Genomic DNA, 56304 nt, shown 5'->3' on the forward strand with positions numbered 1-56304 from the left:
CATTCCGAACCCGGAAGCTAAGCCTGTCTGCGCCGATGGTACTGCACTCGACAGGGTGTGGGAGAGTAGGACACCGCCGAACACCCGTTACCGAAGACCCCCACCGATTCCGGTGGGGGTCTTCGGCTTTCCCGGATCGAATCACTGCCGGCGGGGGTCGACGTCACCCTGGGCGGGTGGGTCTGGGGCCTTCGAGTGCGTGGAACCAGTGCTCGACGCGGCTCACTGTTTCGGCATGGCCACCGGTGACGCCGAGCGAATCCTCCATGATGATCACACGGGACAGGCACGTCATGAGGACCGACGCCACGACTGGGGGAAGATCTTCGTGCTCGATTCCGTACCGGTCGAGGACGGCAGCGATTGCGTCGGCCTGCTGGCGCCTGAATTGTTCTGAGTATTCGGCAATTTGGGTCCGAAGCGTCGGCCGGTGCCGCGACAGTGCAATGAACTCCATCGTCAGTGCCACGCCGGCAGGATCGGTGCTGAACTCCCACAGCGCCCACAGCGGTTGCGGCGAAGCCAGTGCGCTCGCTTGGTATTCGAGGCCTTCCTCGGCTCGACGTCGGAACACCTCGAACAGCAACTCGTCCATGCTCCGGAAGTAGTAGTGCACCAATTGTGGCTTGAGACCGGCTTGTTCGGCGATGCGGCGGGACGAGACGGCGGCGTAGCCGTGTTCGATCATGACCGTTTCGGCGGCGTCGAGCAGTACCGTCCGGTTCTTCGCGTCGGGAGCCCCGATTCTGCGCGGCGATGCCATGCGCGTCGTCCACCTCCAGGATTCGCACATCGGGTCGGGTGTGCTCGCATCGTAGGCGCCGAAGTCGGAAATGTGGCGAGTATGCCTCGGTTCATCGGAGGTGAACGGCGCGGCAGGTTGTGAGGGGTCACCACCTGTCGTGATTCCGGACTCGCGACGATCGGCGCGGCGGTAGATGTCGACGGACAGGACCGGTGGTCGTTTGTCCGATTCGAGTCGGGAGTCGCTGTGCGCTTCGAATCCGTTGTGCGGATTGAGAACCGGGCCTCTCTGTCTCGTGGCGGCATAAGTCTGTTTACATCCGAGACGACCACGATGTGTGACCTTGACCACGTTCCGGCGGGCGTGCTATCCATGTGCTCAGCATCGCTATGCAACTGCTCAGCATCGGGGTGGGGCTACAGCCGGTCCCGTCCGTGCGCCCAGACAGGAGTTTGCCGTGACCGCTGCACCCGAGAACTCCCCGACCTGCCCGGTCGACCAGCTCGAGGGCGACTTCGCCCGGGACTACTTCACCGACCCGTACTTCACCGACGATCCGCACCCGTTCTACGACCATCTGCGGTCGCGCTGCCCGGTGCACCCGGTCAGCCACGGCGTCCTCGCGGTCACCGGCTACGACGAGGCCCTCGAAGTGCTCCGCAACACCACCGTGTTCTCCAACATCACCGCACCCATCGGCCCGTTCCCGCCGCTGCCGTTCATCCCGGACGGGGACGACATCAACCACCAGATCGACGAATATCGCGACCAATTCCCGCTCAACGAGCACCTGGTCACGATGGACCCACCCCGGCACACCAAGATCCGCCGCCTGCTCGCCGGCCTGTTCACCCCTCGCCGCATGGAGGAATCCGAAGAGTTCCTGTGGCGCTTGGCGGACAGGCAGATCGACGAATTCCTGGCCGACGGCACCGTCGAGGTCCTGCACGGATTCGCCCAGCCCTTCGCGTTGCTGACCATCGCCAACCTGCTCGGTGTCCCGGAAGAGGACCACGACGACTTCCGCCGTCATCTGCTCGCCCAGCAGGTCGGGGCGATGAGCGAGGCCGATACCCTGGCCACCAACCCGCTGGACTACCTCGACGCGAAGTTCACCGGCTACCTCACCGACCGCCGCGCCAATCCGCAGAACGACGTCCTCGGCGCCCTCGCCGCGGCGACCTACCCCGACGGCGAACTCCCTGAGGTGGTCGAACTCGTCCGGCTGGCCACGTTCCTCTTCGGCGCAGGTCAGGACACCACCGCCCGGCTGATCACCGCGGGGATCCGGCACCTGGCCGACACCCCGTCACTCCAGGCCGCGCTGCGCGCCGACCGCACCCTGATCGCGGATTTCGTCGAGGAACTGCTGCGCATGGACGGGCCCGTCAAGGGCGATTTCCGGCTCACCCGCACCACCACCGAACTGGCCGGGGTGCGCATTCCGGCCGGCACCGTGGTGATGGTGCTGCCCGGTGCCGCCAATCGCGACCCGGCCCGGTTCGACGACCCGCACACCTTCCACGTCGACCGGGCCAACGCCCGTGAACACGTCGCGTTCGGTCGGGGTGTGCACACCTGTCCGGGTGGACCGCTCGCCCGTATCGAAGGCCGTGTCGCGATCGAGCGATTCCTCGACCGCACAACGACCCTGACCGTCGACGACTCCCACCACGGACCGGCCGGACATCGCACCTACCGGTACGAACCGACCTACATCCTGCGCGGAATCGCAGAACTGCACGTCGATTTCACTCCCGCCCACTGATCACACGGCCGACCGACGACGAAAGGCCACACCATGGGGATCCTTGGGGAAGGTGGCGGGGATCGGCGCAGTCCCGTCGACGTTGCCGAGGTCCGGCCGGAAACCTCGGCGGTCGCCGAGATCGACCGGTGGATGCGGAGCTACATCCGTCGCCATCCCGTCGCGGCACTGGAAACCGTCGGTGGGCAGTGTGTACTGGGTATCCGCGCGATCCAGTATCTGATCACCGACATTGCGGCACTTCGGTTTCCGTTCGCGGAGTTCGTTCGGCAGGCGGCGTTCATGGCTTCGGCGTCGGCGCTTCCCACGATGTTCGTGGCGATTCCGATCGGTGTCACCCTGTCCATTCAGTTCGGTCTGCTGGCAGGACAGGTCGGTGCGACCTCGCTCGCCGGCGCGGCCAGCGGTCTCGCGGTCATCAAGCAGGGAGCGCCGATGGTCGCGGCCCTGCTCATGGCGTCGGCCGCGGGGTCCGCGGTCTGCGCGGATCTGGGATCACGCAAGATCCGGGACGAGATCGACGCCCTCGAGGTCATGGGCGTCTCGGTGGTGCGCAGGCTCGTGGTCCCGCGTCTCGCAGCGGCGATCGTGGTCGGGGTCGCCCTGACCGGGTTGGTGTGCTTCGTCGGTTTCCTCTCGGGATACCTGTTCAACACGTTCGTCATGAACGGAACGCCGGGCAGCTTCGTGACGACGTTCGCATCCTTCGCGACCGTGGGTGATTTCGTCCTGACGATCATCAAGGCGATCGTCTTCGGGGCGATCGTCGCGATTGTGGCCTGTCATAAGGGGCTCGACACCCGCGGTGGGCCCGCCGGTGTCGCGAACTCGGTGAACGCCACCGTGGTCGCCTCGATCCTGCTCCTGATGATCGTCAACGTCGCCTTCACGCAGCTGTATGTGCTGCTGTTTCCACGTACGGGGTTCTGAGTGGCATCGCGATACTTCCCTCCCGGGACACGGCCGATCGTGAATGTCGTTGCGTCGCAAGCAGCGGTGGTCCAGCGCCTCGGCCACATGATCGGGTTCTTGGTTCGGGCGCTGGCGGCGATCCCCACGACGCTGCGTCACTACCGGAAGGAATTCCTGCGGATCCTGGCCGACGTGACGTGGGGCAACGGCTCGATCGTGGTCGGCGGTGGCACCGCCGGAGTGATCGTCATCCTCGGTGCCGCCGCCGGAGCGCTCGTCGCGATCGAGGGATACAACGCATTGCATCTGCTCGGCCTGGAATCGGCGACCGGCATGATCTCGTCGACGGCGACGACGCGTGAACTGGCGCCGATCATGGCGTCGCTCGCGTTCGCCGCACAGGCCGGCTGCCGGTTCACCGCGCAACTCGGTGCCATGCGGATCTCGGAGGAGATCGACGCGATGGAAACCCTTGCAATACCGTCGATTCCGTATCTGGTGACGACGCGGTTGCTCGCGTCGATCGTCGCCATCATCCCGTTGTATCTGGTGTGTCTGGCCGCGAACTACCTGACCGTGCAGATCGTCATCGGGATGTCCGGCGGCGTCTCGTCCGGCACCTACGACCACTATTTCCGTCTCGTTCTCAGTGGCCCCGACATCGTGTACTCGCTCTCGAAAGCCGTTGTCTTCGTGGTCATCACCACGACGATCCAGTGCTACTACGGCTTCTACGCGTCGGGTGGACCGCAGGGCGTCGGCACTGCTGCCGGCCGGGCGATGCGCTCGAGCATCTCCGCGATGATCGTCGTCAATCTTCTACTAACCGTCGCATTCTGGGGGATCAGCTCCGGAGCGAGGCTGGGTGGGTGAACGATGCCGATCCTGTTCGAGAGCGACGGACGCGGTCCGGGTCCGGCCCGGCTGTACCTGCAGGGCTTCGGGGCGCTCGTCGTGGCGGCCCTGCTGGTCGCAGGGCTCGTGGCGAAGACCGGTGGCGCATTCGACCGCACCTTCGACGTCACCGCAGCCCTGACCGAGGTGGGGGACGGGCTGCCCGCACGGTCCGACGTGAAGTTCCGCGGCGTCCTGGTGGGAACGGTGCAGAGTGTCGATGCCGCCACCGGCGACGGACCGAACGTCGTTCACATGGCGCTCGACCCGGCCCACGCACGCTCGATTCCGAGCACCGTCACCGCACGCGTCGTCCCGAGCAATGTGTTCGCCGTGTCGTCGGTGCAACTCGTCGACAACGGGGCGGCGCCCCCGCTCCCACCGAATACGCGGATTCCCCAGGACGAGAGTCTGGCGACGGTCCAACTCCAGACCGCGCTGACGAAACTGCGGGAGATTGCGGCGGCGACTGCACGTGTCGGCACCGAACAGACCCTGGGTGTCCTCGCGGCGGTGGCCCATGCCACCGACCGTCGGGGCGACGACATCGTCGAGGCGGGAGCGCAACTGGCGCGGATCGTCCGGGAGGTCGGCGCGGTCGTCGAGCCCGGCGCGGGACCGTCGACACTCGACGCGCTGACCGGCGCAGTGGAAGGTCTGCACGAGTCGGCACCGGAGCTGCTCGACGCCCTGCACCATTCGATCGCCCCGATGCGGACCCTCGCCGAGAAGGACGCGGCACTCGCGGCGTTCCTGTTCTCCGGGGCGAACACGCTCGGGACGACGGGAACCGCCTTCGACAACAACACCGATCGGATGATCACCCTCACCACGCAGCTCACGCCGGTGCTCGGGGTTCTCGCCGACGGTTCGCCCTCGTTCTCGCAGATCGTGGTCAGCATGAACAGCATCTCCAGGAAGTGGTTCGAACACTTCCAGCCGGACGGCCGGCTCAACGGGGTCGGCAAGTTCGTCTTCCAGTTCACCCCGCACCGCATGTACACCAGGGCCGACTGCCCGCGATACGGAGACCTCGCCGGCGCGAGCTGCGCAACCGCCCCCACCGGCGTCCCGCCGGTGCCCGGTTACACCCCCGACGCGTCGACGATGGTGAGCACCGAGCCGGTCGGCGGCAACGTCGGGCCGGTCGGGGGACCGGAGGAGAAGGAACTGCTCGACGCAATCCTCGGTGGCGACCTCAACGCGGCCGCGGAGATGCTCCTCGGCCCCCTCGCCCGGGGTGCGGTCGTCAACGTCGTACCCGAACCGGAGGCGCCGCGATGAGCTATCGCAAGCCGCTGATCGGACTGTCCCTGTTTCTGGTGGTGTGTTGCGCCCTGGGATGGACCGTGCTGGTGACACTGCAGCGCGGCGTGCAGGGGCCGACGGCCTCCTACAGTGCGGAGTTCACCGACGTCTCCGGGCTACGGGTCGGCGACGACGTGCGCATGGCGGGTGTCCGGGTGGGTCGCGTCGATTCGATCGCGCTCGACGGCACCACCGCGAAGGTGAAGTTCCGCATCGACTCCGGTCAGGTCGTGTACGGCAACACGAAAGCGTCGATCACCTACCAGAACATCATCGGACAGCGGTACCTCGGCTTGTCGCTCGGCGAATTCGGCGACCCACGGATACTGCCCGCAGGCAGTGGGATTCCCGTCGAGCACACCGAGCCGTCGTTTGACATCTCGGTGCTCCTCAACGGATTCGAACCACTGTTCAGCGTCCTCGACCCCGAGCAGGTGGACAACATCACGACCGCGATCATCACCGCGCTCCAGGGCGATTCGGGCGCGGTCACCACGCTCGTGGCGGAGACGACGCGACTCGCCGAATCGATCGCGGGTCCCGACCAGGTCCTCGGCGAGATCATCGGCAACCTCGACACGGTCGTCCACGACCTCGCGGTGCAGAGCGGCAACTTCGACACGGTCATCTCGCAGTCGCGGGCCATCTTCGATCAGCTGACGGCGCGGCGGGACGAACTCGTCGGATCGGTGGAACGGATCGGTGCCGTCGCCGACAGCGTGTCCACGATCGTCGCGGAGGTCCAACCCGACCTGCAGGAATTCCTCGCGCGGGAACCGGGTTTCGCGCAGCATTTCAACGATCACAAGGACTCCTTCGAGTACTTCGCCTTCAACCTTCCCGCATTGCTGAAAGGGCTCGCCCGGGTGAGCCAGGAGGGGAGCTACTTGTCCACATACCTGTGCAACTTCAATGTCACGCTCGTCCCGGCGCTGAGCAACGTCATTCCGACCGTCGTCGCGCAGGCCACGCCCGAGGGCCGGGTCACGCACTCCCCGGTCTGCAGGTGACCGACCGTGACCACCCAGCGCACCGCCCGCGGCGGCAGGTTCCGGATCCGGCCCATCGAAGAGTGCCGACCGGTGACCCTCGGCGCGATCACCGTCGTCGCAATCGCCGCTGCACTTGCGGCGACACTCCTGATCAGCTCCGCCGGATTCGGAAAACGCACGTACGAAGCCGAATTCGCTCAGGCGGCACAGATCGCGCCCGGCGACGGGGTCACGATCGCCGGCGTCCAGGTCGGTACGGTGGACGGAGCGCGGCTCGAGGACGACCACGTCGTGGTGACCATGAAGATCGACAACGGGGTCCCGCTCGGCGCCGATACCCGGGCATCCATCAAGCTGACCACGCTGCTCGGCGCCCGCTACATCGAACTGCGGCCCGCCGGAGAGGGCGACATTCCGGACGATCGGATCCCGCTGGCCCACACCGAGGTTCCGTACGACCTCATGGAGGTGCTGGCGGACGCGACCACGACCTTCGAACAGGTCGACGCCGGAGAACTCGGCGACACCCTCGCCGCGCTCGCCGGTGAGCTGAACGGTCTGCCCCCGCTGATGCCCCAGGCGCTCGCGAACATCGAGAGTCTGTCGGCGGTGCTGGCGGAGCGCCGCGACCAGGTGGGGTCGCTGCTGGAGGCGACCGGGACGATGACCGGGATCGTGCGATATCAGCAACACAGCCTCGGCGCGCTGGTCACCAACGGCCGGGACATGTTGCAGGAGATCACGACTCGCCGGGAGATGATCGATCGGCTGCTCGCCGCGACCACGAACCTCGTGTCGGAGCTGCACACCCTCGTGGTCGAGGACCGGCCGGAAGTGGAACAGCTGATCGCGAGCCTGAACGAACTGCTGCAGAGCCTCGGCAACCACGACGATCTGCTGCGCAACACCCTGCAGATCCTTCCGGTCCCCTTGCGCAACTTCACGAATGCCAGCGGAACCGCGAACGAGGTGGACTTCTCCGCGCCCGCCGGCCCGATGATCGACTCGTGGATGTGCGCGCTCAGCGGCCGTGCCGTGGAACTGGACATGCCGGCCTACTTCCAGGAGTGCGAATGAGCCCGCTTCGGATCGTCGGCGCCGCTGCCGTGGCACTTCTCGTGCTCGCCGCGGGCTTCTTCGGACTCCGCGCGGTATTCGGCGGCGAGGAACCGCACACGATCACCGCTCGATTCGACAACGGTGCCGGGCTGTACGAGGGCAATACCGTCGCGGTCCTGGGAATTCCGATCGGAAAGGTCACGCGGATCGAACCGAAGGGTTCGTACGTCGAGGTGAGGATGGAGGTCGACGGCGGCATCGACCTTCCGGCCGACGTGCAGGCGGTGGCGGTGTCGACGTCCGTGCTGACGGACCGCCACGTGGAACTGACACCGGTGTACCGAGGCGGCGACACGCTTCCACAGGATGCGATTCTCGGACTCGACCGCACGAAGACTCCGATCGAGTTCGACCGGCTACTGGCCATGGCGGACAACCTGGCCGTCGAACTTCAGGGCGACGGAACCGGCGGGGGCCCCGTCGCGGACATCCTGGCAGCCGGAGCCGGCGCCACCGACGGCAACGGTGATGCGATGAGGTCGGCACTGTCCACCCTTTCGGACGCGCTGCGCCTGAGCGACGACGAGGGTGCGGGCACCGCGAACGAGATCACCAGGATCGTCGACGATCTCGCGGTCCTGACGAGTGCGGCCGCCGCCAACGACCGCGACATCCGCGAGTTCGGCGAGGCCACCCGAATGATGAGCGAGATCCTCGCCGACGCGAACCTCGGCACCGGCGACACCGGTTCGAAGATCAACGACATTCTCGTTCAGGCGAACTCGCTGCTGACCGACAATCGGGACGCGTTGAGATCGACGCTCACGAACGCGGAGACGGTCACCCGGTCGCTCGCGGACTACCGCGACCAGCTCGCCGAATTCCTCGACGTGACGCCGCTGCTGATGGAGAACGCGTACAACACGATCGACCAGGAGAACGGGGGAGCCCGCGTGCACGCACAGCTCGAGAAGGTCTTCTTCGACGGGCAGCTGGTCAAGGAGGTCTGCAACCGCCTGGGACTCACCCATCTCGGCTGCGCAACCGGAACCCTGCGTGACTTCGGACCCGATTTCGGTGTCGCGGGCATGCTCGAGGGACTGGCGGGACTGCCGAGATGAGAGGCCCACGGTTGCGGTTCGCGTTCGCCGGCATCTCGGTCGCCGTGGCGATGTCGACGGCGGCCTGCTCGACGGGACTCGAGAACCTGCCCCTTCCCGCCCCCGGTGTCGGCGGCGACTCGTACGTGATCGCGGCGACGTTCGAGAACGCGCTGAATCTGCCGACGAAGGCGAAGGTCAAGCTCGCCGGTGTGGACGTCGGAGAGGTCGAGTCGATGCGTGTGGAGAACTACACGGCGGTCGTCTCCCTGCGCATCATGAACGGTGTGGTGCTGCGCGAGGGCACGACCGCCGAACTGCGGTCGGCGACTCCGCTCGGTGACGTCTTCGTCTCGCTGCAGTCGCCGGACGATCCGTCGGCGGACGCCGCCGTCCTCGGCGAGGGCGACACCATCCCGATCGAAGCCACCTCCGCCGCGGCAACCGTGGAGGAACTTCTCGCAACGTCGTCACTGCTCGTCAACGGCGGTGTCGTCCGGAACCTGACGAAACTGGTCAACGGCCTCGGTTCGGCGGTGGACGGCAAGGGGGACCGCATCGCCGAACTGATCCACGAGTCCACCCGGCTCGTCGGCGATCTCAATTCCCGGTCCGAGGAGATCCGACGATCCCTCGAGCAGACGAACGGTCTCGTCGCGACGCTCTCGGATCAGCGTTCGACGATCAACGATGCGGTCGTCGCTGCCGGTCCCGCACTCGACGTGTTGTCCGAGAACACCACGGCGGTGGTCGATCTGGTCTCCCAGGTCGCCGCGATCACCGACCGGATCGGTGAGTTCCCGTCCGTCCAGGGAACCGACACCCGCAGCATGATCGCCGACATCAACCGGGTTGCAGCCGAACTCGACAGAGCAGCGACGCAGCCGGGGGTGTCCCTCGATACCGTCAACCGGATCCTGGCGCCGGTCATCAACATCACGAGCGGTACGTCCGCGCACACCGACGCCGATCTGGAGCAGCTGGCGCTCGGTGCCGTCCCGGTCCCCGGCCACACCGGTGACCCCGGCAGCAGGCTGCCCGACGGCACGGACTGGACGGCGTTCGTCGGCACGTTGACGTACACGATCATGCGACTGCAGACCAAGTTCGGGGTGGTGCCGGAATGACGGCCGCCGACGGACGGAACGCAGTCCTCGAAGTTCCTGCCCGCGCACTGGTTACGGGTGTGCGCTACGCGTCGGCGCACCGCCTCGGGCTGTCGGTGGCGGCCCTCGCCCTCACCCTGGTTCTCGGCGTCACCTACCTGATCTTCGGTGTCTTCCACCTCGATCCGGCCGACCGGAAGATCCACGTGCGGGTGAACCTCGGGGATTCGGGAGGGCTGCTGCCCGACCGCAACGTCACGTTGCGCGGCGTCCCGGTCGGGCGGGTGACGTCGGTGGAGCTCACCGACGAGGGCGTGGTCGCGGTCGCGGCGATCGACTCGTCGGCGCAGATCCCCGTCGGCGGAGAGGTGCGGGTGGCGGGACTGTCGCTCGCGGGGGAGCAGTACCTCGACTTCCGGCCGGCCTCCGACGGCGGGCCGTTCCTCGTCGACGGCGCGGAGATCGCTGTCGGCGAGACGTCGACCCCGGTCCCGTTGTCCACGCTTATGGGCAATCTCGACGGCATGCTCGCGCAGATCGACCCCGATACGGTCCGGACCATCGTCGACGAGCTCGGCATGAGCGCGGAGGGTCCGGACAAGCTGGCCGATATCGTCGACGGCGGAACGTTTCTGATCTCCACACTGGCTTCGGTGCTGCCGCAGACCGTCAGCGTGCTGAACACCAGCAAGGTCGTGCTCGGGACACTCTCGGACAGTGCCGCCGGTCTGGCCGCGACCTCCCGGAATCTGTCGGCGACGCTCGAAGGGATCGAGTCGAAGGACGCGGGATTCCGGCAGTTCGTCGACGGTGCGCCGGCGACCCTGCAGTCCGTCGACACGCTCTTCGCGGACAACTCGCCGACGATGGTGCAGTTGCTGGGTAATCTGGCCACGACCGCGCAGATGGCCTACCTCCGGGTACCTGCCCTCCACGAGTTCTTCTTCCCGGCCACCCGCGGCGGGTCGACACTCGACGCGTTGGGGACCGCGTTCCGCGACGGTGGTATCTGGGCGTTCGTCAACATCTATCCGCGGTACTCGTGCGACTACGACCTGCCCCGGCAGTCGCCTGCGCTGTCGAACTTTCCGGAACCGTACCTGCACACCTACTGTCCGAATCCCGATCCGTCGACCCTGGTCCGTGGAGCACGCAACGCGCCGCGACCGGCGGGTGAGGAAGGCGGTTATGCGCCGCCGCCGGGCGTCGATCCGCTGCAGCAGGCGGATCCGACACCGATGGGGCCGTTGTCTCTACTGCTCGAACCCGGCGGCCCCGATCCCGGCGACCCGGGGGTGCGCTGATCCGATCACGGCTGCCGACGCAGCGACCAGGCCCGACAACGAGAAGGAGAACCGACGTGAGCAAGAACAGCCGGACGGCAGCGGCCGTCGTCGAGCGCGAGGATGCCGACGAGAAGGCCGAGAACTACGTCGTGAACGAGAATGCTGAAACCGGCGACGCCGCAACCGAAGACGCTGCGACCGGCAAAGCGGTGCCGGGCAAGGATCGGGGACGCCTCGCGCTTCTCGCCGCCGTGCTGGTGGCGGTCCTGGCGGTCGTCGCCGCCGGCGTGCTCGGCTGGAAGTGGAATCAGGCCGACGCCGTCGACGACGCCTCTGCCGCAGCGCTCGACGCGGCACGGCAGTACGCGGTCGTGCTGACCAGCGTCAGCTCGGACGACCTCGACGCGAATTTCCAGGCCGTGCTGGACGGCGCCACCGGCAACTTCAAGGACATGTATGCCCAGTCGAGCGAACAGCTTCGGCAGCTGCTCGTCGACAACCAGGCCACCGCCGAGGGCGTCGTGATCGAGGCGGGCATCAAGTCCGCGACGACCACGAAGGTCGAGGTGCTGCTGTTCGTCGACCAGACCGTCACCAACGCCGTGACACCCGAACCGAGACTCGACCGCAGCCGCGTCGTGATGACGATGGAACTCGTCGACGGCCGCTGGCTCGCCTCCGACGTGGTGCTGCCCTGAACTCGGGCGCGCGGACGTTCAGGCGTCGGGAAACGGAGGAAGCGCCCGCTCGTGGAGCCAGGAATCCCACAGCGGCCGTAGCGGTTCGTCGGTGAAATGCGCTGCAAGACCGACGAACTGCTCGGTGGTCACGTTCGAGTGCCGATGCTCCGCGGTCCAGGTGCGCAGCAGGGAGAAGAAGCGGTCGTCGCCCAGCTGCCGGCGCAGCGCGTGCAGGGTGAGGGCGCCGCGCTTGTAGATCCGGTCGTCGAACATGTCCTTCGGGCCGGGATCGCCGAGCAGGATGTCCTGGGGTTTGCGCGCCAACCCGCGATGTGCTTCCGCCGCAAGGGTATGCGCGGACGGGCCGGTCGAATTCTCCGCCCACAGCCATTCGGCGTAGCACGCGAAACCCTCGTGCAGCCAGATGTCGCGCCAGCGCGTGAGGGTCAGGCTGTTGCCGAACCACTGGTGCGCCAATTCGTGTGCGACAAGCCGTTCTTCGCGGCGGCGGCCGTCGCAGTGGTTGGCGCCGAAGATCGACAGGCCCTGCGCCTCGATCGGGATCTCGAGGTCGTCGTCGGTCACCACGACGGTGTAGTGCGCGAACGGATACGGCCCGAACAGGCGCCGGAAGACCTCCATCATCTGCGGCTGACGGCCGAAGTCGACGTCGAATTCCTCCCGCAGTCGCGGGGGATGCACCGCGACGATCGGAACCGGGGACGAGCACACCTTCCGGGACTCGTAGTGCCCGATCTGCACGGTCGCCAGATACGTCGACATCGGTTCGGGCTGCTCGTACACCCACGTCGTCCGGCTGGCCTTCGTGGTCTTGCGCAGCAGCGTGCCGTTCGCGACGGCGTGGAACGGCGAATCCGTGGTGAGGGTGATCCGGTAGGTCGCCTTCGACCCCGGGTGGTCGTCGCACGGAAACCACGACGGGGCACCGTTCGGCTGGCTCGCCACGAGCGAACCTTCCTCGAGTTCCTCCCAGCCGACCTCCCCCCACATCGAGTGGCGCGGCGTCGGCGTCCCCGAATAGTTCACGGTGACGGTCAGAACCGCCCCGGCCGGGATCTTCTGCGCCGGGGCCACGGTGAGCTTGCCGTCGCGGTGGGTGTACTTCGCCGGTCGCGCACCGTTGACCGACACCTTCGACACCCGCATCGTGTCGACGAGATCGAGCGCGTACTTGCCGCGCACATCGGTCGTGGTGGCGATGATCGTCGCGCGGCCGGAGAGCCGGTTCGACGCGACCTTGTACGTCAACTCCAGTTCGTAACGGGACACGCGATACCCGCGGTTGCCGCTCGTCGGCAGATAGGGGTCGAGCGGACGGTCCGGACCCACGGGAGCAACCGGCTTGGCCGCCTTGCCGGACTTCATCGGGGCGACCAATCCGCGGGCGTCGTCCACGGGGCGATGGGATTGCCCTGCCAGCGGGTCGACGCGGGGACGACATCGCCGCGCATCACGAGCGAGGCCGGGCCCACGGTGGCTCCGGCGCCGATGCCCGACGCCGGCAGCGCGACGCACTGCGGGCCGAGCGTGGCTCCGTTCTCGAGGGTCACGGTGTCCATGGACATGATCCGATCATGGAACAGATGCGTCTGCACCACGCACCCCCGTTCCACGGTCGCTCCGTCCTCGAGCGTCACCAGATCCGCCTCCGGCAGCCAGTAGCTTTCACACCACACGCCGCGGCCGATGTGCGCGCCGAGCGCCCGTAGCCACAGATTCATCACGACGGTTCCGGTCGCCGGGCGGGCGAACCAGGGCGCGGCGACCATCTCGACGAACGTGTCGGACACCTCGTTCCGCCACACGAACGAACTCCAAAGCGGATGTTCCACCCGGCCGATCCGCCCGACCACCAACCATTTCGCCGCCACCGAGATTCCGCACGCGACCGCACCGGCGATCATGAGGACGAGACCGCCGAGCAGCAGGGCGAGAGGATATCCACCGACGGCCGCGAGCGCGTTCAGTGCATACAGCACACCGAGCCCGATCCCGAACGTCACCATCATCGGGACGAGCCGGAACGTTTCGACGCATCCCCGCGCGACCTTCAGTTTCAGTGGGGGAGCGAACGTGCGGGTCGCATCGGAGTCGCCCGCGGAACGGCGCAGTCGGACCGGGGGACTGCCCAGCCACGACGACCCGGACTTGGCTTTCGTCGGCGCTGCGGACAGCACCGCGACGAGACCGTGCTTCGGTACCCGGCGTCCCGGCGCGGCCATGCCCGAGTTGCCGAGGAACGCGCGCTTGCCGACCTTCGCGTGGGAGATGAACAGCCAGCCGCCACCGAGTTCGTAGGACGCGACCATGGTGTCGTCGGCGAGGAACGCCCCGTCGGCGACCTTCGTGAACTTGGGGACCATCAGCACGGTCGACGCCTCGACGTCCTTGCCGATGTCGGCGCCGAGCAGACGCAGCCAGATCGGGGTGAGCATCGAGGCGTACAGCGGGAACAGGAACGTGCGTGAGGAGTCCATGAGCCGTTCGGTGGCCCACACCTGCCAGCCGACGCGGCTGCGCACCGGGTGCCAGCCCTCGGTCATGCCGAGCGACAGCAGTCGCACCGCTGCGACGGTGAGCAGTGCGAACACGAACATGGTGAGCAGCCCGGCCGCGGGCAGCATCACGAGGGACCGGGCGACGGCCTCGGGCAGCGTCGCGGTGTCGCTCACCCACCAGCCGATCAACGCCACGCCGGCGCCGATCGCGACGAGCGGCAACCCGGCGATCAGCACCGAACTCGCACCGAACACCGGCACCCACGCCGGCGCGCGGCGGGGTGCTTCGGCCGGCCACGGATGCGAGGCCTTTCCGACCTTCACGGCGGGGGAGCCGGCCCACTGCTGTCCGGACTTGACGCGCCCGAACACCGCGGATCCGGCCTCGACGACGGCGTTCTTGCCGATCTTGCACCCGGGATTGAGGGTGGACCGGGCACCGATCGACGCGCCTGCCCCGATCCGGATCGTGCCGATGTGCACCACGTCGCCGTCCACCCAATGACCGGACAGGTCCACCTCGGGTTCGATCGAGCAGCCGTCACCGAGTTCGAGCATCCCGGTCACCGGCGGCAGGCTGTGCAGATCGACGCCGCGGCCGACCTTCGCACCGAGCGCGCGGGCGTAGTACAGCATCCACGGGGCACCGGACAGGTTCGCGGCCCCGCTCGCCTCGACCAGCCGCAGAGACGACCACAGGCGCAGATGCACCGAGCCGCCGCGCCGATACGTGCCGGGCTTCACGCCGCGCAGCAGGATTCGCGCGCCCGCGACCGCGATCGTCATGCGGCCGAGCGGGGTGATGAACAGCAGCACACCGAGCGCGACCCACCACCACGACAGGGTGACGGTCCACGGCACCGAGACGACGGTCGCGAGCACGTTGTTCAGCACGGCCAGCCACGTCACCCACTGCATGCCGGTCAGCGTGGTCAGCGGGACGGTCGCGGCGATCTGCGCCAGCTGCGCGGACCGCGGTGTCGGTTCGACGCTCCGGGGAGCGACGGTTTCGGTCGGGGCGAGCTCGTCGAGGTACAGGGCGAGCGAACCGAGCCGCGGATGGTCGTACAGTTCCGCGACGGTCATCTCCGGATAGCGTTCGCGCAGGGCCGTCACCAGCTGTGCCGCCGACAACGAGCCGCCGCCGAGTTCGAAGAAGTCGTCGTCGAGGCCCTCCACGCGGGCGCCGAGCAGCGACATCCACAGGCTGGCGACCCATTCCGCGGTGGGGTCCAGTCCGAGTGACTCGGCGGACTCGGCGTCGGCGCCGGGCAGCGGCCACGGCAGCGCGTTCCGGTCGACCTTGCCGGACGTGCGGGTGGGTAGTTCGTCGACGAGCGCGAGTCGCGGGACCATCGCGGCGGGAAGTTGCTCGGTGAGCAGGTCGCGCGCCGAGGCGACATCGAAGTCCGGGTCGGTGCTGGCGATGTAGCCGACGAGCATCGCGTGCCCGGCCGCGGTCTTGCGCACGGCGCAGGCGCCACCCGCGACGCCCGGCAGGTTCTGCAGGGCGTTGTCGATCTCGCCGAGTTCGATGCGTCTGCCGCCGATCTTGACCTGGTCGTCCGCGCGACCCTGGAAGAGCAGGCCGCGACGGTCGAGGGTCACCAGATCGCCGCTGCGGTAGGCGCGTTCCCAGCCCAGGGTCGGCATCGGCGCGTATTTCTCGGCGTCCTTGGCGGGGTCGAGGTAGCGGGCCAGGCCGACTCCGCCGATGACGAGTTCGCCGGTGGCGCCCTCCTCGACGGGCACACCGTCGGCGTCGACGACGGCGAGGTCCCAGCCGTCGAGCGGCAGGCCGATGCGGATGGGGCCGGTGCCGTCCATCCGGGCGGCACACGCGACCACGGTCGCTTCCGTCGGCCCGTAGGTGTTCCATACCTCCCGGCCGGGGACGGCGAGCCGGGCGGCGAGGTCCGGGGGACAGGCCTCCCCGCCGAAGATGAGGAGTCGCACTGCTTCGAGCGCTTCGGCGGGCCACATCGCCGCGAGCGTGGGCACGGTGGACACGACGGTGACATCGCGGGAGACCAGCCACGGACCCAGATCCATGCCGGAGCGCACGAGCGATCGGGGTGCGGGGACCAGGCACGCGCCGTGCCGCCACGCCAGCCACATCTCCTCGCACGACGCGTCGAATGCCACCGACAGGCCGGCGAGTACCCGGTCGCCTGGTCCGATCGGGTTGTCCTGCACGAACATTCGCGCTTCGGCATCGACGAAGGCGGCGGCGTTGCGGTGCGTGACCGCGACGCCCTTCGGGGTGCCGGTCGACCCTGAGGTGAAGATGATCCAGGCGTCGTCGTCGAGCCGCGGTCCGCGGATCTGCGGATTCGCGGCCGCAGGTGCGGTGCCGGGGCCGATCCCGTTCTCGGTGACGATCGCGGTGACCCCCGCCTCCCCGAACACCAGCTCGGCTCGTTCGTCGGGATCGTCCGCGTCGACCGGAACGTACGCCGCGCCCGCGGCCAGCACCGACAGGATCGTGACGTACAGGTCCTTCGTGCCCGACGGCATGCGCACCCCGACCCGGTCGCCGGCGCCGACGCCCGCGTCGGTCAGCCGGTAGGCGCCGGCGACGATCTCCTCCGCCAGCTCCGCGTAGCTGAGCATGACCTTGCCGTCGTCGATCGCGGGGGCGTCGGGATGGGCGTCGGCGGTGCTGCGCAGGATGTCGACGAGGGTCCGCGCGGGAGGCGCGAACGAGGAGCGCAGGTACTCGTCCGGTATTCGAGCCGGCCGACCCGGATCCGTCTTGGGCTGGACAGACAATCTGCGTCCTTCTCTAGGTGTCGATGCGTGTGGCCGGTTGTCTCACGACCGGGTGGACGGCAGGTGAACTCCCTGCCGGCGGGGCGGTCGCTTCGACCGATTGTGCTCCGGACCATCGACTTCTCGCCTGTCGACCGCACGCGAAATGTTTCGGTTTGACAACAGCGGCGGCGTGCTGTCATCCTCTTCGGCAGGTCACGAGTACCAGCATCAAGCCCCGGCTCGCTGGTCGGCAACCCTCCTCCGCGGTGGGGTGCTCCGGGTGACGACCAGGCTGTGGTTCCAACACCGGACGCAGCAAGCGCGGACTCCGCCGGCGATCCATCATCGTCGTGGCGATCACCGACGGGTCCCTGGACAGACAAGGGATTACTGATGACTGCTGCAACGACCGCCACCTGCATCGCCCCCATCGCTCGCGTTTCCGGCTGTGACCTGCAGGTTCCGCTCGTCCAGGGCGGTACCTGCACCTACGCCAACTTCGACTACGCCGCGAGCGCTCCGGCCCTGGCCGCCGTCACCGACCGCATCGCCGAACTGCTGCCCTTCTACGCCAGCGTTCACCGCGGCGCCGGCTATGCCTCGCGTGTGACCACGGACGCCTACGAGAAGTGCCGGACCGTGGTCTCCGGATTCGTCGGCGCCGCCGACGACCAGGTCGTCGTGTTCACCCGCAACACCACCGATTCCCTGAACCTGCTCGCGACCGCCGTGCCCGGTGACGTCGTGCTCCTCGACATCGAGCACCACGCGAACCTGTTGCCGTGGAAGAACTCCCGCATCGTCGAGGCCGCCGACACGGTCGCCGGGACGGTCGAGCGACTCGCCGCGGAACTGCGCCGCGCGCCGGCCGCGCTGCTCGCGATCACCGGAGCCTCGAACGTCACCGGTGAGCTGCTGCCCATCGAGGAACTCGCGAACCTCGCGCACGAGTGCGGTGCCCGCATCCTCGTCGACGGCGCACAGCTGGTCCCGCACCGCCGCATCGACCTCGCCGCGACCGGCGTCGACTACCTCGCGTTCTCCGGTCACAAGACGTACGCGCCGTTCGGTGCCGGCGTCCTGGTCGGCCGCCGCGACTGGCTCGATGTCGCCGAGCCCTACCTCGCCGGTGGCGGCGCGGTGCGCGAGGTGCGCCTGGACCACACCGACTGGGCCTGCGCCCCGGCGCGCCACGAGGCCGGTTCGCCGAACGTGCTCGGCGCGGCCGCGATCGCGGCGGCCTGCGAAGCGCTCGCCGGTTTCGACGCCGACGCCGTCGCCCGCCACGAAGAGGAACTGAGCCGTCTGCTGGTCGAGGGTCTGCGCGAAATCGATGGCGTCGAACTGCTGCGCCTCTGGGAGGACTCGAGCGAGTCCGTCGGCATCGTGACCTTCACGGTCGCGGGCTACGAACCCGCCGAGGTCGCGGCGTACCTGTCAGCGGAGCACGGCATCGGCGTCCGCGACGGTCGTTTCTGCGCGCATCCGCTGCTCGCCCGCGTCGGCCGCGCCGGAGGTGCGGTGCGTGCCTCCCTCGGCCTGGGCAGCTCGTCCGCCGATGTGGAGCGTCTGGTCGGTGCCGTGCGTCGCCTCGTCGAGCACGGCCCGTCCTGGACCTACGCGAAGACCGACGGCCTGTGGGGCCCGTCCCCGGAGACCCGCCCGGGTCTCGCGGCGGAGGGCGCGGGCGCGTCGGAGTGCGTCTGATCACCCCGATCGACAATTTCCCACAAGATCGGTAGGGTATTGCCCATGGCATCGCAGACCGCATCGAACGTCGTCGCACAGTGGTGCCGTCGTCATGTCGATCTGTGCCGTACCGCTTCCGGCATGTGTACGAGCTGAACGACACCCCAGTCTCCACAGCTCATCGCCGCGGGATCGCCTGCGGCAGTTCGAAGGAACCCCACATGTCGTACAACAACATCGTTCACACCGTGTCGTCCGCGCGCCCGCTGCGTGTCGCCGTCGAGCTCTCCGGTCCGTCCGGCCCGCACTACTGGGCCGATCTCACCGCCGGCCGGCCCGGCGAGGAGTCGCTCGATCTCAGTGCGCCGCAGCCGAATGTCGTGCGGATCCGCGCCACCGATCTGCGCGAGACCCGCAAGGCCACCGATCGCGTCCGTGCCGGGCTCGTCGCCGAGGGTCGGGACCCCGGCAGCGTCACCGTCCTGGTCGATCTCGAGGTGGTCGTCGCATCCGAGGCCCGCAGCGCGCGGAAGCAGTACGCGCAGTTGGATGTTCCGCGCGCGTCGGACACCCTGTCGTACGTCGGTACCCCGCAGGGGCTCGCCGGCCTCATCGCCGACATCCACTCCACGCACGTCGCGGACGGTGTCACCCTCGTTCCGCTGGCGGCGCCGTTCACCGTGGAACACATCATCGACGGAACGCTGCCGTGGCTCGAGGCCCGCGGCCTCGCGGCGACCGCGCCGTCCGTCGTGGAAGTGTTGCGCCGCTTCGGAACCGGTGGCCGGGGCCTCGTCCGCGCCTCCTGAGTATCCCGGCGCGAGCCGGTCACGATTCGAAAAGCCGAGTGGGGCGAGAGAACGGATTCTCTCGCCCCACTCGCTGTGTCTTCAGGCCGAACGCCGGGTCAGGGGTTCGACGACGTGCACGCCGGGATCGGGGTCGAAACGGTAGCCGGTTCCCCGCACCGTCGTGATGATGGATCCGAATCTTCCCAGCTTCGTGCGGATTCGGGACACGTGGACGTCGACGCTGCGACCGCGTCCGTGGTCGACGCTCGCCGCGGCGGGATCGAGTTCGCGCAGTACCGATCGGGACACGACCACGCGAGGTCGCCGGACCAGGCGGGACAGGATTTCGAATTCGGTGTGGCTGAGTGGAACCCGGGCGTTGTCGAGGATCACGTCGCGGGCCGGAAGATCGATCACCAGCGGCACCGGTGTGGAGCTGAGCAGCGTGTGTGTGCTCGCTCCCGGCACGAGGTCCCGAGCGGTTTCGCGCAACGCGTCGGCGAGCGCGGCGAGATCCGCCGACGAGCGCACGCCGGTGTTCGAAAGCTGAACGACCAGTACGAGTTCGGGTGTTGTGGTCATGGTGTGGTGTCCAATGGTGTGGGCCGGTGGTAGACGCCGTCGTGGTAGAGCAACGGCGCCGCCGTCGACTCGGTGTCGGAGACGTGCGTGTGGGTGACGAGGCCGACGACCAGCGTGCTGTCTCCGGCCGGAATCAATTGGTGCACAAGCAGACGCAGGCGCACGGGAGTGTCGTGGAGTACCGGTTCGCCGGTGTCGAGGCGGTCCCACAGGGAACGGTCGGCGAAGCGTTCCTCGGCGCTGCGTGCGAAACGCTGTGCCAGATGCTGCTGGTCCTCGCCCAGGAGGTGCACCACGAGCGAGTCCGCCGCGTGCACGGCGTCGATGCTCGACGAGGTCCGAGTGATGTTGAACGACACCAGCGGTGGGTTCAGCGACAGCGAGGAGAACGACGTCGCGGTGAAGCCGACCGGGCCGTTTCCGGCGTCGAGCGTGACGACGGTGACGCCTGCCGGGTGGCGGCGCAGCGCGGAGCGGTACTCCTCGTTGCCGACGCCCAGGGCGAACTCGGGTGCGGTGGCGTCGGCGCGATCGGCGACAGGGGAATGTGATGTGGGCATGGCCGTCCCTGGAAAGGCTCGTCCCCGGAAGAAACTGGGGGACAAGGCGAGTGATGAGATGGAATCGGTGTGGGCGTCAGGCCGCACACAGGCACGAGCGGGTACGGCACAGGTCGACGTGCCTGCGGCTCCACGCTCGGATAGTCACGGTGACACTATAGTGCAGCGGTTCCGGTTCCGATACCGCGGGCCGGTCAGTCCATGTCCACGTCCATGCCCGCGGTGATGCGCAGAAGTTCCCGATAGGTCGTGCGGAACACCGTGTTCGGGTATCCGCCCGCGGCCCACAACAGCGGATGCGCCTCGAGCGCGCGATCCACATAGGTCGGCAGATTGGTGGGGTGGCCGAGCGGCGCGACACCGCCGACCGGTTGCGCGGTGACCTCCGTGACAAGCTCCGGCGACGCCGGCACCAGTGTGCCGCCGAGGCGCTCGCCGCAGCGCCGGACATCGACCCGATGGGCTCCGGAGACCAACAAGAGAACCGGTTCGCCGTCGAGTTCGAACACGAGCGATTTCACGATCGCACCGACGTCGACGCCCAGCGCCGCGGCCGCCTGCTCGGCGGTGTGCACCGACTCCGGCTGGGTGAGGATCAGGCCGGGATGGCCGCGGGAGATGAGCGTGTCGGCCACGTGAACGGCGTTCGGATGCAGTGTCGCGGACATGGTTCCAATGTAGGAGCGGACCGCAACTGTCGCGCGGGGATCAGTAGAGCGGAAAGCCGTCCTCCGGTCCCAGCATGCGTTCGAGGCGGGTGCGCGTGATCTTCGCGAGTTCGTCGGTGCGGATCTTCCGCTCGGCGTCGATCTCGTTGTCGAGGCGGTGCACGAGGTCGACGAGCAGCTCGTCGGGCCCGCGGTCTGCCGCACACCACAGATAGCGGAAGCCGAACGTCTCCTCGTACACCTGCGCCGAGTGGGCGATCTCCGCCATCATGAGCGGATCGTCGGTCCACACCGAACACTGCTCGGCGCGCGAATGGGTGCTGCGCGGCCGGACACCGACGATCGGGTGGCACTCCAGGGCCTCGGCGATGCTCGACTCGTCCAACGTGACGAGCACTGCGTCGGCGCGGGCGAACAGTTCGGTGTAGCTCGCGTACGGGCGTCCGGCGGCCACCGGGTTCGCCCAGGCGAGCGTCGCGCAGCATTCGTACAAGGCGTGAACGGTGCCGCGGCGGCTGAGGGCGTTGAACGCACCGAGACCGATTCCCTGATGCAGAAGCATGGCCTGCGCTCCTCTCCGAGACGGACCGCCCCGGGAAACCCCGGCGCTGCGGTCGGATCCAGCTTCCCTCGTGTGCGGGCGTGTCTCCAGAGCTGTGACCGGGAGTTTTCGAGTCTTTAACACCGCTCGGGGTGAACGTGACGGGGAGCTCGGTGTGAACGACCGGCAAAGATATTACTCTCGAGTAATGACCGATCATTCCAGCTGGAAAGCATTCACCGTCGAGGTCGAGGCGCACGTCGCACGCGTGACCCTCGTCGGACCCGGCAAGGGCAACGCCATGGGACCCGAGTTCTGGTCCGAGCTGCCCGAGGTGTTCGCCGCACTCGACGCCGACGACGAGGTGCGCGCCGTCGTCCTCGCCGGCTCCGGCAAGCACTTCTCGTTCGGGCTGGACCTGCCCGCGATGAGCGGCGACCTCGGCAAGGTTCTCGCCGACAAGGCGCTGGCCAAGCCGCGCACCGACTTCCACGCGATGATCAAGCGCATGCAGGCGGCGATCACCGCCGTCGCCGATTGCCGCAAGCCCGTCGTCGCCGCCGTGCAGGGCTGGTGCATCGGTGGCGGCGTCGACCTGATCACCGCGGCGGACATCCGCTACGCCTCGGCGGACGCCAAGTTCAGCGTCCGTGAGGTGAAGGTCGGTATGGTCGCCGACGTCGGGACCCTCGCCCGCCTCCCGCTCATCGTCGGCGACGGCCACACCCGCGAACTCGCCCTCACCGGCAAGGACATCGACGCCGCCCGCGCCGAGAAGATCGGTCTCGTCAACGACGTGTTCGACGACGCCGAGGCCACCCTCGCCGCCGCCCACGCGACCGCCGCGGAGATCGCCGCCAACCCGCCGCTCGTGGTCCACGGCATCAAGGATGTCCTCGATCACAGCCGCTCCCCGCAGGTCGACGACAGCCTCCGCTACGTCGCGGCGTGGAACGCGGCGTTCCTGCCCTCCGAGGACCTGACCGAGGCCATCTCCGCCATCTTCGAGAAGCGCCCCCCGAACTTCCGGGGAGCCTGATCTTCGGGCTCCACCCGAAACGAGCGAACGGTACATCAGTCGGTCAGATCGACTGAATGTACCGTTCGCTCGGAAAAAGAGGGGGTCGAAAGAGACCGGCTCGGCTCAGTGGCCGCCGTTCTCCTTCAGCCGCGCGATCGACGCCTCGACCTCGGCCTCGGCCTCGGCGCGACCGACCCAGTCGGCGGCCTCGACGTGCTTGCCCGGTTCGAGATCCTTGTAGTGCACGAAGAAGTGCTTGATCGCATCGAGCTCGAACTGCGCGACGTCGGAGATGTCCTGGATGTGATCCCAGCGCGGATCGCCGGCCGGCACGGCCAGGATCTTGTCGTCGCCACCGGCCTCGTCGACCATCTTGAACATGCCGACGGGGCGGGCCTCGACGATGACACCCGGGAAGACCGACTCGGGGAGCAGCACCATGCAGTCCAGCGGGTCGCCGTCCTCGCCGAGGGTGTTCTCGATGTAGCCGTAGTCGGCCGGGTAACCGAACGACGTGTAGAGGTAGCGATCCAGCTTCACGCGGCCGGTCTCGTGATCGACCTCGTACTTGTTGCGCTGTCCCTTGGGGATCTCGATGGTGACGTCGAACTCCACGCCGGTGTCCTCACTTCGTCGGTGATTGGCTGTCGCTCCAACTGCCGCGATCGCGGCGATGGTCCGCAGAGAGGATAACGGGAGCGGGGCTACCCTGGTGGACGCAGGTGCCGGACCCACCCGGGCGGCCACCAGGGCGCGGGAGTCTCGAACGCAGCGGAGGCGTGTTGGCGGGTCAGGATAAGAACAAGAAGCTCGGCGGGCTCGAAGCGCGCCGCCGACGAAGCCTCCGCATCCTGATCGGCATCTGGGGCACCGGATTCCTCGCGCTCGTCGTCGGCGGCACATTCGCGCTGTCCGAGATCGTGGGCAGCGACGCCGAGGCCGCGATCGCTCCGGCGCCCGGCCCGGTCACCGCGACCCCTCAGGTCGCTCCCGTGCCCGCCGACGCTCCGGCGCCCGTCGCCGCCGCGCTCGGCGCGATTCTGGCGCCCACCGTGGCCGATCCCGCGCTCGGCACCCTCACCGGGTCCGTCACCGACACCGCCACCGGCACGGTCCTGTGGGCGCAGGATCCCGACCGCCCGATGATTCCGGCGTCGACCACGAAGGTCCTCACCGCCGCGGCGGCGCTGCTGTCGCTGCCACCCGACCACCGGGTGTCCACGCGGGTCGTCGAGGGCAGCCGTCCCGGCGAGATCGTGCTCGTCGCCGGCGGCGATCCCACGCTCACCGCTCTTCCGGTCGGGCAGGACGGCTTCTACCCGGGCGCGCCGCGCGTCGCGGATCTCGTTCAGCAGATCCAGCGTTCGGGTGCCGTCGTCGACACGGTGCTCGTCGACGTCGGCAGCTACATGGGCGATCCGATGGCCACGGGGTGGATGCCGTCGGACGTCGGGGGCGGCTACATCGCACCGATCGAACCGGTGATGCTCGACGGCGGCCGGTCGATTCCGAACGCGGACGAATCTCCGCGCAGCCCGACGCCCGCGCTCGACGCCGGCCGCGCCCTCGCCGCGGCGCTCGGCGCCGACCCCGCGACCGTCGCGGTCGGGACCGCATCCCCGGGGGCCGCGCCCCTGGCGTCGGTGCAGTCGGCACCTCTGCGCGACCGGCTCCGCCAGATGATGGACCACTCCGACAACGTCCTCGCCGAGACGATCGGCCGCGAGATCGCGATCGCGTCGGGCTCGCCGGCGTCGTTCTCCGGGGCCGTGGACTCCGTGCTCCGCACCCTCACGGCCGCCGGATTCGACGTCGGCGGCGTCACCATGCACGACGTGAGCGGCCTGTCCGTGGACAATCGCATTCCCACGCGGCTGCTCGACGCGGTGATGGCATCCGCCGCCGGCACCGACCAGGACGCGCTGCGCCCGATGCTCGACTACCTGCCGGTCGCGGGGGCCACCGGAACCCTCAGCGCCCGCTACGCATCCGCCAACCGCGACGGCGCCGGCTGGGTGCGCGCGAAGACCGGCACCCTCTCGGAGGCGAGCGGGCTGGTCGGAACCGTCGTCGACGTCGACGGGCGGGTCCTGTCGTTCGCACTGATCGCCAACGGCCGACCGCCCGGCGAGAGCCGGTCTGCACTCGACGCGGTCGCTGCGACTCTCCGGGGGTGCGGATGCCGATGACCGGCCGCGACCACACCATCGGCGACGCGATCGACTGGTCGTTCGCGGCCGGGGTGGGTGCGCGACTGGCCCGGCCGGGTCCGGCGATGTCCCGGTACACCGCCGATGCCGTCGTGGCCGAACTCGCCGACGCCGCCGACCGGGCCGAGCAGCCGGTGCGGGAACTCACCGGTCTCGGTGACGGCCACGACGCTCCGGCGCCCGCCCGGGTCGTGGACCGCAGCGGCTGGGTGCAGGCCGCGGCGGGGTCGATGGCCGACCTCACCGGCGGCGGACAGAACGGCACGTCCTGGATGGGCAAGCCCGCCGGCATGCAGGCCGGCGCGATGCTCGCGTACCTGTCGTCGGCGGTACTCGGCCAGTACGACCCGTTCTCGCGGACCCTGCTCCTCGTCGCACCGAACGTCGTCGCGGTCGAACGCGCGTTGAAGGTCCCGACCGCGGACTTCCGCTTGTGGGTGTGCCTGCACGAGGTCACCCATCGGGTGCAGTTCGCCGAGGCGCCGTGGATGGTCGAGCTGATGCGCACCGCCACCGCCGAACTCGGGGCCGCCGCCGACGAGCCCGTCTCCGAGCTGGTGGGCCGGGTCGTCGCCGTCGTCCGCGACCGCCGCAGCAACGACGAGAAGCAGATGTCCGAGCGCGGTGTCCTCGGTCTGCTGCGGGCCACCCAGTCGGAATCCCAGCAACTCGCCCTCGACCGCATGCTCGCGCTCGGCACCCTCCTCGAAGGCCACGCCGACCACGTCATGGATGCCGTCGGCCCCGGGGTGGTTCCCGCGGTCGGCCGCATCCGCCGGGCGTTCGACAACCGGCGGCGCCGCAGCTCGAACCCCGTTCATCGGGTGATCCGCGCGCTGCTGGGCGTGGACGCGAAGATGGCGCAGTACGTGCACGGCAAGAAGTTCGTCGACGCCGTCGTCGCCCGCGTCGGGATGGCGGAGTTCAACGCCGTGTGGTCCGGCCCGGACGCGATGCCCACGCTCGCCGAGATCGACGACCCGGACGCCTGGATCGCCCGGGTCCTGGGCTGAGCGGCGTGGAACAGGACACGACCGTGGACCGGGACACGGCTGTCGGGAGCCGTCCGTTGCTGCCCGAGACCCCGGCGATCCACGAGGTCCGGCTGGCCGTGCGGGCATGGCTCGGCCGCCACGAGGTGCGGGCGGTGGCGGTGGGTCTTTCCGGCGGCGCGGACTCGGCCGCCCTGACCGCCGCGGCGGTCGCCGAGGCGGATTCGGTGCGGGCGGTCGTCGTCGATCACCGGCTGCAGGCCGGCTCCGATGTCGTCGCGGCGCGGGCCGCGGATTTCGCCCGTGCGCGGGGGTGCACGTCGGTGCAGGTCGTCCCGGTGGAGGTGACCGGGCCCGGTGGGCTCGAGGCTGCGGCTCGGGCCGTGCGGTACCGGGCACTCGACGACAACCGCGCCGACCTGCCGGTGCTGCTCGGGCACACCCTCGACGACCAGGCCGAAACCGTGCTGCTCGGCCTGGGCCGCGGCTCCGGCCTCCGTTCGATCCGCGGCATGGCCGATTTCGACGAACCCTGGGGCCGGCCGCTGCTCGGAGTGCGGCGCTCGGTCACGCGAGCGGCGTGCCGCGAGTTCGGGTACGAGCCCTACGAGGACGCGCACAACAGCGATCCGCGGTTCACCCGCGTGCGGTTGCGCACCGAAGTGCTGCCGCTGCTCGAAGAGGTGCTCGGCGGCGGTGTCGCGCCGGCGCTGGCCCGGACGGCGGCGCAACTACGCGAGGACGGGGAAGTGCTCGACGCGGCCGCGGACGAGGCGCTGGTCTCCGCGGGTGGAGACGGCGCCGGACTCGACGTGGAATCGCTCGAGCCGGTGCACCCCGCGGTGCGGCGGCGCGCGCTGCGGCGCTGGCTCGCCGAAGCCGGTGCGTCGGCGCCCACGGACCGGACGTTGCGGGCCGTCGACGACCTGATCGGCCGCTGGCACGGGCAGGGTCCCGTGGCGGTCGGGCGTGGGCCGCGACCGGGGACCAGGTTGGTCGTGTCGCGTCGGCGTGGCAGGCTGGTCATGGTGTTCGTCGACCAGCAGCGGTGTGCGGACGACTGACGGAAGGGCAGGAACGAACCGGTGTACGAGAGCGACATTGCGTCGGTATTGATCTCCGAAGAGCAGATCAAGGAGCGCACGGCCGAGCTGGCCGAGTCCATTGCCAAGCGTTACCCGGTGGGTGCGCCCGAGGGCGACCTTCTGCTCATCGGCGTGCTCAAGGGTGCGATCTTCTTCATGACCGACTTCGCCCGTGCCATGCCCATCCCCACCCAGATGGAGTTCATGGCGGTCAGCTCGTACGGGTCGTCGACGTCGTCGTCGGGTGTGGTGCGCATTCTCAAGGACCTCGACAAGGACATCGCGGGCCGCAACGTGCTCATCGTCGAGGACATCATCGACTCCGGCCTCACGCTGTCGTGGCTGATCCGCAACCTGTCCTCGCGCAATCCCGCGTCGCTCGAGGTGGTGACGCTGCTACGCAAGCCCGAAGCCGTCAAGATCGACGTGCACGTCGCCGATGTCGGCTTCGACATCCCGGACGAGTTCGTCGTCGGCTACGGCCTCGACTACGACGAGCGGTATCGCGACCTTCCGTACATCGGCACCCTCGACCCCAAGGTCTACTCGAGCTGACGTCGGCGCCCGGCACGTTTCAGTGCCCCGGTATGTTTCAGTGACGCAGCATGTTTCAGTGACGCAGCATGTTTCAGTGACGCAGCGCGACGGTGCGTCGCAGTGCCTCGAGGTCCTGTTCCATGAGCCGGAACAGCCAGTACACCAGCACGAACGCGGCGATGCTGCCGACGGACAGCACCCGCACCGCGAACAGCACCTGCGGGATCTCGTAGGAGTTCAGGAACGTCACCCCGGCGACCCCGACGAGCGGGACCGCCGCAGCCAGGGCCAGGTAGCGGACGCTGCGGCGGTGCAGACCGTCGAGTTCCCGGGCGTCGGTGGCGTCGGTGGATCCGTGCGGCAGGAACGCCGGATACAGCGACCGCACGACATAGAAGGCGACGAAGAAGAACGGGTAGGCCACGGCGATCGCGCCGCACACCGCCATCGAACTGACGAAGTGCGTGGCGGCGCGCGTGTCGATCTCCCCGGTGATCACGCTCAGTGCCACGGGGAAGATGATGCCGGCCAGGATCCACAGGCTCATCACGACCGCCGCGACCCTGTCGCTGAACAGCAGCGCGTCGTGTCTGGTGCGGGCCAGCGTGACGGCGTCGTAGGTGCGTCCGTGTTGCAATCCGCGCGGCACGGTGATCAGGCGACGGCCCAGGTACACGATCACCAGGGCACCGAGGGGGAACAGCGTCGCGTTCACGATCAGCGACACGACCTCGAAGTTGTGCCTCGCGTCCGGCGGTAGCTTCTCGATGATCAGCGACGAGTTGTGCTGGTAGTTGTAGAGCGCTGCGAGGGCGTTGGGAATCCCGATCGCGGCGACGAGGACCGGCACGACGGGTCTGCGCAACCGGGCTCGCCAGCTGTCCGGTGGGGGATCGACGAGGTCACGGGCGCGGTGGTCGAGGCACAGGTCGAGTTGCTGGGCCAGTTCCGTGCCCGACGACCAGCGGTCCGCCGGATCCGGTTCGAGACACTTCGCGAGTACCCGCCGCAGCGTCTGCGGGCAGTCCGCGGGCAGCTTCGCCATCATTTCGGGGGTCAGGCCGCCGCGCCGGCGCCGCACCATCGTCTCGAGAGCCGGGAGAGTGTTCGTGTCGAGTGCCTCGCCCGGCTCCGGATCCCCCGGGCGGACGCCCGCCAGCAGCTCCCACAGCATCACTCCGAGGGCGTAGATGTCGCTGCGGGTGTCGAGGTCCGCGGCGGATCCCGGCAATCCCGGATGGCACGCCTCGAGCTGTTCCGGCGACATGTAGGCGAGGGAGCCGCCGAGATAGGCGACGGGGGAGCTGCCCCCGACGGACTCGGCGTAGCTGATGTTGAAATCGGCCAGCTTCGGCACACCCTCCGCGGTGAGCAGCACGTTCGCGGGTTTGACGTCGCGGTGCAGCACACCGCGACCGTCGGCGTAGGCGAGCGACTCCGCGAGCCGCCGTCCCAGCCACGCCACGGTTTCCGGCCAGGTCAGCGATTCGAGTTCGCCGCGCACGGTCGATTCCGCCGGCCGGATCTCGCCCTTCTCCGCGAGGGTCGCGTCGATGACGTCGAGCAGCATCGAGCCGGCGCGCTGGTCCGGCGGGGTGCGCCGCACCCGGTGCAGCACGTGCAGCAGTGTCCCGCCCGGGACGTACTGCATGTACAGCAACCGCAGACCCTGATCCGGGAGGATCCGCTGGTCGAACACGCGGACGATGTAGTCGTGGTCGAGCTGCGCGAGGGTCTGCGCTTCGCTGCCCTGGTCGGGAGAGATCTTCACCGCCACGAGTCGCTGCATCGAGAGCTGGCGGGCCAGGAACACCCGGCCGAAGGCGCCGCGGCCGAGGCTGGTGAGCAGGTCGAAGTCGTCGATCCGCCGTCCGGCGCGCAGTTCGTCGACGGTGACGGGGACGCCGGGGGTCATCGGATCGGTCACGGCGTCGGCGGCCCGGGTGACCTCCGCGGTGCGGGTGGCATCGAACCGGCTCGTCTCGGCGCCCGCGACCTCGGTGGTCTCGGCGCTCGGTATCCGAGTCGGTTCGGTACCGGACAAGGCGTGCGGATCCCGCTCGGCCATGCGAAATGATACCCACGCCCACGACCCCTCCCGCAGGTGAAGTTGCTCCGCCGAACCGGCCGCGGTACGGGAACGCTGCGTCGGTCCGGGTCGTTGAAGCTCGCGAGGGGCGGAATACGCACCGGCGACGACATCTGCACACGCGGTAATCTGGCTGTGGCCGGATCGTCACCGGTCGACGCACGCTCATCGACGATGACCGCACTGATGACCGCACTATCGAAAGGACCGGCCGGCCGGGCCGAACCTGTATGAATCGCAAGACAGTGTTCCGTAATCTGGCGATAGTCGCCGGCATTCTGTTGGTCATCTACGCCTTCAGTTACTTCGGGAACGACACGCGTGGATTCACCAAGGTCGACACCTCGGTGGCACTCGCGCAGCTCGACTCGAAGAACGTCTCCAAGGCCCAGATCGACGACCGCGAACAGCAGGTCCGTTTGTGGCTGAACAACGGAAACGACGCCACCGAGAACCAGACGCAGATCATCGCGAAGTACCCGGCCTCGGCGTCGGAACAGATCTTCGACAAGGTCGCCGCGTCGGGCGCCGGCGAGTTCGACACCGCCGTCACCCAGGAGAGCTGGCTGACGTCGATCCTGCTGTTCGTCGTTCCGATGATCATCCTGCTCGGCGTGTTCTTCTTCATGATGACGCGCATGCAGGGCGGCGGCCGCGGCGGCATGATGGGCTTCGGCAAGTCCCGCGCCAAGCAGCTCTCGAAGGACATGCCGAAGACGACGTTCGCCGACGTCGCCGGCGCCAACGAGGCTGTCGAAGAGCTGTACGAGATCAAGGACTTCCTGCAGAACCCGGCCCGTTACCAGGCGCTCGGCGCGAAGATCCCGAAGGGCGTGCTGCTGTACGGCCCGCCCGGCACCGGCAAGACGCTGCTCGCACGCGCGGTCGCGGGTGAGGCCGGGGTTCCGTTCTTCACCATCTCCGGTTCCGACTTCGTCGAGATGTTCGTCGGTGTCGGCGCATCCCGGGTGCGCGACCTGTTCGAGCAGGCCAAGCAGAACAGCCCCTGCATCATCTTCGTCGACGAGATCGACGCGGTCGGCCGCCAGCGCGGTGCCGGCCTCGGCGGCGGTCACGACGAGCGCGAGCAGACCCTCAACCAGCTGCTCGTCGAGATGGACGGGTTCGGCGACCGGCAGGGCATCATCCTCATCGCCGCGACGAACCGCCCCGACATCCTCGACCCCGCGCTGCTGCGTCCCGGCCGCTTCGACCGCCAGATCCCGGTGACCAACCCGGACCTCGCCGGCCGCCGCGCGATCCTCCAGGTGCATTCCAAGGGCAAGCCGATCGACCAGAACGCCGACCTCGAAGGTCTGGCGAAGCGCACGGTCGGCATGTCCGGCGCCGACCTGGCGAACGTCGTCAACGAGGCCGCGCTGCTCACCGCCCGCGAGAACGGCACGGTGATCACCGAGGCGATCCTCGAGGAATCCGTCGACCGCGTGATCGGCGGTCCGCGCCGCAAGAGTCGCATCATCAGCGAGCACGAGAAGAAGATCACCGCCTACCACGAGGGTGGACACACCCTCGCCGCGTGGGCGATGCCCGACATCGAGCCCGTGTACAAGGTGACGATCCTCGCGCGCGGCCGCACCGGCGGTCACGCCATGACCGTTCCCGAGGACGACAAGGGCCTGATGACCCGATCCGAGATGATCGCGCGTCTCGTCATGGCGATGGGTGGCCGTGCCGCCGAGGAACTCGTGTTCCACGAGCCCACCACCGGCGCGTCGTCCGACATCGACCAGGCCACCAAGATCGCCCGGGCGATGGTCACCGAGTACGGCATGAGCGCCAAGCTCGGCGCGGTGCGCTACGGGCAGGAACAGGGCGACCCGTTCCTCGGCCGGTCCATGGGACAGGCATCGGACTACTCGCACGAGGTGGCCCGCGAGATCGACGAGGAGGTCCGCAACCTCATCGAGGCGGCCCACACCGAAGCGTGGGCGATCCTCAACGAGTACCGCGACGCGCTCGACGCGCTCGCCGGGGAACTGCTCGAACACGAGACGCTCACCCGCAAGGACCTCGAGCGGATCCTCGCGTCCGTGGAGAAGCGTCCACGCATCACCGCGTTCAACGACTTCGGCGAACGCATCCCGTCGGATCGCCCGCCGATCAAGACCCCCGCGGAGCTCGCCGCCGAACGCGGTGAGCCGTGGCCGCCGCAGCCCGCGGTCCCGAACCTCGCGAAGCCGCAGCCGCTGCCCTCACAGCCGGTGACGCAGCAGCAGGCGCCCCAGCAGCCGGTGATGCCGCATCCGGAACCGGCCCAGCAGCCGGAGCCCTCCCGGTCGGCCACCTCGCAGCAGTACCCGCAGGCCGGCGGTCCCGGTGGGTACGGGACTCCGCCGCAGGGCCCGGGCAACGGCTATCCCGCGCCGCAGCCCGTCCCTGCTTCCGAGCCGATGCCCGGTTTCCCGCAGCCCGGCCAGTACTCCGGCGGGCCGCGGCACGCGACCCGGCCCGACTACGGCGCTCCCGCAGGATGGTCGGCGCCTGGGTGGCCGCCGCAGGAGCCCGAACAGCCACGCAGCACGTATCCCGGCTACCCTCAGTGGACTCAGCCTGCGCGTCCCGCCGACGCCGGCGATCGGCAGGACGAGAATCAGCAGGCACCGGAGCCGCCGCCCACGCAGCCCTGGGAGGGGCCGACCGGCCCGCGCTGAGCCGATTTCAACGAGAGTGGAGGACGGTCGGGTGTCGGTGAACCACCTGGATAGCACTGGGACTGCCGTGACGGCGCCGGGCGACGAGGAGCAGCTGAGTCTGGCGACCGGCCGGGCCTTCGATCAGGCCCGGGCCGAAGCCGCGGTCCGCGAACTGCTCATCGCGGTCGGTGAGGACCCCGACCGGGAAGGGCTGCTGGACACCCCGCGCCGCGTCGCGCGCGCATACCGCGAAGTGTTCGCCGGGCTGTACACGGATCCGGACGAGGTGCTCAACACGACGTTCGACGAAGGTCACCAGGAACTCGTCCTCGTCCGCGACATTCCGCTGTACTCCACCTGCGAACACCACCTGGTGTCCTTCCACGGCGTCGCGCACGTCGGCTACATCCCCGGCCCCACCGGGCGGGTCACGGGACTGTCCAAGCTGGCGCGGCTCGTCGATCTCTATGCGAAGCGCCCGCAGGTGCAGGAACGGCTCACCAGCCAGGTCGCCGACGCGATCGTCCGCAAGCTCGATCCGCGCGGCGCGATCGTCGTCGTCGAGGCCGAACACCTGTGCATGGCGATGCGCGGCATCCGGAAGCCCGGCGCCAGCACCACGACGTCGGCGGTGCGCGGGTTGTTCCAGACCAGCTCGGCGTCCCGCGCCGAAGCCCTGGATCTGATCCTGCGCCGGTGAGCGCGCTGCAGAACCTGAGACGCCCGGTCGTCATGGGTGTTCTCAACGTGACCAGCGATTCGTTCTCGGACGGTGGTCGCTACCTGGATCGCGACGCGGCGATCGCACACGGACTGGAACTGCGGGCGCTCGGCGTCGACATCGTCGACGTCGGTGGTGAATCGACCAGGCCGGGCGCGCAGCGCGTCGACGCCGAGGTCGAGGCGGGCCGCGTCGTCCCGGTGATCGAGGCGCTCGCCGCCGAAGGTGTCGTGACCAGCGTCGACACGATGCGCGCGTCGGTCGCCGAAGCGGCGATCGCGGCGGGCGTGACGCTGGTCAACGACGTGTCGGGTGGTCGCGCCGACGCGGACATGGCCACGGTCGTCGCGTCCGCGGGCGTGCCGTGGATTCTCATGCACTGGCGGCCGGCGGACGGATTCGTTCATGCCGGCGGTTCCACGCACTACGACGACGTCGTGCGCGAGGTGCGCGACGAGCTGCTCACCCAGGTGGATGTGGCGGTCGCTGCCGGGGTGGACCCGCAGGATCTGATCCTCGATCCCGGCCTCGGATTCGTGAAGCAGCCGGACCACAACTGGGAACTGCTGCGGCGGTTGCCGGAGCTGACCGAGCTCGGATTCCCGGTGCTCATCGGCGCATCCCGCAAGCGATTCCTCGGTTCGCTGCTCGCCGACGCCGACGGCAATCCCCGCCCGCCCGCAGGACGCGAGGTCGCGACCGCGGTGGTGTCGGCGCTCGCGGTCACCCACGGCGCGTGGGGGGTGCGCGTGCACGACGTGCGGTCGTCGCTCGACGCGCTCGCGGTCGCAGGGGCCTGGCAGCGGGGTAGTGCGGCAGGAGAGGCGGAATGAGCGATCGGATCGAACTGCGCGGCCTGCGGGTGCGCGGCAACCACGGAGTGTTCGAGCACGAGAAGCGCGACGGTCAGGACTTCGTGATCGACATCGTCGTCTGGACCGACCTCGCGCCCGCCGCGGCGAGCGACGCCCTCGAGGACACGCTCCACTACGGGATCCTCGCCGAACGCGCCGCCGCGATCGTCGCCGGCCCGTCCCGGGACCTGATCGAGACGGTGGCGGGGGAGATCGCCGACGACGTGCTCACCGACCCGCGGGTCGAGCGGGTCGAGGTCACCGTGCACAAGCCGTCCGCCCCCATCCCGCTGACGTTCGGGGACGTCGCGGTCGTTGTCGATCGGACGCGGCAGCCATGAGCCGGGCGGTGCTGTCCATCGGGTCGAACCTGGGGGATCGGCTCGCGCATCTGCGCTCGGTCACCGAGGCGCTGGGCGATCGGATCGTCGCGGTCTCACCCGTGTACACGACGGCACCGTGGGGTGGAGTCGACCAGCAGGATTTTCTCAACGCCGTCGTGGTCGCCGACGACCCGGAGCTCGACAGCCGGGGCTGGTTGCGTCTCGGACAGCAGCTCGAAGCCGCCGCCGACCGGGTGCGGGTGCAGCGGTGGGGGCCGCGCAGCCTCGACGTCGACGTGGTGACGTGCGACGAGATCGTCAGCGACGACCCGGAACTGACGTTGCCGCATCCGCGGGCGCATCAGCGCGCGTTCGTACTGGTGCCGTGGCTCGACGTCGCACCGGACGGCACGCTCACCGTCGACGGTGAACGCAGGCCGCTGACGGACTGGCTCGCCGACCTCGACGACGCCGAACGCGCCGGGGTGCACCGCACGGATCTCCGGCTCGGCTTTCACCCCGAAGACCGGGAACCCGACGAGGGGGAGCGCCGGTGCTGAAAGCGACACGTATCCGCGACCTGCTGGCCTTGGCGCTGCTCGCCGCGGTCGTGTCGTGGTTGCTGGTCCGCGTCCTGTACGGATCGCTGCCGCCGATTCCCGTCTACGCGGGTGCCTCGCTGTACCCGGTGGCAGTGCTCGAAGTGGTGCTGGCCTTCATGATCCGCTCGCGCGTCGGCAAGCGGGAGATCGGCGACGGGCCGCGCCAGCTGCATCCGATCACGGCGGCCCGCGCGGTCGCGCTCGCGAAGGCGTCCGCGCTCGTCGGTTCCGCGGCCTTCGGGGTCTGGGTGGGTTTCCTGCTGTACCTGCTGCCGCAGCGGTCGTTCCTCCAGGCCGCCTCCGAGGACACCGCCGGCGTGGTGGTCGGAGCGATCGGCGCCGTCCTGCTCGTCGCGGCGGCCCTGTGGCTCGAGCACTGCTGCAAGACGCCCGAGGACCCCGGCGAGCCCGCGACCTGAGATCCCCGCCATCGAGTCTCGGGGATCGCGCCCGGGACCAGTACCCTTGTCCGCATGGGCAGCTCGGGCCGGGACAGGAACGAACGTCGGCAATGGCGCAGCGCGAGTTCGATGATCGTCGCGGCGCTCCTCGCCCTCGCCATGGTGGCGTCGCTGTTCCTGGTCTTCAGTCAGAGCGTTCAGCTGCTGCGCGTCGGCATCGTCGTCGCACTGTGGGCCGCGACGATCGGGGCGATCGCGATGACGAAATACCGTCGCGAATCCGCCCTCGAGAAGGCCAAGGTCGAGGATCTCAAGACCGTCTACGAACTGCAGCTCGAGCGGGAGATCTCGGCGCGGCGCGAATACGAACTGACCGTGGAGCAGAAGGTCCGTTCGCAGATGAAGGTCGAGGCCGACGAAATGGCCCAGCTGCGTGCCGAACTCGCCGCGCTGCGCCGCAACCTCGAGATGCTGTTCGACGGACGCATGCCGGAGGACCGCACCGCGCTGAACGCCGTCGTGAAGCCTGTTCAGGAGATCGGGACGCGCCCGAATTCGTCACAGGTCAGTGCCCCGCGGCCGGCGGGTCCGGCGTTCGCATCCCCGGACGACGAACCGCTCACTGCGGAGACGACCGCGGTGACGTCGGATCCGGCCGACCCGCCGCACACGGCCGAACCGCCCAAGCCGACCGGAACGCCGAAGCCGACCGGAGCGCCGAAGCCGACCGGAGCGCCGAAGCCGCGGGTCGCGCCGTCCGGGCAGGAGAAGGGATCCGGGAAGGATCCGGATTCCCGTCCGGACGCGCCCGCTCCCGAAGGCCTGCACGAAGCGCCCGGTGAGTCCGCCGTCGTCCTGCCGGACGCACCTCCGAACGGGCGTCGAGCCCGCCGGCTCCGGGCCGAGGCGGCCGGTGAGGAGAGCGCGCAGCAGGGCCGCAGCGTCGCCGAGATCCTCGCGTCGCTGTCCACGGAGCGCTGATCGGGGACCTTTTCGACCCCGACCGGGAGTCTCTCCGGGGGTCGCCCGCCCTTGCGGTGAGGCGTAGATCACGCCCGGCACCCGTGGCCGACGCAGATCGCGCCGCGCTATTGTCGGGCAGAACGTCTGGTACCCGCCGAGCGGGACTGGAACGAACGAGAGGACTCCCGTGAATTCCTTCGGGATCACAAACGCGCCTGCCCCCGCACGCCTCACCGTCGGAATCGTCTCCGCCGGTCGTGTGGGCACCGCGATCGGCGCGGCACTCGAGAAGGTCGGCCACGTGGTCGTGGCCTGTTCCGCCGTGTCCGAAGCGTCCAAGCATCGGGCCCGGACCCGCCTGCCCGATTCCGAGATCCTGCCCGTCGACGTCGTCGCGGGCCGCTGCAACCTGCTGATTCTCGCTGTTCCCGACTCCGAACTGGCCGAGCTCGTCACGGGCCTCGCCGCGACCGGAGCGGTACCGCGGGGCACGATCGTCGCCCACACCTCGGGAGCCAACGGCATCGGGGTGCTGGCACCGCTCACCGAGCAGGGTGTGGTGCCGCTCGCGATCCACCCGGCCATGACGTTCACCGGCCACGACGAGGACACGGCCCGGCTGTCCTCCGCGTGCTTCGGGATCACCGCCGCCGACGACATCGGCTACGCGATCGCGCAGTCCCTGGTCCTCGAGATCGGCGGGGAACCGGTCCGGGTACGCGAGGACCTGCGCCCGCTCTACCACGCGGCGCTGGCCCACGGCAGCAACCACCTCGTCACCCTCGTCGTCGACGCCGTCGCGGCACTGCGCGTCGCGCTCGAGGGCCAGGAACTGCTCGGCCAGCAGCTCGTCGACGACGATCCCGGCGGGGTCGCCGAACGGGTGCTGCAGCCGCTGCTCGTCGCCGCTCTCGACAACGCGTTGCGTCGCGGTCCGTCGGCGTTGACCGGCCCGGTCGCGCGCGGTGACGTCGCGGCGGTCGCCACGCATCTGCAGGTGCTCGACGAGGTGGATCCGCGCATCGCCGCGGGCTACCGGGCACTGTCGCTGCGGTCGGCGCAGCGTGCAGGCTCGAAACCGGAGCTGATCGAGCTCCTCGAAGGGAATGATCACGGTGAGTGAAACGGGACGGGGCGGGTACGTGCGCGGTGAACTGACCGTGCATCACGATCCCGCTGCCTTGACGAAGGTGACCAAGGCGCTGCGCGGCGTCGGACGGACGGTCGCGCTGGTGCCGACCATGGGTGCGCTGCACTCCGGTCATCTGGAACTGGTGCGTCAGGCCAAGCTGACCGGCGCCGTCGTGGTCGTCTCGATCTTCGTCAATCCGCTCCAGTTCGGTGAGAACGAGGACCTCGACGCCTACCCCCGCACCCTCGACGCGGATCTCGCGTTGCTGCGCGAGGCCGGGGTCGAGCTGGCGTTCGTGCCGACCGTGTCGGCGATGTACCCGGAGGGGCGCCGCACGATGATCCACCCGGGTCCGCTCGGTGCGGAACTCGAGGGCGGCAGCCGGCCCACGCACTTCGCGGGCATGCTCACGGTGGTGGCGAAGCTGCTGCAGATCGTCGCGCCGAACACCGCGTACTTCGGTGAGAAGGACTATCAGCAGCTCGCGCTGATCCGGCAGATGGTCGCCGACCTGAACTTCGACGTCCGCATCGTCGGTGTTCCGACGGTGCGGGAACAGGACGGGCTGGCCCTTTCGTCGCGCAACCGCTACCTCGACGAGACGCAGCGGCAGACCGCGACCGTGCTGTCCGCCGCGCTCGTCGCGGGGGCGCACGCGGCGGCCGGTGGCGCCGAGGCGATCCTCACGGCCGCCCGCGAGGTGCTCGCGTCCGCGCCGGAGATCGAGCTCGACTACCTCGAGTTGCGCGGTGTCGATCTCGGAGAGCCGCCCGAGCGTGGCGACGGCCGTCTGCTGGTGGCCGCGCGAGTCGGGACCACCCGGCTCATCGACAACGTCGGTGTCGCGATCGGCACCGGCTTCCTGGAACGGGCGACCGGACCGGTCGACCCGGCCGTCGACGACCTCCTGAATCGCTGAACAAGCAGAACCAGAACGACAAGAGCTGAGGCAATACATGTTTCGCACCATGATGAAGTCGAAGATCCACCGCGCCACGGTTACTCACGCGGACCTGCACTACGTGGGTTCGGTGACCGTCGACCAGGACCTGATGGATGCCGCCGATCTGCTCGAGGGCGAGCAGGTCTGCATCGTCGACATCGACAACGGCAATCGTCTCGAGACGTACGTCATCGCGGGCGAGCGCGGGTCCGGGATCATCGGGATCAACGGTGCCGCAGCACGTCTGGTGAGCCCCGGCGACCTGGTCATCCTCATCGCCTACGGAGTGATGAACGAGCAGGAGTGCAAGGACTACGCTCCGCGCGTGGTGTTCGTCGACGCCGACAACCGCCAGGTGGAGCTGGGCAGCGATCCGGCGCACGCCCCGGAGGGCTCGGGCCTGATCACCCCGCGCATGCTCGCCACCCTCGACTCCGGTTCGTTGGTGTAACGGTGCTGCTCGCCGTCGACGTCCGGAACACCAATATCGTTCTGGGTCTGTTCACCGGCAGCGGTTCGCACGCAAAACTGCTGCAGGACTGGCGAGTTCGCACCGACCCCCGGGTGACGGGGGACGAGCTCGCGTTGCTGTTCCGCGGGTTGCTCGGTGAGGACGTCGACCGGATCACCGCGGTGTCCGCGCTGTCGACCGTGCCGTCGGTACTCCGTGAACTGCGCGGCATGCTCGGCCGGTACTGGGCGGAGGTGCCGCACGTGGTCGTCGAACCCGGTGTGCGCACCGGTGTGCCGCTGCTCGTCGACAACCCCAAGGAGGTCGGCGCCGACCGGATCGTCAACAGCCTTGCCGCGCACCACTTCTACGGTGGTCCGTGCATCGTCGTCGATTTCGGTACGTCCACGTGCGTCGACGTGGTTTCCGGCAAGGGCGAGTTCCTCGGCGGTGCAATCGCGCCCGGTGTCGAGATCTCGATGGACGCGCTCGCGTCGCAGGGTGCGGCGCTGCGGAAGGTCGAACTCGCGCGACCGCGCGGGGTGGTCGGGAAGAACACCGTCGAATGCATGCAGTCCGGCGCGGTTTTCGGATTCGCGGGCATGGTCGACGGTCTCGTGCGCCGCGTGCGCGCCGAGGTTCCCGGATTCGACCGCGACGACGTCGCGGTGATCGGCACGGGTGACTGCGCGCCGCTGATCATGCCGGAGGCGACGACGATCGAGCATCACGAGCCGGATCTGACGCTCGAGGGATTGCGCCTGGTGTTCGAGCGGAACCAGGCCCGGCGTTCCGCACGTCACGGTTCTACGGGTTCCCCCACTCGCGAATCTGTGTAAGAATGGTCGCCGTGATCCGCTGCATGAACGCCCAGGAGTGTTGTCGAGGCTGACGTCCGCCTCGACCGATTACACATTCCTGGGAGTTTTCTCATGCGCGCTGCGCTTGCTGTTTCTGCACCTTTCATCGCTTCCCCCGCTTCGGATTCCGTCGGCTTTCTGCCGCTGACCACCGAGCGGACCTACCCCACGGAGCTCGCCGCCGCTGTTGCCCGCGGCGCCGTCGTCGTCGACATCCGCACCTCGGCCGAGCGCACCGTTCAGGGCACGCTTCCGGGTGCACTCGCGATCGACGCCGCGCTTCTGACCCGGCGTCTCGACCCGGCCGCCGGAGCCGAGAGCCTGGCGCTCGCCGTCGACCACGACGTCGAATGGGTCGTCGTTTCCGCGGACGGACCCGCCGCACACCGCGCGGTCGCGTCCCTGCAGGAGATCGGATTGCGCCGCGCGACCGGCCTCGTCGGTGGGTACGCCGCGATCAAGACGGCCGGTCTGGTCGACGCTGTCACTCGCGCGCAGCACATCGCGGAGGACGTGGCGCGCGTCACCGCTCACTGACCGCTTCTCTCTTCGGGCACTGACCTCGGGTTCCTCCGAGGAGGTCTGCGAATTCGTGCCTGCGGGTTCCGATAGTCTGGTTACCCGTGAGTGATGCCAGCGTTCAGCAGCCCGACGACACCCCCGAGCAGATCCGGGTCCGCCGCGAGAAGCGCGAACGACTCCTGGCGCAGGGCAAGGACGCGTATCCCGTCGTCGTGCCCCGCACCCACACTCTCGCGGAGATCCGTGCGAAGTACCCCGATCTCGAACCCGACAGCACCACCGGCGAGCAGGTCGGTGTCGCCGGCCGGGTGATGTTCTTCCGCAACACCGGCAAGTTGTGCTTCGCGACCCTGCAGGAGGGTGACGGCACGCAGTTGCAGGTCATGCTGAGCCTGGCCGGTGTCGGCGAGGAGTCGCTGGCCGCCTGGAAGGCCGACGTGGACCTGGGCGACTTCGTGTTCGTGCACGGTGAGGTCATCAGCTCCCGTCGCGGTGAGCTGAGCGTCATGGCCGACACCTGGCAGATGGCTGCGAAGTCGCTGCGCCCGATGCCTGTCGCCCACAAGGAGATGAGCGAGGAGTCGCGGGTCCGGCAGCGGTACGTCGACCTGATCGTGCGCCCGGAGGCGCGGGCGAACGCGCGGATGCGTGTCGCGGTGGTGCGGGAACTGCGCAATGCGCTCGAACGTCGCGGATTCCTCGAGGTCGAGACCCCGATGCTGCAGACGCTGCACGGCGGTGCCGCCGCGCGACCGTTCGTCACCCATTCGAACGCCCTCGACATCGATCTGTACCTGCGCATCGCACCGGAGTTGTTCCTCAAGCGTTGCGTCGTCGGTGGAATCGACAAGGTCTTCGAGATCAACCGGAATTTCCGCAACGAGGGCGCGGACTCGACGCATTCACCGGAATTTTCGATGCTCGAAACGTACGAGGCATACGGAACGTACGACGATTCGGCGCGCATGATCCGCGAGATCATTCAGGAGGTCGCATTCGCGGTCTTCGGCTCGTACGTGGTAACCCTCGCCGACGGAACCGAGTACGACCTCGGTGGCGAATGGAAGACCCTCGAGATGTATCCGTCGTTGTCCGAGGCGATCGGCACCGATGTGACGCCGGACACCACGGTCGAGGAATTGCTGGAACTTGCGGGGCGGGTGGGGCTCGAGGTCCCGAAGGACAAGGGATACGGCCACGGCAAGCTCGTGGAGGAATTGTGGGAGCACATGTGCGGCGATCAGCTGTACCAGCCCACGTTCGTCCGTGACTTCCCGGTCGAGACGTCACCGCTCACACGCGATCACCGCAGCATTCCCGGCGTGACCGAGAAGTGGGATCTGTATGTGCGCGGATTCGAACTGGCAACCGGATATTCGGAACTCGTGGACCCGGTGATCCAGCGCGAGCGTTTCGTCGATCAGGCGCGTCTGGCAGCGGCGGGTGACGACGAGGCCATGGTTCTGGACGAAGATTTCCTCGCCGCAATGGAACAGGGTATGCCGCCCACCACCGGTACGGGTATGGGAATCGATCGGTTGCTCATGGCACTCACCGGACTCGGAATCAGGGAAACCATCCTGTTTCCAATTGTTCGTCCGTCCGCTCGCTAATTCCGCACCCCGACCGGAATCGGTATTGCCCTTGTGAAATTCGCATGTACTCTTGTGCCCGTACCCGGGGGGCTGGGCGTTTCATTCGAGAGGATTTGCGGCACATGGCGAAGAAGGTCACCGTCACGCTGATCGACGATGTGGATCAGGAATCGGCGGCAGACGAGACCGTGGAATTCGGGATCGACGGGGTCACATACGAGATCGATCTGTCCGACGAAAATGCCGCGAAACTGCGCGAGCAATTGGAATTCTGGGTCGAGCACGCCCGGAAGGTCGGCGGCCGGAAGCGTCCGAAGGCGGTTCCGGCAGCACCGGCCGGGCGGAAGTCCTCCCGGACGGCCACCCCGAATCGGGAGAAGAGCGCCGTCATTCGGGAATGGGCCCGCGAGAACGACTACGCAGTTTCGGCACGCGGACGTATCTCCGCGGAAATTGTCGAGGCCTACAACGAAGCCCACGCATAGGCAGCTGTAGGACCGAAGACGGACGAACGAGGCGTCACCCGGAATTACCCGGGTGGCGCCTCGCCGCTTCTGCCGTCCGAATCCGGGTGCGTGCTGGGCGATCGGAGGCGCGCGCGGGCCCCGCGGGGTGTTCGCTTCAGGCGTAGAGCTTGCGGAAACGTATCGGCGACGTGCAGCGTTAGCACTCGTGACCGGGTTTCGAAGTTCCGCTCAACCGGGTAGAGGGGGAGCGGGCCGAAACCACGGCAACTAGAGTGTCAAGTGGGGTCGTGGAACCTTCGCCGGTTCGACGACGACTCGAGTGCCGGAGCGAAACGCGGCAGTCGGGTCCGGAACAATCCTCGTACCGGATCCGCAGGCCGGAGAGTGTGAGGGAGTGCGATGTTCGAAAGGTTCACCGATCGCGCGCGGCGCGTCGTCGTCCTGGCTCAGGAAGAGGCCAGGATGCTCAACCACAACTACATCGGCACGGAGCACATCCTCCTCGGCCTCATCCACGAGGGTGAGGGCGTGGCCGCGAAGTCGCTCGAGTCGTTGGGGATCTCGCTGGAAGGTGTGCGCAGCCAGGTCGAGGAGATCATCGGCCAGGGGCAGCAGGCTCCGTCCGGGCACATCCCGTTCACGCCCCGTGCCAAGAAGGTCCTGGAGCTGAGCCTGCGTGAGGCGCTGCAGCTCGGGCACAACTACATCGGAACCGAGCACATCCTGCTCGGCCTGATCCGCGAAGGTGAGGGTGTCGCGGCCCAGGTGCTGGTCAAGCTCGGGGCCGACCTCAACCGCGTGCGTCAGCAGGTCATCCAGCTGCTGTCCGGCTACCAGGGCAAGGAACCCCAGGAGACGGGCACGAGCCGCGGCGAGGCCGGCACCCCGTCGACGTCGCTCGTGCTGGATCAGTTCGGCCGCAACCTCACGCAGGCTGCGCTCGAGGGCAAGCTCGATCCGGTCATCGGCCGCGCGAAGGAAATCGAGCGGGTCATGCAGGTCCTGTCCCGCCGCACCAAGAACAACCCGGTGCTCATCGGCGAGCCGGGTGTCGGCAAGACCGCCGTCGTCGAAGGCCTGGCGCAGGCCATCGTCAACGGCGAGGTCCCCGAGACCCTCAAGGACAAGCAGCTCTACACCCTCGACCTCGGTTCGCTGGTCGCCGGTTCCCGCTACCGCGGTGACTTCGAGGAACGCCTGAAGAAGGTCCTCAAGGAGATCAACAGCCGCGGCGACATCATCCTGTTCATCGACGAGCTGCACACGCTGGTCGGTGCGGGTGCCGCCGAGGGCGCGATCGACGCCGCGTCGATCCTCAAGCCGAAGCTGGCCCGCGGTGAGCTGCAGACCATCGGTGCGACCACCCTCGACGAGTACCGCAAGTACATCGAGAAGGACGCCGCCCTGGAGCGTCGTTTCCAGCCGGTGCAGGTCGGTGAGCCCACGGTCGAGCACACCATCGAGATCCTCAAGGGTCTGCGCGACCGGTACGAGGCGCATCACCGCGTCTCGATCACCGACAAGGCGCTCGTTGCCGCCGCGACCCTCGCGGACCGGTACATCAACGACCGCTTCCTGCCGGACAAGGCGATCGACCTGATCGACGAGGCCGGCGCACGGATGCGTATCCGCCGGATGACCGCGCCGCCGGACCTCCGCGAGTTCGACGACCGGATCGCCGACGCCCGTCGCGAGAAGGAATCCGCGATCGACGCGCAGGACTTCGAGAAGGCCGCAAGCCTGCGAGACAAGGAGAAGCAGCTCGTCGCCCAGCGCGCCGAGCGCGAGAAGCAGTGGCGTGCGGGTGACCTCGACGTCATCGCCGAGGTGGACGAAGAGCAGATCGCGGAAGTCCTCGCGAACTGGACCGGTATCCCGGTGTTCAAGCTCACCGAGGAGGAGACCACGCGTCTGCTCCGCATGGAGGACGAGCTGCACAAGCGGATCATCGGCCAGGAGGACGCGGTCCGGGCCGTGGCCCGGGCGATCCGTCGTACCCGTGCCGGCCTGAAGGACCCGAAGCGTCCGTCCGGCTCGTTCATCTTCGCCGGCCCGTCCGGTGTCGGTAAGACCGAGCTGTCCAAGGCGCTCGCGAACTTCCTGTTCGGTGAGGACGACGCGCTCATCCAAATCGACATGGGCGAGTTCCACGACCGCTTCACGGCGTCCCGTCTGTTCGGTGCGCCTCCCGGATACGTGGGCTACGAGGAAGGTGGCCAGCTCACCGAGAAGGTGCGCCGGAAGCCGTTCTCCGTCGTCCTGTTCGACGAGATCGAGAAGGCCCACCAGGAGATCTACAACACGCTCCTGCAGGTCCTCGAGGACGGCCGTCTCACCGACGGTCAGGGTCGCACCGTCGACTTCAAGAACACGGTGCTGATCTTCACCTCGAACCTGGGCACGTCCGACATCTCGAAGGCCGTCGGCCTGGGCTTCTCGGCCGGTTCCGGCGAGGCGTCGAACTACGAGCGGATGAAGAACAAGGTCCACGACGAGCTCAAGAAGCACTTCCGCCCCGAGTTCCTCAACCGCATCGACGACATCATCGTCTTCCACCAGCTGACTCAGGAGCAGATCATCGAGATGGTCGACCTGATGGTCGGCCGGGTCGAGGCGCAGCTCAAGAACAAGGACATGGGCATCGAGCTCACGGAGAAGGCGAAGGCACTGCTCGCCAAGCGGGGCTTCGATCCGGTTCTGGGTGCGCGGCCGCTGCGTCGCACCATCCAGCGCGAGATCGAGGATCAGCTTTCCGAGAAGATCCTGTTCGGCGAGATCGGCCCCGGCCAGATCGTCCTGGTCGATGTCGACGGCTGGGACGGCGAGGGCGCCGGCGAGAACGCGAAGTTCACGTTCACGCCGAGCGAGAAGCCGGCCGAGGTGCCGGACACCCCGGCGGTGGCACTGGCCAAGTCCACCGAGGGTGAGGCGGACGCCGGATAACCGGTTCCGGACACAGGGAGGGGCGGTACCCGTACGGGTACCGCCCCTCTCGTTTGCTCGGAGTCTCAGGTGCGTTCGCGCCGCACCCAGGGCGCGGTGTCGCGTCCGAGCCAGTTCGCGAGGCGTTCGGTGGCCCCGGCGCCCGGGGCGGGCTCGACCGGAGGGCCGAACGGCAGGCCGTCGCGGGGAGACGCCGGCAGGGCGAGTCGCATCACCTCGAGGGCCGCTTCGGCCAGGGGCGGGTCGGCTTCGGCCTCCTGGCCGGTGGCCACGGCGAGATCCCAGCCGTGGACGATCAGCTCGTCGAGTTCGACGAGCACCGCGATCCGGCCGGGGAAGGTGCCCCACGGAGCGGTGACCGGCTTGTAGAGCAGAGCATCGTCGTTCCACACCTGCCAGTAGTGCTCGATGGACCTGTCCAGGAGGGCGGGCCATTCGTCGTCCGCGGCGGTGAGGGATTCCGGGATCGTGCGCGGGTCGCCTCCCGAGCCGACGGCAGCGCTGCGTTCGAGCGTCGACGCGAGGTGCCCGAGGAGGGTGCGGACGTCGAACTCGGGGCACGGCGTCGGGGCCGTCATGTGGTCGGGACCGACGTTCTCGACGATCCGGCGCGCCCGATCGGCGGCGGCACGGACGAGCGGGCGGGGGTCCTGTTGTGGCGTGGTCACGCAGCCCATCCTGCGCCCGCGGTTTCCGGTTCGTGATCGGTTCGGCGGACTACCTGCCGATGCCGGGCATGTGGGCGGTCAGCGTCGACAGCGTGCTCGCCACGATCTCGGTGAGTTCGCCGGGCCGGATGTCGAGCGTGCCGTCGAGCCATCCGCGGACGAGTTCGACGGCGCCGGCCATGACGACAACCGCGCACAACTCCGCCTGGCGGGAATCGAGTCGCGTGCCCACCGCATCGCTCTGCTTCGCGAGTTCGTCCGCCGCGGCCCGGATGAAGGCGCTCTTGCGTTCGGCGAGCGGGGGAGCGTCGGAGATGAGGAATCGTCCCTGCTGGGGGTTGCGTTCGACCGCCCCGACGATCGCTCCGACCGCGGCCCGGGCCTTCTCGTGCAGGTCGTCGGGAGCCGAGGCGATCGCGGCGACGGCGCCCGCGAGCAGTTCGGCGCCGAGCTCGTCGTAGGTGGTGGTCACGAGATCGTTCATGTCGGTGAAGCTCTCGTAGAAGAATCGCGGACCGATTCCGGCGGTGGCCGCGACCTTCCGGACCGTGGCGGCCGACCATCCTTCGGCTGCGACCACCTCGATCACCGCGTTCTCGAGGCGTTTGCGGCGTTCGGCGCGCCGGTCGGCCGGTGCGACGCCGCGGTACGCGCGGTGGGTTTCGGGCTCGGACACATCCGCGAGTCTGTCACACGCGACGTTTCCGGAATCTTCAGATTCCGGAATCAAGTGTTTACGAAATTCGGTATTCCTGCGATAGTCGGTGGCCGAATCCGGACGAGGAGAAACCGTGACGATCGAGGCTCCGCTGCCCACCCGCCCGACGAGCATCCGCCTGTCGACGAGCCGCCTGCACGACCGAGCCGATCGGCTCGCACCGAAACCGATCCTGAGCGAGGGCGCTCCCCGGCTGGCGATGTCGCTCCTCGTCGGCGACTCGGTGCGGCCCACCCGTGCGCAGGCCCGGGCGTTCGCCAGGTTCGCGAACACCTGCGATCCGGTGGCGGACGATCTCGTCGCCGCGATGCGCCGCGACCGCACCCGGATCCGTGCGCAGTTCGAGCAGGCACTCGAGCACGGCATCGAGACCGTGGACGATCCCGCTCCCGAGGTGCAGGCGTTCATCGATGCCCTCGACGACGTGCCGTTCTGGGTCGACTACGACAAGCTGGATCTCGCCGCGCAGGCGATCGCACGGATGCCGGTGAGCACCCTCCTGGCGTTCACCACCGCCATCGCCTTCCCCGCCAGCTACGTCTCGCCGCGCGTCAACGACGTGCTGCTGCGCGGCGGCGACCTCGCGAAGCGCGCCGCGGCACGGATCGTGGAGACGGTCTCGTGGTCGATGGACTGCACGGCCCGCGGCGGGATGGAGCGATTCGGGGAGGGGACGAAGAACACCGCCCGGGTGCGCGTCGTCCACGCCTACATCCGCGCCGGGATCGACCGCGTCGACGATTGGAACACCGACACCCACGGCAGGCCCGTCAATCAACTGCACTACTGCGTGACGATGATTCCGATCGCCGGCGTCGCCCTGGCCGTCATGGCCGCCGGGCACTGGTACTCGCGACGGGAACGGGACGCGATCGTGCACCTGTACCGGTACGTCGCGCACACCATGGGGGTGACGGCCGAACTCCAGGTCACCTCGCTGGACGAGCTTCTTCGTCTCATCTGGCTTGCGGTCTGGTCGGAGGTGGATCCCGACGACTCGTCGCGGGCGCTGACCGAGGCGGCGCTGAAGGCCGTGCCCCGGATCTACGGTGTCGACGGTCCCGGACCTGCGAACCGCATCAAGAGCTGGGCGCACTACCACTTCCACGCCGACCTGGCCCGCCTGTCACTCGGTTCCGGCTACTCCGACGCCGTGGGAATTCCGCGGCTGAGTCCGATGGCGGCCCTGTATCCGCTGTGGTTCGCGCGCAATCTCGTCCGCGACCGTCTGAGCGTCGCCGTGCCGGGAGGCGCCGCGCGCGCGGCGCGCCGGGGGCACCGCGAGCGCATGCGGGCGATCGGCGAGGTGAAGCAGCGGCTCGACGTCCGGCCGTACGAGCGGGACGGTGCGGTGCACACCGTCGGTGAGCGCGACCGGGAACTGCGAGCGGGCCGGACTCGGTGAACCGTCTGCGGTGAACGCCCCTCGTGAGGCGGGCGAGTCTGCGAGTGTGGTTGGTGAACATGCGACAGCAGAGGCTCGCGAATCCACCACACGAAGGGGAAGATCCTCATGCCCACACGCACCGCACGCACCGCATGGAACGGCGGCCTCCAGGATGGCTCCGGGCAGGTCGAGCTCAGCAGTTCCGGGCGCGGCACGTTCGACGTGTCGTTCCCGAAGCGCGCCGCCGACGACGCCGGCGGCACCACCAGTCCCGAGGAACTCATCGCCGCCGCGCACTCGTCGTGCTACGCGATGCAGTTGTCCGCACTGATCGCCGAGGCCGGGGGAACACCGCAGAGTCTCGAGGTGACCGCCGACGTCTCGCTCGGTCCCGATCCCGCGGGCGGATTCCGGCTCACCGGAATCAATCTGACCGTGCGTGGTGAAGTCGAGGGCCTCGACGCCGCCGGATTCGGCAAGGCCGCCGAGGACGCGAAGGCCGGATGCCCGGTGAGCAAGGCGCTCACTGGAGTCGAGATCACCCTCGACGCGGCGCTGGAGTGAGCCGGCCGAGGGAACATCGCGGCGCCGGTGGCTGTTGCACCGGCACGTGACCTTTGGAGACAACACTGCCCGGATCGAGATCTGGTCCGATATCGCCTGCCCCTGGTGCTACATCGGCAAGCGGCGGTTCGCTGCTGCCCTGAGCGAGTTCGAGCACCGCGACCGCGTGTCGGTGACCTGGCGTTCGTACCAGCTGGCCCCGGACACCCCGGCGGGTCTGCGGCGCCCCGAGATCGATGCGCTGGTCGAGATGAAGGGGATGCCGGCCGAGCAGGTGCGGCAGATGTTCGCGCACGTCGCGAACGTCGCGGCACAGGACGGTCTCGACATCGACTTCGCCACCGTGATCGCGGCGAACACCTTCGACGCGCATCGGCTGCTGCACCTCGCGGGCGATCGGCGTGACGCGCTGCTCGAGGCGCTGTTCCGCGCGCACTTCGTCGAGGGCGAGGTGGTCGACGACCGCGACACGCTCGTGCGGATCGCCGCGTCGGCGGGGCTGGACCCGGAGGCGGTCCGTGCCGGCCTCGACGGCGACGCAGCTGCCGATGCGGTCCGAGCCGACCTGCTCGAAGCCCGGACGCTGGGCGTGACCGGGGTGCCGTTCTTCGTCGCGAATCGCGCCGTGGCCGTCTCGGGAGCTCAACCGAAGGACGTGTTCCTCGCGCTGTTGCAGCGTGCCGTCGACGATGTCGATGCCGCGGAAACGGCCGCCGCCGCCGTGACCGGCGCAGCGGGAGACGGCTGCGCAGTGTGAGTCGGGTACGCGGTGTGAGCCGGGCGCCTCACGGTGGCCGTTCAGGACGGCACCGTGAGGTCCGCCATCGCCCGGAGGAGTGTCGCGGTCGCGGCATCGGCCGGGAAGAACGTCTCGATCGCGATCTCGTCGAGGGTCACGTCGAACGGGGATCCGAACACCGTCGTCGTGTACAGAAGGGACAGGTCCCCGTGCGCGGATGCCACGACGAGGGGCATGGCGAGGTCGTTCGCTGCCGGACCGTCCGCCGCGTCGTGCGCAGGCACGGGGTAGGCGGCCAGTTCGTCGCGCAGCTCGCGTAGCTCCGGTATCGCGGTACGGGACAGCTGGCGGCTCACCCGGCGCACGACGTGGTCGCGCCACCGGGTGAAGTTGCGGATTCTCGGGGCCAGGCCGTCGGGGTGCAGGGTCGCGCGCAGAACGTTGACCGGCGGTTCGAGCAGATGCGGTGCGATGTCCGTGAACATCGACTGCGCGGGCCGATTCGCGGCGAGGAGTTCCCAGCGGACGTCGACCGCCAGCGCCGGGTTGGGTTCGTGTCCGGTGAGAACCGCCTCGACGGCCTCCCGCGCTGCGCCGAGATCGGCGAACGGACGCTCCGGGTACGCCGGGGCGTAGCCGGCGGCGAGGTAGAGCCGGTTCCGCTCGCGAAGCGGAATCTCGAGTTCGTCGGCGAGCTTGTCGAGGACACCCCTCCCGGGTGTCGATCGACCGGTTTCGACGTAGCTGAGATGCCGGGTCGACAGGTCGGCGGCGATCGAGACGTCGAGCTGGGAGCGGCCTCGTCGTTCGCGCCAGGACCGCAGTAGTGGCCCGACCGACTCCGTGCGGATTGCTGACTGTGCGGGCATGACCTCACCCTGCCCGGGTCCGCGCAGCGCTGCAATGACCCCGGAGGTCATCGACGGCCGGCACGGAAGCGGTCCAGGATCGATGATGCCGCACCGAAGCGGCTCGTCACCGAGAGGCAGTGAATGTCATGACCGAAACCACCTCGAAGAGCGAACGATTCGAGCTCTCCGACACGATCGAACGGTACGTCCGATTCTGGAATCCGGGAGCCGACGACGCACTCACCGCCGAAACGCTCGTCGAAGACGTCGAATACTGCGCGCCGGTCGGAGTGCTGACGGGCCCGGCCGCGCTCGTCGACTTCCGCCGGCAGTTCACCGACCACATGGGCAGCTACGAGTTCCGCCGGCGAACCGCACCGGACCTTCACCACGACCGGGCCAGACTGAGCTGGGAACTGGTCACGGCCACGGGGGATTCGTTCGCCGAGGGCACGGATGTGCTCACCATGGCGGACGACGGCCGGGTCCGGGCGGTGACGGTGTTCCTCGATCGACCGCCCGCCGGGTTCCATGCGTGAGGGTGGCCCACGAAAAAGGCAGCCGCGCGCGTGAGGACGCGCGCGGCTGTCGTACTGCTCAGCGGATGTGGGTCAGGACTTCTTGACGTCGAGGACGACCTCGAACTCGAGCAGCGACGCACCGGTAGCGACCGGCTTCTTGGCTTCACCGGCGTGGGCGGCACGGGCATCGCCGTCACGCCACGCGGCGAACGCCTCCTCGGATTCCCACTGCGTCACCACGAAGTAGCGGGTCTCGCCCGCGGTCGGACGCAGCAGCTGGAAACCCAGGAATCCGGGCGACTTGTCCACGGTGCCCGCGCGATTCGCGAATCGCTTCTCCAGTTCGGGGCCTGCGCCCTCCGGGACCTCGATTGCGTTGATCTTCACGACTGCCATGGCGGCGAGCCTACTCCGCTACCTTGTCGGGTGTGTTGCACGACGAAGGTGGTTCCGGACGACCGATCCTGCTGCTGCACGGGCTGATGGGCAGCGCCCGCACATGGCGGCGCCACGTGCCGTGGCTGCGCGACCACGGGCACGTCCACACCTTCGACGCGGCCGCACACGGACGACCCGCCCCGGACGAGCTGACCACCGAAGCGTTCGTGGCCGATCTCGCCCGGCACCTCGACGACGCCGGATTCGACGAACCGCTCGTCGTCATCGGGCATTCGATGGGTGCACTGCACGCCTGGTGCCTGGCCGCCGCACATCCGGACCGGGTGGCGGCTCTCGTTCTCGAGGACATGGCCCCCGACTTCCGTGGCCGCACCGCAGCGGACTGGGCGGCCGTGATCGGCGCCTGGCCGCAGCCGTTTCCGACCGAGGCCGCCGTCCACGACTACTTCGGGCCGGTCGCCGGGCAGTACTTCCTCGACTCGTTCGAACGACGCGACGACGGTTGGTACCTGCACGGCGACGTCGCGACCTTCCGCGACATCTCCGAGGAATGGGGCACCCGGCACTTCTGGGACGAGTGGCGCGCGGTCGAGGCGCCGACGCTGCTCATCGAGGGCGAATACACCATCACGCCCGAAGGTCAGATGCTGCGGATGGCCGACGAACGCCCCGGCACGTCCTACGTGCGCATCGCCGGAGCGGGCCATCTCGTCCACGACGACAAGCCGGAGGACTACCGCGCGGCCGTCGAAGGATTCCTCGCCGCACTCGGCTGACCGTCTGCGCCTTCACCCGCGAGAGCGAAGCGCCCGTCGGTGGTCTGCTCGACGAGCCCGTCGACGAGCAGCGAATGCAACGCGCGGTCGCGCTGGCCCGGGTCGACGAGCCACACGACGTCGAGCGCCGCCCGCTCCACCGGGCCCTCGCTCTCCCGCAGTACCGCCATCAACTTGCCGCGCACCTGGCGGTCGGTCCCGGCGAACTTCTGCACCTTCTTCGGCGGGCCGTCGTGGGCGGGACTGCCGGCCTCGCGCCAGGCGCAACTCGGCAGCGGACAGCGTCCGCATTCGGGGGAGCGGGCGGTGCAGACGGTCGCACCGAGTTCCATCAGTGCCGCAGAGAACGTGGCGGCCCGGGATCGGTTGCGCGGCAACAGGATTTCGACGTCGGCGAGGTCGCGGGTGGTCGACGGATTGCCCGGTTCGGCGCGGCCGTGCACGGCCCGCGCGACGACCCGCCGCACATTGGTGTCGACGACCGGCACCCGCTGCCCGTATGCGAAACACGCGACCGCCCGCGCGGTGTACGCGCCGACGCCGGGCAGGCTCAACAGCGTCTCGACGTCCGCCGGGACCACGTCGCCGTGTTCGGCGGCGAGGACCCCGGCACACTCGTGCAGACGCAGCGCGCGCCGCGGGTAGCCGAGCTTGCCCCACGCCCGCAGCACGTCGGCCTGGCTCGACGCCGCCATCAGCGACGGCACCGGCCAACGCTGCACCCACTGCTCCCAGATCGGCGCGACCCGGGCGACGGGTGTCTGCTGGAGCATCACCTCCGACATGAGGATCTGCCAGCCGGTGACCCCTTCGCGTCGCCACGGAAGATCCCGCGCTTCGGCGGTGTACCAGCGCAGCAGTGCGGACGCGTCGAGGGTCGATCTCACAAGATCTCCTATCGGTGTGTCGGAAGATTGTTTCGCGCCGTTGATCACACCGAACGATCAGCGACATCGGGCCAGGTGAATAATGGCCGCATGCCCAATTCGAATCCCATCTCCGCTTGGAAGGCCCTGACCGAGGGTAACGAGCGGTTCGTGTCCGGTGTCCCGCTGCACCCCAGCCAGAGCATCGACCGCCGCACAGAGCTCGTCGGTGGCCAGAATCCGACGGCAGTGCTGTTCGGTTGCGGCGACTCCCGCGTGGCCGCCGAGATCATCTTCGACCAGGGTCTCGGCGACATGTTCGTCGTCCGGACCGCCGGCCACGTGATCGACAGCGCGGTTCTCGGTTCCATCGAGTACGCCGTCGAGATCCTGAACGTGCCGCTCGTCGTGATCCTCGGACACGACAGCTGCGGTGCCGTGAAGGCCACTGTGTCCGCGTTGGACAAGGGCGACGTCCCTCCGGGATTCATCCGCGACGTCGTCGAGCGGGTCACCCCGTCGGTCCTCATGGGCCGGAGCGAGGGGCTGACCCATCCCGACGAGCTCGAGGCACGCCACGTCGTCGAGACCGCCAAGCTCCTGATGCAGCGGTCCCGGATCATCGCTGATCGCGTCGAGGCCGGTCGTTGCGCCATCGTCGGCGTCACCTACACACTCTCCGACGGTCGCGTCAAGCTCCACAAGCACGTCGGCGACATCGGTGTGACGGTCGACTGACGCGACACGCCGACCTCGGTGTGGCCACGGCCCGAACCTGCACCTACCGTGTGAGTCGTGCTTCAACCGAACGGGCCGCTGCCCCCTGAGATCTACTGGCGCCGCCGCGCACTCGCCGTGGGTGTCGGCTTGGTCGTGCTGGCTCTGGTCGTGTGGCTGGTAATGGCACTGACCGGCGGCGGTGACGACCCCGAGCCGGAGAACACCGCCGCCGAGGTCACGTCGACGACGGCGACCACGACGACGTCCGCCGACGCCACCGCCGAGCCGGCCGCAGCCGGATCCGGCGGTGGGTCGTCGACGGGAACGTCGGCGGGAACGTCGGCGTCCGCCACGACCACCTCGAGCACGACCGCGACGCCGGTCGCCGCGGGGCAGTGCCCCGACCAGTCGCTGGCGGTTCGCGTGACCGCGGATCAGCCGAACTATCGCGTCGGCGACGAACCCGCGTTCACCATCGTCATCACCAACATCGGAACCGAGCAGTGCGAACGCGACCTCGGAGCCGGCCTGCAGCAGGTGCTGGTCTACAGCCTCGACGGGGCGACCCGATTCTGGTCGAACACCGACTGCTTCCCCGAGTCGACCGCGGACGTGCGCACGCTGGCTCCGGGTGACCAGGCGGCGTTCTCGGTGAAGTGGTCCGGCACCACGTCGGCGCCCGGCTGCCAGCAGCCGCGCGAACCGGTCGGTCCGGGCGCATACAGCGTCGTCGGCCAGCTCGGTGGGCTGCGCAGCACCCCGGAGCCGTTCAACGTCGCCTGAGCACAGCGACTCGGTCGCCCGAGGACAGCGTGTTCAGTCGTACGGTCCGTTGATGGACGCCTCCGCGAGACGTGACAGTCCTTCGCGGATGTACCGGGCCCAGAGGGCGCCGATGCCGTCGACGGACTGGATGTCCGCGGCGGTCGCCGCGAGCAGCCCCTGCAGGGTCCCGAACGATCCGACCAGCCGATGGATCTGCGCGGTCTGCAGCCGCGGCACCCGGTGCAGGACCCGGTATCCGCGCGGGCTCATCGCGGTGTCGAGAGCCTCGATCGTCCCCGGATATCCGAAGGCGCGGGCCAGGACCGTCAGGTCCAGCAGGTCGACGTCGGTCAGGTGTTCGAGGACCTCGAGGGTGCGTTCGACATCGGCGGACGACGGTGCCTCGGTTCCGGCGAGGTAGTCGCGGACGATGAGCTGGCGCGCCAGCTGGTTGTCGCCGACCAGTTCCTCGAGCTGCAGTGCCAGCTGCCGGCCGTCCGTGCCGAGTTCGAGCACGTCCTGTTCGATTTCCACCGACACGCGGTGCATCATCTCGAGGCGCTGGGCCACGGTAAGCGCGTCGCGCAGCGTCACGAAGTCCTCGATCTCGACCACGGACAGCTGGCGGGTGACCTCGTCCAGCCGCGCCTTGTATCGCTCGAGGGTCGCGACGGCCTGGTTGGCGCGCGACAGGATCGTCGCGGAATCGTTGATGACGTGCCGGTGGCCGGCCACGTACACACTCACGATGCTCATCGACTGGCTCACCGACACCACCGGATAACCGGTTTCGATCGCGGTGCGCTCGGCCGCGCGGTGCCGGGTCCCGGACTCGACGGTCGGGATGCGATGGTCGGGAACCAGCTGCACGTTGGCGCGCACGATGCGCGTTCCGTCGGTGGAGACGACGACGGCACCGTCCATCTTCGACAGTTCGCGCAGCCGGGTCGGGGCGAACTCGACGTCGAGTTCGAAACCGCCGTCGCACAGGGCCGCGACCCGCTCGTCGAAACCGAGGACGATCAGGCCGCCGGTGCGTCCGCGCAGGATCCGTTCGAGCCCGTCGCGCAGTGCCGTGCCGGGGGCGAGGCGGGCGATCGTGTCGCGCAGCGTCGCGGACGACACGTCGGACATACCTTGCTCCTCCCTCGGACGGCCCATGCGGCGGCAATCACAATTGCACGGTCTACCCGGCGGAGGCAGCCGATCGCGGAACTACATTACTGCGTCATGAGTAGCACCTGGACGTTGCCCGCTGACCTCGTACTTCCGGAGATTCCGGAGAACCATCCGCGGCCGGGTGAGGCACTGCCCCAGCACTGGAGCAAGTGCTTCGGCTGCGGTGACGACCAGCCGGGCGGACTGAAGATGCACTGCACGGTCGGGGAGGGGCTCGAGGTCCTCGGCCGCCTCGACGTCGCCACCTACTACCAGGGCGGACCGGGTTTCATCCACGGTGGCATCCTGACCAGCGCGTTCGACGAAGTTCAGGGCATGGCGTGCATGGTGTTGCAGCGGCCGGTCGTCACCGGTCATCTCCAGGTGGATTTCGCGCGGCCGATCCCGCTCGGTTCGGTGCTCGAGTTCCGCGCCCGGCTGGACGGCACGGTGCGCCGCAAGGTGTACACGAGCGCGGAGGTCCGCATCGTGGAGGGCCCGATGGCCGATCCCGACATCGTGGTCGCGACGTCCCGGGGGCTGTTCCTCACGGTCGGTGCCGAGCACTTCGACAAGGGCAAGGACTACGTCGACGGCGTCCCGGTCTCGCCGTACGGCACCTCGTCGGTGTAGCGCTACCTCGTCGGGCCGGCCCGGCTCAGTCCGGCAGGAGCGGCACGCCGGGGCGGTGATCGTGGCCGAGGAGCGTCGCGGACGTCAGGGACCCGGATCCGAAGCGGTTGTGCACGTCGTCGAGCACGGCGTCGAGGGCATGCCGGTCGATCGGCCGGTGTGTGACGACCTCGCCCGCGGCGTTGCCCCCTTGTTCGACGACGTCGTCGAACGGCAGTTC

At 68.7% G+C, this 56304-nt stretch carries 58 protein-coding genes, 1 rRNA gene and 1 riboswitch (1 of these 60 only partly in view); of the genes, 43 read left to right on the forward strand and 16 right to left on the reverse strand.

Annotation, left to right across the window (positions count from 1 at the left end):
- Positions 1-82 (forward strand): 5S ribosomal RNA (gene rrf, locus ACWDTS_RS16615); the annotation flags it as partial.
- 81 nt (positions 83-163) lie between these two features.
- Here the strand turns inward: rrf and ACWDTS_RS16620 are convergent.
- Positions 164-745 carry a TetR/AcrR family transcriptional regulator gene (locus ACWDTS_RS16620; protein WP_450118670.1) on the reverse strand — a complete coding sequence of 194 codons (582 nt, stop codon included), beginning with the start codon at positions 743-745 and terminating at the stop codon, positions 164-166.
- Between ACWDTS_RS16620 and ACWDTS_RS16625 the strand changes: the two genes are divergently transcribed.
- The 11 genes from ACWDTS_RS16625 to ACWDTS_RS16675 all read left to right on the forward strand — a co-directional run bounded on the left by ACWDTS_RS16625 (position 687) and on the right by ACWDTS_RS16675 (position 11868).
- Positions 687-818, forward strand: coding sequence for a hypothetical protein (locus ACWDTS_RS16625; RefSeq protein WP_450118673.1), 132 nt, complete (start codon positions 687-689; stop codon positions 816-818). The two genes, ACWDTS_RS16620 and ACWDTS_RS16625, sit on opposite strands and share 59 nt — an antisense overlap.
- 384 nt (positions 819-1202) lie before the next feature.
- Entirely contained in the window at positions 1203-2513 is a 1311-nt protein-coding gene (locus ACWDTS_RS16630; RefSeq protein ID WP_450109518.1) for a cytochrome P450, read from the forward strand.
- A gap of 132 nt (positions 2514-2645) precedes the next feature.
- The gene (locus ACWDTS_RS16635; RefSeq protein ID WP_197251374.1) at positions 2646-3443 is read left to right on the forward strand and encodes an MlaE family ABC transporter permease; all 798 of its coding nucleotides are present in this window, start codon (positions 2646-2648) and stop codon (positions 3441-3443) included.
- On the forward strand, positions 3444-4298 hold the full coding sequence (locus tag ACWDTS_RS16640; RefSeq protein ID WP_197251365.1) for an MlaE family ABC transporter permease: 855 nt from the start codon (positions 3444-3446) through the stop codon (positions 4296-4298).
- A 3-nt stretch (positions 4299-4301) separates the two neighbouring features.
- Positions 4302-5603 (forward strand): MlaD family protein, encoded by a 1302-nt coding sequence (locus ACWDTS_RS16645; protein ID WP_248676355.1) that lies wholly within the window; start codon positions 4302-4304, stop codon positions 5601-5603.
- Complete coding sequence (locus ACWDTS_RS16650) at positions 5600-6637, forward strand: MCE family protein (protein ID WP_197251363.1); 1038 nt, start codon at positions 5600-5602, stop codon at positions 6635-6637. The genes ACWDTS_RS16645 and ACWDTS_RS16650 overlap by 4 nt, the downstream gene beginning before the upstream one ends.
- A gap of 6 nt (positions 6638-6643) precedes the next feature.
- Complete coding sequence (locus tag ACWDTS_RS16655; RefSeq protein ID WP_248676354.1) at positions 6644-7696, forward strand: MCE family protein; 1053 nt, start codon at positions 6644-6646, stop codon at positions 7694-7696.
- A complete protein-coding gene (locus ACWDTS_RS16660) occupies positions 7693-8799 on the forward strand; it encodes an MCE family protein (protein WP_248676353.1) in 1107 nt (368 codons plus the stop codon). Before ACWDTS_RS16655 ends, ACWDTS_RS16660 begins: the two co-directional genes overlap by 4 nt.
- Positions 8796-9905, forward strand: coding sequence for an MlaD family protein (locus ACWDTS_RS16665; RefSeq protein ID WP_248676352.1), 1110 nt, complete (start codon positions 8796-8798; stop codon positions 9903-9905). The genes ACWDTS_RS16660 and ACWDTS_RS16665 overlap by 4 nt, the downstream gene beginning before the upstream one ends.
- The gene (locus tag ACWDTS_RS16670) at positions 9902-11188 is read left to right on the forward strand and encodes an MlaD family protein (RefSeq protein WP_248676351.1); all 1287 of its coding nucleotides are present in this window, start codon (positions 9902-9904) and stop codon (positions 11186-11188) included. Before ACWDTS_RS16665 ends, ACWDTS_RS16670 begins: the two co-directional genes overlap by 4 nt.
- A gap of 56 nt (positions 11189-11244) precedes the next feature.
- A complete protein-coding gene (locus ACWDTS_RS16675) occupies positions 11245-11868 on the forward strand; it encodes a hypothetical protein (protein ID WP_248676350.1) in 624 nt (207 codons plus the stop codon).
- A gap of 18 nt (positions 11869-11886) precedes the next feature.
- Here ACWDTS_RS16675 and ACWDTS_RS16680 read toward each other — a convergent pair whose 3' ends face one another.
- Both ACWDTS_RS16680 and ACWDTS_RS16685 read right to left on the reverse strand, forming a co-directional pair.
- Positions 11887-13236: a M1 family metallopeptidase gene (locus ACWDTS_RS16680; RefSeq protein WP_197251371.1), complete on the reverse strand. Its 1350-nt coding sequence runs from the start codon at positions 13234-13236 to the stop codon at positions 11887-11889.
- Positions 13233-17141, reverse strand: a complete 3909-nt coding sequence (locus tag ACWDTS_RS16685) for a Pls/PosA family non-ribosomal peptide synthetase (RefSeq protein WP_450118634.1) — start codon at positions 17139-17141, stop codon at positions 13233-13235. Before ACWDTS_RS16685 ends, ACWDTS_RS16680 begins: the two co-directional genes overlap by 4 nt.
- Positions 17142-17334: 193 nt before the next feature.
- A riboswitch (SAM riboswitch) is annotated at positions 17335-17451 on the forward strand.
- Between the two features lie 65 nt (positions 17452-17516).
- Between ACWDTS_RS16685 and ACWDTS_RS16690 the strand changes: the two genes are divergently transcribed.
- From ACWDTS_RS16690 to ACWDTS_RS16700, 3 genes are all read left to right on the forward strand, one after another.
- Positions 17517-18830: an aminotransferase class V-fold PLP-dependent enzyme gene (locus tag ACWDTS_RS16690; RefSeq protein ID WP_450118635.1), complete on the forward strand. Its 1314-nt coding sequence runs from the start codon at positions 17517-17519 to the stop codon at positions 18828-18830.
- 45 nt (positions 18831-18875) lie between these two features.
- Positions 18876-18968 (forward strand): putative leader peptide, encoded by a 93-nt coding sequence (locus ACWDTS_RS16695; protein ID WP_368862574.1) that lies wholly within the window; start codon positions 18876-18878, stop codon positions 18966-18968.
- Between the two features lie 65 nt (positions 18969-19033).
- Entirely contained in the window at positions 19034-19621 is a 588-nt protein-coding gene (locus tag ACWDTS_RS16700; protein ID WP_197251358.1) for a hypothetical protein, read from the forward strand.
- 81 nt (positions 19622-19702) lie between these two features.
- Here ACWDTS_RS16700 and ACWDTS_RS16705 read toward each other — a convergent pair whose 3' ends face one another.
- The 4 genes from ACWDTS_RS16705 to ACWDTS_RS16720 all read right to left on the reverse strand — a co-directional run bounded on the left by ACWDTS_RS16705 (position 19703) and on the right by ACWDTS_RS16720 (position 21975).
- Positions 19703-20185 (reverse strand): winged helix-turn-helix domain-containing protein, encoded by a 483-nt coding sequence (locus ACWDTS_RS16705; RefSeq protein ID WP_197251357.1) that lies wholly within the window; start codon positions 20183-20185, stop codon positions 19703-19705.
- Entirely contained in the window at positions 20182-20745 is a 564-nt protein-coding gene (locus ACWDTS_RS16710; RefSeq protein ID WP_197251356.1) for a flavin reductase family protein, read from the reverse strand. The genes ACWDTS_RS16705 and ACWDTS_RS16710 overlap by 4 nt, the downstream gene beginning before the upstream one ends.
- Before the next feature lie 194 nt (positions 20746-20939).
- Positions 20940-21413, reverse strand: a complete 474-nt coding sequence (locus tag ACWDTS_RS16715) for a YbaK/EbsC family protein (RefSeq protein WP_197251355.1) — start codon at positions 21411-21413, stop codon at positions 20940-20942.
- Between the two features lie 40 nt (positions 21414-21453).
- Positions 21454-21975 carry a 2-oxo-4-hydroxy-4-carboxy-5-ureidoimidazoline decarboxylase gene (locus ACWDTS_RS16720; protein ID WP_450118636.1) on the reverse strand — a complete coding sequence of 174 codons (522 nt, stop codon included), beginning with the start codon at positions 21973-21975 and terminating at the stop codon, positions 21454-21456.
- 187 nt (positions 21976-22162) lie between these two features.
- Between ACWDTS_RS16720 and ACWDTS_RS16725 the strand changes: the two genes are divergently transcribed.
- Positions 22163-22993: a crotonase/enoyl-CoA hydratase family protein gene (locus tag ACWDTS_RS16725; protein ID WP_197251353.1), complete on the forward strand. Its 831-nt coding sequence runs from the start codon at positions 22163-22165 to the stop codon at positions 22991-22993.
- A 105-nt stretch (positions 22994-23098) separates the two neighbouring features.
- Here ACWDTS_RS16725 and ACWDTS_RS16730 read toward each other — a convergent pair whose 3' ends face one another.
- Positions 23099-23590, reverse strand: coding sequence for an inorganic diphosphatase (locus ACWDTS_RS16730; protein ID WP_197251352.1), 492 nt, complete (start codon positions 23588-23590; stop codon positions 23099-23101).
- Between the two features lie 164 nt (positions 23591-23754).
- Here ACWDTS_RS16730 and dacB point away from each other — a divergent pair, with 164 nt between their 5' ends.
- From dacB to hpt, 4 genes are read left to right on the forward strand one after another with little or no spacing between them, the layout of a single operon-like run.
- Positions 23755-25164, forward strand: coding sequence for a D-alanyl-D-alanine carboxypeptidase/D-alanyl-D-alanine endopeptidase (dacB, locus tag ACWDTS_RS16735; RefSeq protein WP_450118637.1), 1410 nt, complete (start codon positions 23755-23757; stop codon positions 25162-25164).
- On the forward strand, positions 25161-26198 hold the full coding sequence (locus ACWDTS_RS16740) for a zinc-dependent metalloprotease (protein ID WP_374068621.1): 1038 nt from the start codon (positions 25161-25163) through the stop codon (positions 26196-26198). Before dacB ends, ACWDTS_RS16740 begins: the two co-directional genes overlap by 4 nt.
- 5 nt (positions 26199-26203) lie before the next feature.
- On the forward strand, positions 26204-27241 hold the full coding sequence (gene tilS / locus ACWDTS_RS16745; RefSeq protein WP_248675816.1) for a tRNA lysidine(34) synthetase TilS: 1038 nt from the start codon (positions 26204-26206) through the stop codon (positions 27239-27241).
- Positions 27242-27262: 21 nt separating this feature from the next.
- A complete protein-coding gene (hpt, locus tag ACWDTS_RS16750) occupies positions 27263-27817 on the forward strand; it encodes a hypoxanthine phosphoribosyltransferase (protein WP_197251350.1) in 555 nt (184 codons plus the stop codon).
- Between the two features lie 73 nt (positions 27818-27890).
- Here the strand turns inward: hpt and ACWDTS_RS16755 are convergent, their stop codons facing one another.
- Entirely contained in the window at positions 27891-29867 is a 1977-nt protein-coding gene (locus tag ACWDTS_RS16755; RefSeq protein ID WP_450118638.1) for a protein kinase domain-containing protein, read from the reverse strand.
- A gap of 251 nt (positions 29868-30118) precedes the next feature.
- Here ACWDTS_RS16755 and ftsH point away from each other — a divergent pair, with 251 nt between their 5' ends.
- The 15 genes from ftsH to ACWDTS_RS16830 all read left to right on the forward strand — a co-directional run bounded on the left by ftsH (position 30119) and on the right by ACWDTS_RS16830 (position 45319).
- Positions 30119-32560, forward strand: coding sequence for an ATP-dependent zinc metalloprotease FtsH (ftsH, locus tag ACWDTS_RS16760; RefSeq protein WP_197251348.1), 2442 nt, complete (start codon positions 30119-30121; stop codon positions 32558-32560).
- 16 nt (positions 32561-32576) lie between these two features.
- Positions 32577-33242: a GTP cyclohydrolase I FolE gene (gene folE, locus ACWDTS_RS16765; RefSeq protein WP_374068620.1), complete on the forward strand. Its 666-nt coding sequence runs from the start codon at positions 32577-32579 to the stop codon at positions 33240-33242.
- A gap of 32 nt (positions 33243-33274) precedes the next feature.
- Positions 33275-34096 carry a dihydropteroate synthase gene (gene folP, locus ACWDTS_RS16770; protein ID WP_450118671.1) on the forward strand — a complete coding sequence of 274 codons (822 nt, stop codon included), beginning with the start codon at positions 33275-33277 and terminating at the stop codon, positions 34094-34096.
- On the forward strand, positions 34093-34458 hold the full coding sequence (gene folB, locus ACWDTS_RS16775; RefSeq protein ID WP_450118639.1) for a dihydroneopterin aldolase: 366 nt from the start codon (positions 34093-34095) through the stop codon (positions 34456-34458). The genes folP and folB overlap by 4 nt, the downstream gene beginning before the upstream one ends.
- Positions 34455-35000, forward strand: coding sequence for a 2-amino-4-hydroxy-6-hydroxymethyldihydropteridine diphosphokinase (gene folK / locus ACWDTS_RS16780; RefSeq protein WP_450118640.1), 546 nt, complete (start codon positions 34455-34457; stop codon positions 34998-35000). Before folB ends, folK begins: the two co-directional genes overlap by 4 nt.
- Complete coding sequence (locus ACWDTS_RS16785; RefSeq protein ID WP_197254528.1) at positions 34994-35461, forward strand: DUF3180 domain-containing protein; 468 nt, start codon at positions 34994-34996, stop codon at positions 35459-35461. The genes folK and ACWDTS_RS16785 overlap by 7 nt, the downstream gene beginning before the upstream one ends.
- Before the next feature lie 54 nt (positions 35462-35515).
- On the forward strand, positions 35516-36424 hold the full coding sequence (locus ACWDTS_RS16790; RefSeq protein WP_197254527.1) for a DUF6779 domain-containing protein: 909 nt from the start codon (positions 35516-35518) through the stop codon (positions 36422-36424).
- Between the two features lie 169 nt (positions 36425-36593).
- Entirely contained in the window at positions 36594-37529 is a 936-nt protein-coding gene (locus ACWDTS_RS16795) for a Rossmann-like and DUF2520 domain-containing protein (protein ID WP_197254525.1), read from the forward strand.
- On the forward strand, positions 37513-38457 hold the full coding sequence (gene panC / locus ACWDTS_RS16800) for a pantoate--beta-alanine ligase (protein WP_450118641.1): 945 nt from the start codon (positions 37513-37515) through the stop codon (positions 38455-38457). The genes ACWDTS_RS16795 and panC overlap by 17 nt, the downstream gene beginning before the upstream one ends.
- Before the next feature lie 37 nt (positions 38458-38494).
- A complete protein-coding gene (gene panD, locus ACWDTS_RS16805; RefSeq protein ID WP_197254523.1) occupies positions 38495-38932 on the forward strand; it encodes an aspartate 1-decarboxylase in 438 nt (145 codons plus the stop codon).
- A gap of 2 nt (positions 38933-38934) precedes the next feature.
- Positions 38935-39771: a type III pantothenate kinase gene (locus tag ACWDTS_RS16810; protein ID WP_450118642.1), complete on the forward strand. Its 837-nt coding sequence runs from the start codon at positions 38935-38937 to the stop codon at positions 39769-39771.
- Positions 39772-39864: 93 nt separating this feature from the next.
- Positions 39865-40329 (forward strand): rhodanese-like domain-containing protein, encoded by a 465-nt coding sequence (locus ACWDTS_RS16815; protein WP_197254520.1) that lies wholly within the window; start codon positions 39865-39867, stop codon positions 40327-40329.
- An 86-nt stretch (positions 40330-40415) separates the two neighbouring features.
- Positions 40416-41927 (forward strand): lysine--tRNA ligase, encoded by a 1512-nt coding sequence (gene lysS, locus ACWDTS_RS16820; RefSeq protein WP_450109543.1) that lies wholly within the window; start codon positions 40416-40418, stop codon positions 41925-41927.
- A 104-nt stretch (positions 41928-42031) separates the two neighbouring features.
- A complete protein-coding gene (locus tag ACWDTS_RS16825; protein ID WP_420751857.1) occupies positions 42032-42394 on the forward strand; it encodes a histone-like nucleoid-structuring protein Lsr2 in 363 nt (120 codons plus the stop codon).
- A gap of 381 nt (positions 42395-42775) precedes the next feature.
- Positions 42776-45319, forward strand: a complete 2544-nt coding sequence (locus ACWDTS_RS16830) for an ATP-dependent Clp protease ATP-binding subunit (protein WP_197252311.1) — start codon at positions 42776-42778, stop codon at positions 45317-45319.
- Positions 45320-45384: 65 nt separating this feature from the next.
- On the opposite strand, the gene ACWDTS_RS16835 is transcribed toward ACWDTS_RS16830, so the two are convergent.
- Positions 45385-45996: a TIGR03086 family metal-binding protein gene (locus ACWDTS_RS16835; RefSeq protein WP_197252310.1), complete on the reverse strand. Its 612-nt coding sequence runs from the start codon at positions 45994-45996 to the stop codon at positions 45385-45387.
- Positions 45997-46036: 40 nt separating this feature from the next.
- Positions 46037-46663, reverse strand: a complete 627-nt coding sequence (locus ACWDTS_RS16840; RefSeq protein WP_197252309.1) for a TetR/AcrR family transcriptional regulator — start codon at positions 46661-46663, stop codon at positions 46037-46039.
- A gap of 115 nt (positions 46664-46778) precedes the next feature.
- Between ACWDTS_RS16840 and ACWDTS_RS16845 the strand changes: the two genes are divergently transcribed.
- From ACWDTS_RS16845 to ACWDTS_RS16855, 3 genes are all read left to right on the forward strand, one after another.
- A complete protein-coding gene (locus ACWDTS_RS16845; protein ID WP_450118643.1) occupies positions 46779-48110 on the forward strand; it encodes an oxygenase MpaB family protein in 1332 nt (443 codons plus the stop codon).
- 108 nt (positions 48111-48218) lie between these two features.
- Positions 48219-48656 carry an OsmC family protein gene (locus ACWDTS_RS16850; RefSeq protein ID WP_197252308.1) on the forward strand — a complete coding sequence of 146 codons (438 nt, stop codon included), beginning with the start codon at positions 48219-48221 and terminating at the stop codon, positions 48654-48656.
- Positions 48657-48702: 46 nt separating this feature from the next.
- Positions 48703-49413 carry a DsbA family oxidoreductase gene (locus tag ACWDTS_RS16855; RefSeq protein WP_450118644.1) on the forward strand — a complete coding sequence of 237 codons (711 nt, stop codon included), beginning with the start codon at positions 48703-48705 and terminating at the stop codon, positions 49411-49413.
- A 41-nt stretch (positions 49414-49454) separates the two neighbouring features.
- Here the strand turns inward: ACWDTS_RS16855 and ACWDTS_RS16860 are convergent, their stop codons facing one another.
- Entirely contained in the window at positions 49455-50264 is an 810-nt protein-coding gene (locus tag ACWDTS_RS16860; protein ID WP_450118645.1) for a helix-turn-helix domain-containing protein, read from the reverse strand.
- Between the two features lie 128 nt (positions 50265-50392).
- On the opposite strand from ACWDTS_RS16860, the gene ACWDTS_RS16865 reads away from it, so the two are divergent.
- Positions 50393-50785: a nuclear transport factor 2 family protein gene (locus tag ACWDTS_RS16865; protein WP_248675802.1), complete on the forward strand. Its 393-nt coding sequence runs from the start codon at positions 50393-50395 to the stop codon at positions 50783-50785.
- 72 nt (positions 50786-50857) lie between these two features.
- Here the strand turns inward: ACWDTS_RS16865 and ACWDTS_RS16870 are convergent, their stop codons facing one another.
- Positions 50858-51163, reverse strand: coding sequence for an antibiotic biosynthesis monooxygenase family protein (locus tag ACWDTS_RS16870; RefSeq protein WP_197252304.1), 306 nt, complete (start codon positions 51161-51163; stop codon positions 50858-50860).
- Between the two features lie 32 nt (positions 51164-51195).
- On the opposite strand from ACWDTS_RS16870, the gene ACWDTS_RS16875 reads away from it, so the two are divergent.
- Complete coding sequence (locus ACWDTS_RS16875; RefSeq protein WP_248675801.1) at positions 51196-51942, forward strand: alpha/beta fold hydrolase; 747 nt, start codon at positions 51196-51198, stop codon at positions 51940-51942.
- Here the strand turns inward: ACWDTS_RS16875 and ACWDTS_RS16880 are convergent.
- On the reverse strand, positions 51900-52829 hold the full coding sequence (locus tag ACWDTS_RS16880; RefSeq protein WP_450118646.1) for an A/G-specific adenine glycosylase: 930 nt from the start codon (positions 52827-52829) through the stop codon (positions 51900-51902). The two genes, ACWDTS_RS16875 and ACWDTS_RS16880, sit on opposite strands and share 43 nt — an antisense overlap.
- 90 nt (positions 52830-52919) lie before the next feature.
- Between ACWDTS_RS16880 and ACWDTS_RS16885 the strand changes: the two genes are divergently transcribed.
- Both ACWDTS_RS16885 and ACWDTS_RS16890 read left to right on the forward strand, forming a co-directional pair.
- Positions 52920-53546, forward strand: a complete 627-nt coding sequence (locus ACWDTS_RS16885) for a carbonic anhydrase (protein WP_197252302.1) — start codon at positions 52920-52922, stop codon at positions 53544-53546.
- 57 nt (positions 53547-53603) lie between these two features.
- Positions 53604-54311 carry a hypothetical protein gene (locus tag ACWDTS_RS16890; protein ID WP_197252301.1) on the forward strand — a complete coding sequence of 236 codons (708 nt, stop codon included), beginning with the start codon at positions 53604-53606 and terminating at the stop codon, positions 54309-54311.
- A gap of 33 nt (positions 54312-54344) precedes the next feature.
- On the opposite strand, the gene disA is transcribed toward ACWDTS_RS16890, so the two are convergent.
- Positions 54345-55427, reverse strand: a complete 1083-nt coding sequence (gene disA / locus ACWDTS_RS16895) for a DNA integrity scanning diadenylate cyclase DisA (RefSeq protein WP_197252300.1) — start codon at positions 55425-55427, stop codon at positions 54345-54347.
- A gap of 96 nt (positions 55428-55523) precedes the next feature.
- Between disA and ACWDTS_RS16900 the strand changes: the two genes are divergently transcribed.
- A complete protein-coding gene (locus ACWDTS_RS16900) occupies positions 55524-56084 on the forward strand; it encodes a PaaI family thioesterase (protein WP_248675799.1) in 561 nt (186 codons plus the stop codon).
- Between the two features lie 25 nt (positions 56085-56109).
- Here ACWDTS_RS16900 and dinB read toward each other — a convergent pair whose 3' ends face one another.
- Positions 56110-56304, reverse strand: the end of a protein-coding gene (gene dinB, locus ACWDTS_RS16905) for a DNA polymerase IV (protein WP_450118647.1). 1050 nt of this gene lie beyond the right edge of the window; the window shows 195 of its 1245 coding nt (coding positions 1051-1245); the start codon falls outside the window, past its right edge — the gene reads right to left on this strand; it ends in the stop codon at positions 56110-56112.

It is taken from the genome of Rhodococcus sp. NPDC003383 (genome assembly GCF_053589115.1).

Excerpts from the sequence above, each read along its gene's own strand:
- ACWDTS_RS16625 (WP_450118673.1), top strand. The coding sequence starts at position 687 with ATGACCGTTTCGGCGGCGTCGAGCAGTACCGTCCGGTTCTTCGCGTCG.
- ACWDTS_RS16635 (WP_197251374.1), top strand. The coding sequence starts at position 2,646 with ATGCGGAGCTACATCCGTCGCCATCCCGTCGCGGCACTGGAAACCGTC.
- ACWDTS_RS16645 (WP_248676355.1), top strand. The coding sequence starts at position 4,302 with ATGCCGATCCTGTTCGAGAGCGACGGACGCGGTCCGGGTCCGGCCCGG.
- ACWDTS_RS16650 (WP_197251363.1), top strand. The coding sequence starts at position 5,600 with ATGAGCTATCGCAAGCCGCTGATCGGACTGTCCCTGTTTCTGGTGGTG.
- ACWDTS_RS16660 (WP_248676353.1), top strand. The coding sequence starts at position 7,693 with ATGAGCCCGCTTCGGATCGTCGGCGCCGCTGCCGTGGCACTTCTCGTG.
- ACWDTS_RS16665 (WP_248676352.1), top strand. The coding sequence starts at position 8,796 with ATGAGAGGCCCACGGTTGCGGTTCGCGTTCGCCGGCATCTCGGTCGCC.
- ACWDTS_RS16670 (WP_248676351.1), top strand. The coding sequence starts at position 9,902 with ATGACGGCCGCCGACGGACGGAACGCAGTCCTCGAAGTTCCTGCCCGC.
- ACWDTS_RS16680 (WP_197251371.1), bottom strand. The coding sequence starts at position 13,236 with ATGAAGTCCGGCAAGGCGGCCAAGCCGGTTGCTCCCGTGGGTCCGGAC.
- ACWDTS_RS16690 (WP_450118635.1), top strand. The coding sequence starts at position 17,517 with ATGACTGCTGCAACGACCGCCACCTGCATCGCCCCCATCGCTCGCGTT.
- ACWDTS_RS16695 (WP_368862574.1), top strand. The coding sequence starts at position 18,876 with ATGGCATCGCAGACCGCATCGAACGTCGTCGCACAGTGGTGCCGTCGT.
- ACWDTS_RS16700 (WP_197251358.1), top strand. The coding sequence starts at position 19,034 with ATGTCGTACAACAACATCGTTCACACCGTGTCGTCCGCGCGCCCGCTG.
- ACWDTS_RS16705 (WP_197251357.1), bottom strand. The coding sequence starts at position 20,185 with ATGACCACAACACCCGAACTCGTACTGGTCGTTCAGCTTTCGAACACC.
- ACWDTS_RS16710 (WP_197251356.1), bottom strand. The coding sequence starts at position 20,745 with ATGCCCACATCACATTCCCCTGTCGCCGATCGCGCCGACGCCACCGCA.
- ACWDTS_RS16715 (WP_197251355.1), bottom strand. The coding sequence starts at position 21,413 with ATGTCCGCGACACTGCATCCGAACGCCGTTCACGTGGCCGACACGCTC.
- ACWDTS_RS16720 (WP_450118636.1), bottom strand. The coding sequence starts at position 21,975 with ATGCTTCTGCATCAGGGAATCGGTCTCGGTGCGTTCAACGCCCTCAGC.
- ACWDTS_RS16725 (WP_197251353.1), top strand. The coding sequence starts at position 22,163 with ATGACCGATCATTCCAGCTGGAAAGCATTCACCGTCGAGGTCGAGGCG.
- ACWDTS_RS16740 (WP_374068621.1), top strand. The coding sequence starts at position 25,161 with ATGACCGGCCGCGACCACACCATCGGCGACGCGATCGACTGGTCGTTC.
- ACWDTS_RS16755 (WP_450118638.1), bottom strand. The coding sequence starts at position 29,867 with ATGGCCGAGCGGGATCCGCACGCCTTGTCCGGTACCGAACCGACTCGG.
- ftsH (WP_197251348.1), top strand. The coding sequence starts at position 30,119 with ATGAATCGCAAGACAGTGTTCCGTAATCTGGCGATAGTCGCCGGCATT.
- folP (WP_450118671.1), top strand. The coding sequence starts at position 33,275 with ATGGGTGTTCTCAACGTGACCAGCGATTCGTTCTCGGACGGTGGTCGC.
- folB (WP_450118639.1), top strand. The coding sequence starts at position 34,093 with ATGAGCGATCGGATCGAACTGCGCGGCCTGCGGGTGCGCGGCAACCAC.
- folK (WP_450118640.1), top strand. The coding sequence starts at position 34,455 with ATGAGCCGGGCGGTGCTGTCCATCGGGTCGAACCTGGGGGATCGGCTC.
- ACWDTS_RS16790 (WP_197254527.1), top strand. The coding sequence starts at position 35,516 with ATGGGCAGCTCGGGCCGGGACAGGAACGAACGTCGGCAATGGCGCAGC.
- panC (WP_450118641.1), top strand. The coding sequence starts at position 37,513 with ATGATCACGGTGAGTGAAACGGGACGGGGCGGGTACGTGCGCGGTGAA.
- panD (WP_197254523.1), top strand. The coding sequence starts at position 38,495 with ATGTTTCGCACCATGATGAAGTCGAAGATCCACCGCGCCACGGTTACT.
- ACWDTS_RS16815 (WP_197254520.1), top strand. The coding sequence starts at position 39,865 with ATGCGCGCTGCGCTTGCTGTTTCTGCACCTTTCATCGCTTCCCCCGCT.
- ACWDTS_RS16825 (WP_420751857.1), top strand. The coding sequence starts at position 42,032 with ATGGCGAAGAAGGTCACCGTCACGCTGATCGACGATGTGGATCAGGAA.
- ACWDTS_RS16830 (WP_197252311.1), top strand. The coding sequence starts at position 42,776 with ATGTTCGAAAGGTTCACCGATCGCGCGCGGCGCGTCGTCGTCCTGGCT.
- ACWDTS_RS16835 (WP_197252310.1), bottom strand. The coding sequence starts at position 45,996 with ATGGGCTGCGTGACCACGCCACAACAGGACCCCCGCCCGCTCGTCCGT.
- ACWDTS_RS16850 (WP_197252308.1), top strand. The coding sequence starts at position 48,219 with ATGCCCACACGCACCGCACGCACCGCATGGAACGGCGGCCTCCAGGAT.
- ACWDTS_RS16860 (WP_450118645.1), bottom strand. The coding sequence starts at position 50,264 with ATGCCCGCACAGTCAGCAATCCGCACGGAGTCGGTCGGGCCACTACTG.
- ACWDTS_RS16865 (WP_248675802.1), top strand. The coding sequence starts at position 50,393 with ATGACCGAAACCACCTCGAAGAGCGAACGATTCGAGCTCTCCGACACG.
- ACWDTS_RS16870 (WP_197252304.1), bottom strand. The coding sequence starts at position 51,163 with ATGGCAGTCGTGAAGATCAACGCAATCGAGGTCCCGGAGGGCGCAGGC.
- ACWDTS_RS16885 (WP_197252302.1), top strand. The coding sequence starts at position 52,920 with ATGCCCAATTCGAATCCCATCTCCGCTTGGAAGGCCCTGACCGAGGGT.
- disA (WP_197252300.1), bottom strand. The coding sequence starts at position 55,427 with ATGTCCGACGTGTCGTCCGCGACGCTGCGCGACACGATCGCCCGCCTC.
- ACWDTS_RS16900 (WP_248675799.1), top strand. The coding sequence starts at position 55,524 with ATGAGTAGCACCTGGACGTTGCCCGCTGACCTCGTACTTCCGGAGATT.